We start from the raw sequence: 55,199 nt of genomic DNA, 5'->3' as shown, positions 1-55,199 counted from the left end.
TAGCCCTCGTTGACGCCGGTCTCCATACCGCTGCGCAGCCAGGCGTCGCGGCCTTCGAAGCTGTCGACAAGGGACTGGGCGTGCAGCCGGGTGCGGCCGTCGCCGAGATCCTCGAACCACAGGGTCTCGAGGGCGACGCTGTCCGGCTCGCCCTCGAAGGTGAAGGTCTGCACGAGCCGGTCGGGACGGACCTCGTGGAAGCAGCCGCGGAACCGGAACTCGTGACCGTCGTGGCGGGCGACGTAGCGCCAGCTGCCGCCACTGGTCGCGTCCCAGTGCTCGATCGTCGTGTCCAGACCGTCCGGCCCGACCCAGCGGACGAACAGGGCGGGGTCGGTGTGGGCGCGGAAGAGCTGCTCGGGAGTGGCGGCGAAGTCCCGCGTCATCCGGATCACCGGCACGTTCGGGTCGGCCTCGATCCGGGTCGTCTCGGCCGTGGCGGTGCTGCTGCTGTGGGTGCTCATCAGGCTGTTCCCTCCAGTGGTTGTTCGTCGCCCGTGGTGCCTTCGTTCGCGGTGCGTTCGTTCATCGCGGCCAGCAGCGCGTCGAGGCGGCGGTAGCGCTCCTCGGCGCGGCGGCGGTAGCGCTCGATCCACCCTGTCATCAGGTCGAACACCTCGGCCTCAAGGTGCACGGGGCTGCGGTGCGCCGGCCCGGCCCTGCTGACCAGACCCGCCTGTTCGAGGACCTTCAGGTGCTTCGACACGGCCTGGACGCTCATGTCGTAGGGCGCGGCGAGCTCGCCGACGGTGGCGTCACCCTCGGTCAGCCGGGCGACCAGATCCCGCCGCGTCGGGTCCGTGAGTGCCGCGAAGAGCCGCGACAGCTGATCCACACCCACCTCCCTCAACCATTCGGTTGACGAAAAGGTTAGGCGAAAGCCGCCAGGACGTCAACCATATGGTTGAGGATGGCGGCTCGGAGTGCTGGCGGCTCGGAGTGCTGGCGGCTCGGAGTGCTGGCGGATCGGAGCGCTGACGGTGCGAAGGCGGGTGCGGCGCGCGTGCCCGTCCGCGCTGGTGGTCGCCTTACCCCGCCGGGCCGAACACGGCGGCGAGGGCGTTCAGAGCGCCGGGCACGGGCCGGTAGTAGGCCCAGACGCCGCGCTTCTCGCGGCTGATCAGGCCGGCGTCGACAAGGACCTTCAGGTGATGGCTGACGGTCGGCTGGGTCAGGCCGAGGGGTTCGGTGAGCTCGCAGACGCAGGCCTCGCCACCCTCGCGGGCATAGATCATCGAGAGCAGGCGCAGTCGGGCGGGAACGGCGATGGCCTTCAGGACGGCGGCGAGCGCCTCGGCGTCGGCGGCGGACAGCGGGGCGCGCGCCAGCGGTGTGCAGCACGCCGACATGGCTCCGGCCAGGCCGGGCGGGGCATCCCGGTCCGGCTCGCCGGCGATGGGGGGGAGCTCTGCGGGCGGGGAGGTCGTGGCCATGGTTCCAGCATGCCCGAGGTATTGACGGCCGTCTATGTCATCGGTCATCCTCGCTCTCGTCAGACATAGACCTTCGTCGATGTGAGGTGGTCGTGATGGCCAGAGTCCAACTGGCGTTGAACGTCTCGGATGTGGACGCGGCGGTGGAGTTCTACCGGAAGCTGTTCGGCGTCGAACCGGCGAAGCGCCGGCCGGGCTACGCGAACTTCGCGATCGACACCCCGCCGCTGAAGCTGGTGCTCATCGAGAACCCGCAGGAGCGCGGCGCCGGCGTCGCCGGGGCGCTCAACCACCTGGGCGTCGAGGTCGAGACGACCGAGGAGGTCACCGCCGCGGCCACGCGGCTGGTCGGCGCCGGCCTGGCCACGGCCGTGGAGGAGAACACGACCTGCTGCTACGCGGTGCAGGACAAGGTCTGGATCGACGACCCGGACGGTGCGCCGTGGGAGGTCTACACCGTCCTGGCCGACAGCGACTCCGCCCGGCCGGGGGCGACGCTGTCGGCGGCCGAGCGGCGCGACGGGCAGGCGGCGGCCTGCTGCACGCCGGCCGCCCCGGCCCCGGCCGCCGCGACGGTGGCGAGCGGGGCGGTCACCCTGCTCGCGGACGAGCCGGCCTCGGCCGGCCACTGCTGCTGACCCGCCCGTGACCGATGACCCGCCCCTGACCGATGACCCTGGCGGCCGGCCTCCGCTGGCGCGGCGGCTGGCCGCCGAGGCGGTCGGCAGCCTGCTGCTCGCGGCGCTGGTCATCGGCTCCGGGATCGCGGCCCAGCAGCTCAGCTCCGGTCAGCCCGGCCTGCAACTGGTCGAGAACGCCGCCGCGACCGCCGCCGGCCTCTACGCGATCATCCTGATGGTCGGGCCGGTGTCCGGAGCGCACCTCAACCCGGTCGTCACCGTGGTGGACGCGGCGTTCGGCGGGCTGTCGTGGCGGGACGCCGCCGCCTACCTGCCGGCCCAGGCCGCCGGCTGTGCCGGCGGCGCCGTCCTGGCGAACCTGATGTTCGATCGTCCGGCGGTGTCGATCTCCACGCACCACCGGGCGTCGGGGGCGCATCTGCTCGCCGAGGTCGTCGCGACCGCCGGCCTGACCCTGCTGATCTTCTCACTGGTCCGCTCGGGCCGCGGGGAACGCGCCCCGGCCGCGGTCGGGGCCTACATCGGCGCCGCCTACTGGTTCACCAGCTCGACCAGCTTCGCCAACCCGGCGATCAGTGTCGGCCGGATGTTCTCCGACACCTTCGCCGGCATCGCCCCTGCCTCGGTCCCCGCGTTCGTGGCCGCCCAGCTGGTGGGCGGCGCGGTCGGCTACGGCCTGGTCCGCCTGTTCTACCGGACTCCCGTCTCCCGTCCCTGAGAGGACCTGCCCATGTCCGACACGCCGTCGGTGCTGTTCGTCTGCGTGCACAACGCCGGTCGCTCCCAGATGGCGGCCGGCTTCCTCACCCACCTCGCTGCCGGCAGGGTCGTGGTCCGCTCCGCCGGGTCGATGCCGGCCGAGAAGGTCAACCCGGTCGCCGTGGCCGCGATGGCCGAGGTCGGCATTGACATCACCACCGCGGTCCCGAAGATCCTCACCGCCGACGCGGTCGAGACCTCGACCGTCGTGATCACGATGGGCTGCGGGGACGCCTGCCCGGTCTTCCCCGGGATCCGCTACCAGGACTGGAACCTCGACGACCCCGCCGGCCAGGGCATCGACGCCGTCCGCCCGATCCGCGACGCCATCCGCGCCCGCGTCGAGAAGCTCCTCGACGAGCTGCTCCCCACCGGCTGATGCTCCCCACCGGCTGAGAGGAAAGGCCGGAACGGCCGTCGAGCGGAGCGAGCCCACGCCCGGCCCGGACCCGGACCCGGTCCCCGTGTCACATCCGGGCGCGCGGCGGTGCTGTGTAGGTATGGACCTGATACGGCACGGGCAGGCGGCGGGCGTCCCCGCTCTGGCGGGCCCCGGGGCAGCTGCCGTCGGCGCCGGCAGCCGGGACGGGGCGGAGGGGAGGAGCGGGCGGATGGCGCTGTCCCGTCCAGCGCGCGGCGCGGCGGCGCACAGCGCGGCAGCGCACAGCGCGGCGGGCGGTGTGGCGCACATACGGCCCGACCTGGACGAGGTGTTCCGCCGTGACTACCGGGTGGTGGTCGGGGTCGCCGCCGGAGTCCTCGGTGACCGGCACCAGGCGGAGGACGTCGCCCAGGAGGTCTTCCTCTCCTTCAACCGGTCGACGGTGCCGGCCACGCAGACCCGCGGCTGGCTCTGCGTCGCCGCCGCCCACACCGCGCTGAACCACATCCGTTCGCACCGGCGCCGCGCCGGGCGGGAGGAGACGGCGGCCACGGTCGCGCACGCCGTCGGCGTGCCCGACGTCGCCGAGGCCGTGGTCCTGCGGGACGAACATCGCCAGGTGCGCGCCGCCCTCGCCCGCCTTCCGCGCACCCAGGCCGTGGCGCTCGTCCTGCGACACAGCGGCCTGAGCTACGCCGACGTCGCCGCCGCCCTCGACATGTCCCCGACCAGCATCGGTACCACTGTCCGCCGCGCCGAATCCGCCCTACGAAAGGAGCTGCACCGTCATGGGTCACACATCTGACGGCGTGCTGCGCCGGCTGCTCGACGAGCCGGCCGGGGTGGCCGACGCCGACCGCGAGCACACCGCGAGCTGCCCACGCTGCCTGGCCACACTCGTCACCATGCGCGAGGACGCCGCCGCCGTCCACACGGCACTGATCGCCGCCGGCACCATCGCCGCCCCCGTCGACGAGGACGCCGCCTGGCACCGCCTGGTGGCCGCGGCATCCGCGCCACCCGCGGCATCCGCCGCATCCGCGGCCGACATCGGCCGCCCGGCCGCCCGCTCCTCGCGCCGCCGGAGGGTGGGGCAGTTCGCCCGCCGGCCGATCGTCGCGGCCCTGGCCGCCTCCGTCGTCATCGCCGGGGCCGGCACCGCCGCGGCCAACGGTTGGCTGCAGATCTTCCAGACCGAGCGGGTCGCGGTGATCGGCCTGCGCGCCTCCGACCTGGTCGCGCTGCCCGACCTGAGCGCGTACGGCGAGCTCGAATGGAGCCACCAGCCCGCCCTGCGGGAGGTCGATGACGCGGCGGCCGCGGCCGAGCAGACCGGTCTCGAGGTGCCCGACGTCGAACATCTTCCCCGTGGCGTCGACGGTCGGTCGCTGATTCAGGTGAGTGACGAGGCCGAGGCCGTGTTCACCTTCTCGACGGAGCGCGCCGCGCAGGCGGCCGCCGCCGAGGGCCGCCCGCTGCCGCCCGTCCCGCCCGGTCTGGACGGGTCGCGGGTGCGGCTGACCGCCGGTCCGGGCGTTGCACAGATGTGGCCGTCCACGAGCGGCGCCCCCGCGCTGATCGTGGGCCACGCCGTCGCACCCAGGGCGTTCTCCTCCGGTGTCCCGTTCGGGACGGTCCGCGACTACGTCCTCTCCCTGCCCGGCCTGCCCGACGAGGTCGCGGCGCAGCTGCGCACCTACGCCGCGGACGGCACCACGCTGCCGCTGCCCGTGCCCAGCGACGAGTTCACCACGAAGCCGGTGGACGTCGACGGCGCCTCCGCGACCGCGCTGGCCAGCCGCGACGGCACCTTCGCCGCCGTCGTCTGGGTGGACGGCGGCGAGCTGTTCGCGGTGGCCGGCTCGCTGTCCACCGACGAGGTCCTCACGACAGCCCGGGAGCTCCAGTGACTTCCCCGACGCCTGCGGCCACGGCCGCCGCCACCACCACCGACGTCGACGAGGCGACGCTGCGTGCGACGGCACGCCTGGTCGAAGGCCTGCACCCGTCGCCCGCCGTCTGGAGCTCCGGACTGCGCAAGCGGTACGGCCGGCGCACCGCCGTCGAGGACGTCTCCCTGGAGGTCGGGCGAGGCCAGATCGTCGGCCTGCTCGGCCCCAACGGGGCCGGCAAGACCTCGGTGATCAAGATGCTGCTCGGCCTGGTCCGGCCCGACGCGGGGGAGGTGCTCCTGCTCGGCCGCCCGGCCAGCGACCCGGCCGCCCGCGCCCGCGTCGGCTACCTGCCCGAGCTCTTCCGTTACCAGCCCTGGCTGAGCGCGGCGGAGGTGCTGACCCTGCACATCCGGCTCTCGGGGGCCGACGTGACCGCGCGGGAGCGGCAGGCCTGCCTGGCCCTGGTCGGCCTCGCCGAGCGTGCCGGCGACCGGGTCGGCGGCTTCTCCAAGGGGATGCAGCAGCGCCTCGGGCTCGCCGTCGCCCTGATCGCCCGGCCCGAGCTCGTGATCCTCGACGAGCCGACGAGCGCGCTGGACCCGCTGGGCCGCGCCGACGTCCGCGACATCGTGCTGGACCTGCGCTCCCGCGGCGTCGCGGTGCTTCTCAACTCGCACCTCATCGGTGAGGTCGAACGGGTCTGCGACCGGGTCGTGATCCTCGACCGCGGCCGGGTGGCGGCGGCGGGCACGCTGCGTGAGCTCCTCGGCCAGCGCGAGCTCCGGCTGCGGCTGACGGACGTCTCCCCGGCCGCGCACCGCTGCCTGACCGCGGTCGGCGGCGTCGAGCGATCGGGCGACTGGTACACGGTGGTGCTGCCGCCGGACACCGCGGACACAGACAGCAACGCCTACGGCGACAGGAATGTGACCGGCGCCCGCACCGGTGCGGGCGCGGGCGTGAGCGATGGCAACGGCCCGGGCGGCGCGGCAGCGGACGTCGTCCCGGGTCTGGTGGCCGAGCTCGTCGGCCTGGGAACGCGCGTGCACGCCGTCGAACCCGCACGGATCAGCCTGGAGGAGCGGCTGCTCGGCATCCTGCGCACCGGCTCCGCCGACCGACCGGAGGACACGCGATGACAACCCGACTGTCCCCGCCCGGAGCGGGCGCCTCCCCGCCCGGAGCGGACGCATCGCCGTCCGCGGCAACGCCACCCGCGGTCGCCGCGTCGGGACAGCGGCCGCGGGCCCGGCTCGGAACGATCCGGACGGTGCTCACCATCGCGGCGCTCACCCTGCGGGAGGCCTCGCGGCGCCGGGTGATGCTCGCACTGGCCGTGCTCACCGTGCTGCTGCTGACGCTGAGCGGCTGGGGCTTCTCCCGGTTGGCGGCCGAGGCCGACTCCGGCGGGCTGACCACCGGCGAGCGGCTGCTGGCGTCCTCACAGATCCTGAACCTCGTCATGTTCGGGCTCAGCCTGATCGCCGCGCTGGGCACGGCCTTCCTCGCCGGCCCGACACTCGCCGGCGAGACCGAGTCGGGTATCGCGCTGGCCGTGCTCGCCCGGCCGATCCGGCGGTCGGCGTTCCTGCTGGGCAAGTGGCTCGGCCTGGTGGCGTTCGGCAGCGTCTACACCGTCCTCGCCGGGCTCGCGCAGTGCCTCGTCGTCAAGGTGACGGCCGACTACTGGCCGCCACAGCCGGTGTCGGCCCTCGCCCTGCTCGCCGCGCAGGTCGTCGTGCTGCTGACCCTCGCGCTGCTGCTGTCGACGGTCGTCTCCCCCATGGCCTCGGGTGTGGTCGCGGTCGGTCTCTTCGGCGCCACCTGGGTGGCCGGTGTCGTCGGCGGTATGGGGGTGGCGCTCCACAACGAGAGCATGGAGCGGGTCGGTGCCGTCTCGCGGATCGTGCTGCCCACCGACGGCCTGTGGCGCGGGGCGATGCACGGGTTCCAGGATCCGTCGGTGATCCTCCGGCTCAGCGGGGGAGACCTGGCGGCGTTCCCGTTCCTGAGCGTGTCGTCCCTGACCGGTGTCTATCTCGCCTGGTCAGTCGTCTGGGTGGCCATCATCTGGGCGCTGGCGGCGACCTCCTTCCAGCGCCGCAACCTGTGACTCCGCCCGGCTGACCCGGCTGACCCGGCTGACCCGGCTGACCCGGCGGAGCTGGCTGATCCGGCTGATCGGCCGGGTCAGCCCCGCACGGGTCCGGCGGCCCAGGCGATGCGGGACAGGCCCGAGACGGTGGTGATCCCGGTGTTCATGGTGGCGCTGTTCCGGGTGTAGACGGCCATCACGTAGTCGCGCCCGCCGCCGTGCACATGGGCCAGGCTGTCGATCACCCAGCCGCCGTCGTACGGCAGCCAGCCGTTCTTGATCTCCACCGCGACACCGGACGGCACGCCCGCCGTCAGGCCCCACCGCTGGGAGGAGACGACGCTGCGAAGCAGCTCTCTGGCGGTGGTCCGGGCGGCGGCGGACAGCGTCCGGTCGGGGTAGGCCACCGCGCGCAGGACGGCGAGCTGGTCGCGTGCCGTGGTCTTCGTCAGGCCCCACTTGCCGCCGGCGCCGGCGGTGGTCGAGGTCATGCCGAGGCGGCGGAAGAAGGCGTTCATGCCCGCCGTACCCCCGGCCTGCTTCCAGAGCGTGCTGGCCGCCGCGTTGTCACTGACCGAGATCATTTTTCTGGCGAGCGCCGTCTGGGCGGCGGTGAGCCGGCCGCTCGTCCCGGTCTTCGACAGCAGTGCCACCAGGATGTCCAGCTTGACGGTGCTGGCGGTCTCCCAGCCCGTCCGGGACGAGTTGCCGCTGACGACGGTCGCCCCGGAGCTGGCGTCGTACAGGGCGACACTGACCGCGCCGGGCCTCCCGGCCAGGTAGGTGCGGAACCGTGCCGCGAGCGCGCTCGCGGTCGTGCCGTTCGCCGCGAGTGACGTGCGTGCGGACGCGGCGCTCGCCGTGCCCGTAGCGGCTGTAGCGGCTGTGGCTGCCGCGGCGCCGGACGTCAGCAGCAGGGCGATCACACTGCCGAGAACGGCGAGCCGCCGCCGGGTGCCTGAAGTGACTGTGTGATGACGGGAGTTCCCGTTCGGGTGCCTTCTGCTGGCCATGCCAGATGTTTACGGACACAAAATCAGTCCAGACATGTACCTCGCGTTAATCAGTGTAAATTGCTTTACACGGAAAGTGCTGACACTGATGCCAAGGGTGTTCAGGAGAGCAGTTCGCGGATGTCGTCGGCGTCCAGTGCGGTGCCGGTGAAGTCGCCGCTGTCCATGACGCCGGAGAACAGGCCGGCCTTGCGGGCCTTCAGAGCCATGACCTTCTCCTCGATGGTGTCCCTGGCGACCAGCCGGTACACCATGACGTTGCGGGTCTGCCCGATCCGGTGCGTGCGGTCGACCGCCTGGGCCTCGGTGGCCGGGTTCCACCACGGGTCGAGCAGGAAGCAGTAGTCGGCCTCGGTCAGGTTCAGCCCGGAGCCGCCGGCCTTGAGGCTGATCAGGAAGACCGGGGCCTGCCCCTCCTTGAAGCGGCGCAGGACCGCGGCCCGGTCGCGGGTCGCGCCGTCCAGGTAGCAGTGTTCGATGCCGTCGGCGTCGAGCGCCTCCTGGACCCGGCCGAGGAAACGGGTGAACTGGCTGAAGACGAGCGCCCGGTGCCCGCCGTCGGCGACGTCCCGCAGCTGTTCGAGCAGGACGTCGATCTTGGCGCTGGGAAGGTCGTCGTGGGCGTCGTCGACGAGCCCGGCGTGCAGGCTGAGCTGCCGCAGCGCGGTGAGCGAACGCAGGATGGTGAACCGGTTGCGGTTCATGTCGCCGATCAGGCCCAGCACCTTCTGGCGTTCGCGCTGCAGGTGGGTCTGGTAGATCCGGCGGTGGCGGGGGTGCAGGTCGACGTCGAGGATCTGCTCCTGCTTCTCGGGGAGCTCTGGGGCGACCTGCTCCTTCGTCCGCCGGATCATCAGCGGCCGGATCCGGCGCCGCAGCTGTGCCAGGCGCTCCGCATCGCCCTGTTTCTCGATCGGGCGGGCGAAGTAGTCGTGGAACCGGGTCCGGTTCGGGAACAGGCCCGGCGCGGTGATCGACAACAGTGACCACAGCTCCATGACGTTGTTCTCCATCGGGGTCCCGGTGACCGCCAGCTTGAACGGCGCCGGCAACAGGCGCGCGCACTGGTAGGCCTTGGCCTGATGGTTCTTGACGGTCTGCGCCTCGTCGAGGATCAGACCGGCCCAGGCCCCGGCCGCATAGTCGTCGATGTCGAGCCGGAACAGCGTGTAGGACGTCACGACCACATCGGCGGCGGCGATGATCTCGGCGAGGGTCTCCCCGCGGCGGCGCAGCGTGTCGCTGACGACGGCGACCCGCAGCGAGGGCGCGAACCGGGCGGCTTCGGCGGCCCAGTTCGTCACCACGCTCGTCGGCGCGACGATGAGGAACGGCGGGAGCTCCGGGTCGGCCCGGCGGGCGTGGCAGATCAGCGCGAGGGACTGCACCGTCTTGCCCAGGCCCATGTCGTCGGCGAGGATGCCGCCGAGCCGGCAGTCCCACAGGAAGCTCAGCCAGCGGAAGCCGTCGGCCTGGTAGGGCCGCAGATCGGCGCGCAGTGTGCCCGGCGCCTCCTGCGCGCCGGCGGTGTGCAGCTCCAGCAGGCCGGTCACCTGCCGGCGCCACTGCGCCGCCTGGCGGACGACGACGCCGATGCTGACGAGCTCCTCCCACAGCCCGGCCTGGAAGCGGCTGATGCGCAGCGGCCCGCCGGGGGCGTCCTGCAGTGCCTTCGCCTCCTCGACCAGACGGCGCAGGCTCACCAGCTCCGGCCGGTCCAGGCTGAAGTAGGTGCCGTCGTCGAGCAGCAGGTGCGACTCCTGCCTGCTCAGGGCCGTCAGAATCGCCGTGAACGGCAGCTCGCGTCCGTCAAGGGTGACGGCGACGCCGAGGTCGAACCAGTCCGGGTCGCCCGGCACCGCGTCCGTGGAGACCTCGATCCGCAGCTCGTCGCCGACCTCGCGGTAGTCGACGGGACGCCCACCGACCTCGACGGTGACGCCGTCGTGGGCGTTCAGTGCCGGGAGCAGCTCGGTGGCGAACCGCATCGTCTCGACGCCGCTGAGCCGGACCGGCGAGGCCGGGTCGACCGCGGCGAGCAGCTGCCCGGCCGCGGCCGGCAGGTTCAGGCCGGCGAGGATGTCGGCCTCGGCGGCGGGGTCGCGGTACCGGGCGACCCCGCCGCCACCGCCGCCAGCACTGCTGCCGGCATCGTCGTGGTCGTCGTGCAGCGGTGCCCGCAGCCGCGTGCCGCCGACCGTGTAGTCCCACTCCCAGCCGATGTCGACGGTGTGTCCGGGCCCGAAGTCAGCGCGCGCGACCAGGACCGGCGGCGCGATCACCGGCGGCTCGAAGGAGCCGTCGCTGGAGACGACCCGGGCCAGCCGGCGCAGACCGGGGTAGAACTCGGCGACGAACCGTTCCCGCCCCGTCGCGGGGATCCGTAGGCTTTTGTTCTCCACCGCCATCCGGGACAGGGCCGCCGGCACGGGCGCGGTCAGCCGGGCCAGCCGGAGGTGCCAGTCCTCCGGGCGGTCCGACGCCGCGATCTCCGCCCGGTCGACCCCGACGACCCCGTGATCGCCGATGAACGCGAACGGCGCGACGGCCGCGCCCGAGTCGGCCATCGTCAGCAGCGGACCGACCGTGAGCGCGGCCGGCGGCGAGGAGCCGGTGACGTCCAGGCACAGCTCGGCGGAGCCGTACGGCTCGATGTCGCCGAGCCGCCTGCGCCCGTGCACCAGCCGCACCCCGGCCGCGGCGAGCTCGTCGAGCAGCGGCCACAGCCGGGGACTCGCGAACCCGCTGAAGTCGAGGTACTTCTCGTCGCCGTAGGAGTAGGCGCCGTAGCCGGTGTCCTCCTGGCCGGCCAGGTAGACGGCGTACATCTCGCGCAGGATCCGCACGTGCGCCTCGACGTAGGACTCCCGCTGGTAGTGGCTGTGGGGCGAGTTCAGCTTCGACCAGGAAAGCGCGTTGACCCAGGTCGTCTTCCCGGGTTTCACCAGCCGGGCGAGCACGCCCAGTGCCGGCCGGCCACGCCCCGACCTGCCTCCCGGCGTCTCGGCGGACAGGGTCAGCTCGACGGCGAGCGGCGTCGCCCCGTGGGTCTCGTCCTGCGCCGAGTGATCGCGCAACAGGTCCGACAGCGACGAGGCCCAGCCCCGTGACGCCCCGGTGGCGGCCCGCCGGGACGGGGAGGGCTTCGCGGCCTGCTCGACCGCCGCCAGCACGAGCGCCACGGCGTGCTTGCAGTCGACACCCACCGGGCAGCTGCACTGCGAGTCGTCGAAGCACCACGGCCCGCGAGCGGTGAGGATGGTGAAGTACACCGTGGTCACATAACGTTCTCCGTGGCTTCCCGCCACCCGGCCGTGGAGCGCGTTCCCCGCCGACCGCCAGGAGAGCTCGATCACGGAGCCCTGCTGCGCGTACTGCACGCCCCGCCGGTAGGTGACATCGCCCACGGTGGCACGCAGGTCACTCCGGTCGACGCTCTGCAGCTCGGTGGGCAGCATGGCCACGACGCTAACAGTGCCCCGTCCCGGGTCTTCGTCCTGATACGACGGAGACCACGAACATCGACAGGATGCGGCGCCGTCGGGGCGTCACCCCGGCGTCCCTCGCGACCCCGACGTCCCTCGCGAAGGTGCTGCATGGGCGTAGCCGCGGACGAACAGCCCGACCGCGGAACGCAGGGCCGTGTCGAGAGCCGGGTCGTCGAGCGCGGGTGGGTGGTAGACGGCGAACGTACCGAGTTCGGTCATCTCCCAGACGGTTCCGTTGACGAGCGCGATGAAGTGGCCGGCGGCGCGGGCCGGGTCGTCGATGCTCAGTGCTCCGCCGTGGGCGAGGCGAGCGAGTTGACCGACCAGCTCGGACCAGACCGGCGCGGCGACGCGTTGCCGCCAGAGCCGCATCAGCTGGGGATGTCGCGGGCCCTCGGTCTGGAGCAGCAGGCGCAGCGCGGCGGTGCGCGGGTGCAGGAAGGTCGCCACGACCTGGCGTGCCAGGTCGTTCAGGTAGACCTCGGGGTCCGGCAGGCGGCTGGGGAAGTGGGACGTCGCCTCACGCAGGGTGTCCAGCGTTGCGATGAGGTGTGTGTCGATGACGCTGAGAAACAGCGTCTCCTTGTCGCCGAAGTGGTTGTAGACGGTCTGGCGGGAGACCGGTGTCGCCGCGGCGACGTCTTCGAGCGTGGTGGCCGCGTAGCCCTGGCGGACGAACAGGTCCAGCGCCGCCGACATGATCGCCTCCCGCTTGGCGGGCCGGCCTCGCGTGGGTGTCCGTGGCGGCTCTGGAGCTCTCGCGGACACCCCTTCACCCTAGTCATGGACATGTCTGTCTAAACTTTTAGGCAGTCCCGTCCAAAAATCTGACGAGAGCCTGCTGAGGGTGGCGGCCCCGCGGGGCTGGCCGCCACCTGACGAAGGAGACGATGTGTCCGAATCCGAGCGTCCGCACACGGTTGTCATCGGCGCCGGTCCGGCCGGGCTGACCGCCGCCTACCAGCTCGCCGCCCGCGGAGCTCCGGTGACGGTCTTCGAGGCCGACGACGTCGTTGGCGGGATCAGCCGTACCGTCGTGCGGGACGGGTGGCGGTTCGACATAGGAGGGCACCGCTTCTTCACCAAGGTCTCGGCGGTCGAGAGGCTCTGGAACGAGATCCTGCCCGAAGAGGATTTTCTGCTCCGTCCACGCATGAGCCGGATCTACTACCAGGGCAGGCTGTACGATTATCCGCTGCGGGCGTTGAATGCTCTGCGAAACCTGGGGCCATGTGAGGCAGCTCTCGCGATCGGCTCGTATCTGTACGCCCGTGCGCGCCCGCCGAAGGACCCGGACGCAAACTACGAGTCGTGGCTGGTCGCCCGGTTCGGGTGGCGCCTGTACCGGACGTTCTTCAAGACCTACACGGAGAAGCTGTGGGGGATTCCGGTGAGTGAGATGCCCGCCGACTGGGCCGCTCAGCGGGTCAAGAACCTCTCCCTCTCCTCGGCGATCGTCAACGCGGTCCTGCCGAAGCGGAACGAGAAGAAGATCACCAGTCTTATCGAGGAGTTCCGCTACCCGAAGTACGGGCCCGGCATGATGTGGGAGGAGGCCGCCCGCAAGGCTGAGAAGATGGGCGCGGGCGTCGTCCTGAATTCGGCCGTGACGACGATCCATCGGGCGGACGGGCGGGCCGTCGCCGTCTCTGTCGCCTCCACCTCCACCTCTGCGGCCGGGGGGCCGGATCGGGTGCCGGCCGACGAGGTGATCTCCTCCATGCCGATGTCCGCGCTGCTTGCCCGCATGGATCCGCCCCCGCCGGCCGAGGTGCTGGAGGCCGCGAACGACCTGCGTTACCGCGACTACCTGACGGTTGCCCTGGTCGTGCCGCAGGAGTTCAGCTTTCCGGACAACTGGATCTACATCCACGACCCCGGTGTGCGGGTCGGCCGTATCCAGAACTACGGATCATGGTCACCGTACCTGGTGAAACAGGGGCGCACCTGCCTCGGCCTGGAGTTCTTCGTCTTCGAGGGCGACGAGATGTGGACGATGCCGGACCAGGACCTGGTCGCCCTGGGTGCCGCGGAACTGGAGACCCTCGGCCTGGTCCGACGGGGTGCGGTGGAGGCCGGCTATGTGGTGCGGGTGCCCAAGGCATATCCGACGTACGACCAGTTCTACCGCCGCAACGTCGACCTGATGCGACGCTGGCTGGAGGAGAACACGCCCAATGTCCACCCGGTGGGGCGTAACGGCATGCACCGCTACAACAATGCCGACCACTCGATGCTGACCGCGATGCTCACCGTCGAGAACATTCTGGACGGCTCGGGGCACGACGTGTGGACCGTCAATGTGGAACAGGAGTATCACGAGGAGAAGGGCGCTGCCGAAACGACGGGAGATTCCCGGGGCACCACGGGAACCGGCCGCGACGCGCCCGTCATCCCGCGGCGAGACGGGTAGGGCCTGGTTCGTCGGGTTCTCCGCCGAACGTCCGGGCTGGCAGACTCGGTGGAGATGACTCGTTCGGGGGCCCGGGCCGGGGGCGTGTGGGTGCGGCGGATCCGGGCGGATGACGCGGGCGTGCTGCGGGAGGTCCGGCTCGCGGCGCTGGCCGACGCCCCGGAGGCGTTCTGGCGCACCTACGACGACGAGGTGGCCCGGCCGGCGGCCGACTGGGAAGTACGAGCACGGCTCGGCGCGTCCGGGGACGCCGATGCGACGTTCCTGGCCGAGCGGGACGGCCTGGTGGTCGGTTCGGTGTCGGCGCACACCCCCTCCGCGGCGCGGGACCTTCGCGAGTTGGCGGCGATGTGGGTGGCGCCCGCGGCCCGTGGCTCGGGCGTCTCGGACGCGCTGGTGACGGCGTCGCTGGACTGGGCCCGCTCGGCCGGTGCGGCCGGGGTCCGGCTGTGGGTCGTGCCGACGAACGTCCCGGCCCGCCGGATGTACGGCCGGCACGGGTTTGTGACGGTCGGCGGTCCGGAGCCGGTGACGGACGATCCGGTGGTGAAGGTGTACGTGCCGATGCTGCTGACCCTGGACGAGACGGCCGCTGCCGCGGACGTGGGCTACGGGGAACGCGCCTTCTCCCCGTGGTCGCCGCCGACGTCGGGAAGCGATTGAGCCGATGGCGGCCGCGGCCGCCGCCTCGTTCTGTGAGTCCTGGGCTGATCCGGTGGGTCGCCGGCTTTTTTGCGGTGCCGTTGTGGCATCAGCAGCTACTTGTTGCGTTCCTGTCTGAGGAGGGCGTCGGCTGCGCTCTGGAGCAGCTGGTGGAATACCTCACTGGTCACTCCCGTGTCTTGTGACGTCCACCTTGGAAGGGTCGTTTCGACGAGATTCCAGGTGTCCCGGGGAAGCTGTTCGTCTCGATAGGAGTGGTCGTATTCCTCGCTTCCCGCATCGGCGGCGTCGTAGCTTTTCTGGTAGAGGTCGATCAGCTTCCGGAAAAGCTGATGTTTGATTTCGTGGCGGACAGGAGCCAGGTTCGTGGCGGTGGAGATCGCGGTCGAGCTGGTGAAGCTGCTGTAGACTTTGATGCCAAGATCATTTCGATAGGCGTAGGGATTCATGTCCGGATTCGTCCCGACGTCCCATCTCCGCTCACTCTGAAGGCGTTCGAGTTTGGTGATCTCGGTCAGGCAGCCGTCGTGTATTTTTCTTCCTGATAGGTAGGGGTCTGGGCAGGCGGGGCGCTCGGTGTAGATCCAGTCGATGACGTAGCCTTTGGGGAACTGGCCATCGGCACCAATTTTTTCTTTCAGGTCCTGGTAGATGATCTGACTTTCCGAATGGCTGATGTTTATTTTCACCTCCGTTTCTATGCGGCGACCAGAAACTACCTCGTACACGCCGATGCCGGTGCTTGCCCGAGTGATCGTGTACGGGTTTCCGGGGGCCTTTGTTCCTGTCAGGTCCGGGCGCGGAACGAGGTGGAAGGTTGCTATGTTGCGCTGGGGCGATATCGGATTCTGTTCGCGCTCGTTGCAGGCCTGCTGGGAAAATCCTGAACCATACTCGTCCTCGCTGAGGTCTATTTCGACGACCATGGCGTCCTCCGGGAGCGGGGAAGGGATTCAGGGCAGAGTGTCCACGGTAGACCCAATCACAGCAGACCCATGCAGGTGACCCGAATCGGCAGATGCGGGGCGATTGTCCGAGCGGCTGGCCGGCGTGGCCGGCGAAAACATCGGTCAGTTGGCGGTCGAGGGAGTGACGGTGCCTGCGTTCCATGGGCACCGCTGCCGCACCGAGACGGGGAGGCTTTCAGGGCCTCGGAGGATGACGTTCGGTTTGTAGTCCGGTTGGTCGGTGCGCAGGTCCAGGGTGATTTCACGCTCGATCAGCCGCCGGAGCAGGATCTCCATCTCCAGGAGGGCGAGCCCGGCGCCGAGGCAGAAGTGGACGCCCAGGCTGAACGCGAGGTGCCGGGGCGGCGGCGACTGCCGCCGGTGGAAGCGGGTGACGTCGAGGCGGTCCGGGTCGGGGTAGGCGGCCGGGTCGCGGTTCGCCGCGGCGAGCAGGACCGCCACCCCGGTGTCGGCCGGCAGGATCCGGTCGGCGAGCTCGAGGTCGGTGAGGGCGTCGCGGGGGATCAGCTGGATCGGCGCGTCGAAGCGGAGGAGCTCCTGGACGGCGCTGGGAATGAGGTCCGGATCGGCGTGCAGCGCGGCGAGCTGGTCGGGGCGGCGCAGCAGGGCGAGCAGGCCGTTCCCGATCAGGTTCACGCTCGTTTCGTGGCCGGCGTTCAGCAGCAGGTTCCCGGTGCCGAGGAGCTCGGTGTCGGTGAGTCCGTCGCCGTTCTCGTCAACGGCGGCCAGCGCGCTGATCAGGTCTGCCGCCGGGTGCTCGCGCCGGGCGCGGGCAAGGTCCCGGAAATACTCGTAGAAGGCGGCGGTGGACTCGTCCCGGCCGGTCTTCTCCTCCGGGCTGAGCAGGAATTCCGGGTCCAGCCCGCGGGCGATGGCGATGGACCACGTGTGGAAGACGGGATAGTCGGCGGCGGGAACACCGAGAAGTTCGCACACGATGGTCATGGGCAGCGGGTAGGCGAGCGCCGTGATCAGGTCGGTGTCACCTGCGTCGACCATGGCGTCCAACAGCTCGTCGACGAGCTGTTCGATGCGCGGGGCCAGCCCGGTGATCATACGGGGGGTGAAGGTCCGGCTGACCAGTGACCGTAGCCGCGTGTGCTCCGGCGGGTTCATGAAAAGGAAGGAGTCGCCGCCGCGGAAGGCGCCGTCCGGAGTCTGGTTGTGCCCCCAGGAAGGGTTCTGCAGCACGGCGGTGCATGCGGCGTGCCGGGTCACGACCCACACCCCGAGTGGGGTTTCGTGCAGCGGGCCGGCTTCGCGCAGCTGAGTGAACAGGGGATAGGGGTCGGCGCGATGCTGGGGGCTGAACAGGTCCAGCAGGATCCGGGTCACCGCCTCGGCGTCCAGCCCGGGGCTGTGCTGAGAGAGGGTCATCTGCGCCTCCTGGGAAATCCGATCGGGTCTCCGGTCAGCCGCGGACGGCGATGGGAAGAGCGGCCAGTCCGCGGACGACGATGTTCGGCTTGTACGGAGGGTCGTCCGTGCGGAGTTCGAGCGTCCGCACCCGCCGCAGCAGCTGCTCGAGCAGAAGCTCCATCTCCAGCAGTGCGAGGGGGGCACCGAGGCAGTAGTGGATGCCGAGGCTGAAGGCGAGCTGGTGCGGCGGGGTCGGCGTGCGCTGGTGGAACCGGGTGACGTCCAGCCGGTCGGGGTCTGAGAACGCCGCCGGGTCGCGGTTCGCCGCGTTGATGAGGACGACGACCCCCTCGCCGTCGGCGAAGGTGTGATCGCCGACCGTGAGCGGCCCCTTCGCCGACCGGGTCGTGAGCTGGACGGGCGGGTCGTAGCGCAGGAGCTCCTCGACGGCGGCCGGGATGAGCTCGGGCCGGTCGCGCAGCACCTGGATCTGGTCGGGGCTGCGCAGCAGGGCGAGGATCCCGCTGCCGACCAGGTTCACGGTGGTCTCGTGGCCGGCCACCAGCGTGGTCACGCAGGACGTCAGCAGCTCCACCCCGGTCAGCACGTCGCCCTGGTCCTCGACCGTGGCGAGCGCGCTGAGCAGGTCGTCCTGTGGCCGGCGCCGGCGCTCGTCGATCAGGGCGCGGAAGTACGCCTGGAAGTCCCGGGACGCCGTGCTGCGCTCGGCGCGGGCCTGCTCGGGTAGGAGGACCTCCGGGTCGAAGCCGCGGGCCAGCCACTGCGACCACTGCTGCACCATGGCATGGTCACTGGCCGGGACCCCGACGAGCTCGCAGACGATGGTGAGCGGCAGCGGGTAGGCGATCGTCTCGATCAGGTCGAACTCGCCGGCGTCCAGCGCGTTGTCGATCAGCTGGTCGACCAGCTGCCCGATGCGGGGGCGCAGGCCCGCGACCAGCCGCGGCGTGAAGGCCTTCGCGACGAGGCGACGCAGCCGGGTGTGATCGGGCGGGTCCATCCACAGGAACGAGGTGGGCAGCTCCTCGGCCGCCTCGTCGGCCGCGATCTCACCGTGCAGCTGGGCGGCCTCGTCCGCATGGCTCCAGGACGAGTTCTGCAGGACGGTGACGCAGTCGCTGTGCCGGGTGAGCAGATAGAGGCCGAGCGGGGTGCGGTGAAGGGGCCCGGCCTCGCGCAGGCGCCGACAGAGGGAATAGGGATCGGGCCGGCTCTCCTGGCCGAAGAGCGCAAGCACGCTCTCCGTCATGTCGATTGTTTCCGGTGCGCCGGGCAACGGTGCTGACGTCGTCACTGGCAACCTCCTACGCTCGGTGTCGATGATGCGTCGACGGATTTCGTCACGAGAAAAGCGCGGCCCGGATATGAAATCGGTCCGGCTGCGGATCGAACTTCTGTCATTGATGTGCATGTCATTAACGGGAGGGTGAACGGGCGGGAAATCTGATGACAACCTTTGGTTTCGGGTGTTCCGATGTGTAGCGATAGGCGATACCCATAAAGTGATTGACGTTCGGCAGTGCTTCTTGACGCTTTTATTGTGCTGCGGGCAGCATTCCGCCCGGAATACTCGCGGAGCCGCGCCCGGATGGCCGGCGTCGCCAACCGCCGCGTGGCCGCGGCGGCCGGGCCGGCCGCGACAGCCGTGGGAGGACGATGTGGCAGACACCAGTAGTCCGGGAGAACGGGCGGCTCCGCCGCCCAGCGCCGCATCGGCGGGCATCGCGCCGGCCGCCGGCGTGCCGAAGGACGAACAGCGGCCGCACCCGGCGGTGGCCCCGGGCCGCAGCGGGCACGCGGTGGTGATCGGCGCCAGCCTCGCCGGCGTTCTCGCCGCCCGCGTCCTCGCCGACAGCTACGAGCGGGTGACGGTCCTGGACCGCGACGACCTGCCCGGCGCCGAGCAGCGGCGGGGCGCTCCGCAGGGCCGCCACCTGCACGGGCTCATGGAACGCGGGCGCCGCATCATCGAGGATCTCTTCCCCGGGCTGACCGCGGAACTCGCCGACCTGGGCGCCCCGACCACCGAGGTCCTGATCAGATCGCGGTGGTATCTCAGCGGCCTGCGGGTGCATCCGACCCCCACCGGCCTGACCACGGTCCTGGCCAGCCGGCCGCTGCTGGAGAGCACGCTGCGGGCTCGCGCGGCGGCCCTGCCCGGCGTCGCGTTCCGCTCCCGCGTCACCGCGCTGGGGCTGGTGGCGGCGCCGGGCGACCCGCGGCGCGTGGCCGGTGTGCGGGTCCAGAGCGCGGGCGCCGGCGTCGAGGTGATCGAGGCCGACCTGGTTGTGGACGCGACCGGGCGGGGGTCCCGGGCGCCCGACTGGCTCGCGGACCTCGGCTGTCCGCGGCCGGCCGAGGAGCGCATCGACATCGACCTCGGCTACGCGTCGCGCACCTACCGGCGGCACCCGGAGCACCTGGACGGCGACCTGGGCGTGGTCGTCTCCACCATGCCCGGCTGGCGGGGCGGCGGGGCCATCGTGCTGGAGGGGGACCGCTGGCACGTCACCCTCGGCGGCATGCTCGGCGACCATCCGCCGCTCGACGACGCCGGCTTCCGGATGTTCGCCTCGACCCTGCCCGTCCCGGACGTCCACCAGATCGTCTCCGTGGCGGAGCCGCTCGACGACCCCGTTCCGCACCGTTTCCGGGGCTCGCTGCGCCGGCACTACGAGGCACTGGTCGATGCCCCCGGGAACTTTCTCGTCGTCGGCGACGCGGCCTGCAGCCTCAACCCGGTCTATGCCCAGGGAATGACCGTGGCGGCCCAGCAGAGCGACGTGCTCGGCCGCTGTCTGCGCGCGGGCCGCGACGACCTGGCGCGGCGTTTCCACCAGGAGGCCGCGCCCCTGATCGACCTCGCCTGGCGGATGTCGACCAACGCGGACCTGAACTATCCGGGTGTGGTGGGTCCTCGCACCGCGCGGGTCAGGCTGACGAACGCCTACCTGCGGCGCGCCCACATCGCCGCGCATGTCGATCCGGTGGTGGCCCGGGCATTCATGCGGCTCGCGAACCTGGTCGAACCACCGGCCAGCATTCTCCGCCCGGCGATGATGGCGCGCGTCCTGCGCCACGGCTTCGCGACCAGCGCACCGGTACCGCGCCCCCGTCCCGCCGGTGAGACTGCCCGGGTGCCGGTCACCGGCGTGTGAGCGTGGGCGGGAGGCCGGCGACCGCACGACGGTCGGTCGGTCCGACGCCGATTCGAATTACCAATGGGCGGATCGAAAACTACGTTTGCGCCCGTGAATCTCTGACGGCACCATTGCTCCCGGCGGCCTGACCGGCCTGGCCGGCGGCCTGAACAGCACGTTCTGGTGCTGCACCCCCTGCGTTTCCCTGGCATTCTCCGCCGCGGTCACGCGGGGTACGAGAATCCGTCCGGTGAGACACCAGACGGATGTGGGGGGTCGGTGGGCAGTGTCCGGCCGGCTGAAGACGTCACAGTGCTCCAACGTGGGAGAGGTCACAGAATGACAGGCCGGACAGGACGCGTACGCGGGCGGCGGCTTCTGCTGCCCGCCCTGGTCGCCGCCCTTTCTATGTTCGGCGCCGCGGCCTGCGGCGACGACACCACCAGCTCCGCGGGCGCAGCTCCCGGCGGCGAGGCCACCACGGCCGGACTGGCACCCCTGGGGAGCGACGCCAAGGTCACCATCACGTTCCTCTCCTACAACTTCGGGACGCCCGGCCTGGGTGGCACCGGCACCCAGGCCCTCATCGACGCCTTCGAGAAGGCGCACCCGAACATCACCGTCGAGCCGCAGGGCGTGGCCACCAAGGACGTGCTCACCCGGCTGCGCACCGACACCGCCGCCGGCAGCCCGCCGGACGTCGCGCAGATCGGCTGGAGCAAGATGGCCGAGGCGGTCGACGTGCTGCCGATCGTTCCGGTCGAGCAGATCCCGCCGAAAGCCGAGTGGGACGAGCACGTCGCCGGTATCTCGAGCCAGATCCTCACGGCGACCGAGTTCGACGGCACGGTGACGGCGATGCCGTACACCATGTCGATCCCGATCGTGTACTACAACGCGGACCTCTTCCGCGCCGCCGGCCTGGACCCGAACAACCCGCCGTCCACCATCGCGGATGTCAAGGCAGCCGCGCTCAGGATCAAGGCCACCGGGTCCGAGGGTGTCTACTACGGCGTCGTCGACTCCGGGAAGTCCGACTTCATGACCCAGTCGGTCGTGAACAGCAACGGCGGGAGCCTCGTCGACGCGGGCGGTGAGATCACCCTCGACGACAGGCCGGCCGTCGACGCGCTCGCGGCGCTGCGGGATCTGACGAAGTCCGGCGCGATGCCGGCCGTGAACACCGAGACCGCGCTGGCGGCGTTCACCAGCGGCAGGCTCGGCATGCTCGTCACCAGCAGCTCCGTGCTGGCGAGCGCGATGAAGGCGGCCGAGGGCAAGTTCGAGCTGGGAACGTCCAGCTTCCCCACCTTCGGCTCGAAGCCGGCCAAGCCCACCTACTCGGGCGCGGGTCTCGCGGTGCTGGCCAAGGACGACGAGCACAAGCGCGCCGCCTGGGAGTTCGTCAAGTTCGCCACCAGCGAGGCCGGCTTCGAGATCATCACGACGGGGATCGGCTACCTGCCGCTGAGGGAGAGCGTCGCCACCAGCCTGGCGGACGAGCCCATCGTCAGGCTCCTCCAGCCGTCGCTCGAGCAGCTCGCCACGGTGACGCCCTACACCTCGTTCCCCGGATCGAAGGCGAACCAGGCCGTCGTGACCCTGCAGGACGAGGCGGTGGAACCGATCGTGCTGCGTGACGCGGACCCGGCGTCCACCCTCTCCTCGGTCGCCGACAAGATCAGGAAGCTCGGCGCCTGAGCATGACCACCCTCGAGGCCGGCGCCTCGACGTTCGAAGCGCGGGGGCACGCGACGAAGCGTGCTCCCGCCGCCGTCGTCCGCGCCCGACTGACGCCCTGGGCCTACCAGGCCCCGCTCCTGATCGCGCTGGTCGTCTGGGTGTACGGGCCGCTGGTGTTCACCGCCGTCCTCAGCGTCCTGGACTGGGACCTGACGTCCCCGGACAAGACGTTCGTCGGTGTGGACAACTACCGCCAGCTGGTCGAGGAGCCCGAGTTCCCGCGCGCTCTGGCCAGGACGGGCCTGTACGTGCTCGCCCTGCTGCCCTTCGCCACGGTCCTCCCGATGGCCCTGGCGATCATGCTGTGGAAACGCCCGGGGAAGGCCAGCGACCGGTACCGCTCGCTGCTGTTCATGCCCGTCGTCCTCGCGCCGGTGGCGACGGCGGTCACCTGGCGGTTCATCCTCGACCCCCTCGGCGGGGTCGTGAACAGCACCTTCGGCGCCGTCGGCCTGCCCGAGCAGGACTGGCTCGGGAACCCCGACACCGCGATCTGGGCGATCTCGCTGATCACCGCGAGCCGGTTCGTCGCGCTGAACATCCTGCTGTACGGGGCGGCGCTCGCGGCGCTGGACCGCCGTGCGTTCGACGCCGCCCGCGTCGACGGCGCCACCGAATGGGAGATCACCCGCCACCTGGTGGTCCCGCAGCTCGTCGGCACCACCGCCCTGCTCGCGTTCCTCTGCGCCGTCTTCGCCGGGCAGTGGACCTTCACGAACATCGCGGTGCTCACCCAGGGCGGCCCGGCGAACAGCACCGACAACGTCTACTACCGCCTCTACGCCTACGCCTTCACCTTCTTCGAGGCCGGGACGGGCGCGGCGGCCGCGGTGCTGATCGTGGTGGTCCTCACCGCGCTGTTCGGACTGTCGACCCTGGTGAGGAGGCGCCGTGTCACGTCGTGACGGCCGCAGTGTCCCCGACAGCAGTGTCCCGGATGGCCGTGGTCCAGGCGGCGGTGGCGGCGCCGCGGCGGTGACCCGGCACACCGTGCTGGCCCTGGCCGCGTTCGCCATGCTGTTCCCGCTGCTCTGGGCGCTGTCCGGCTCGTTCAAGCCCGGTACCGACGTCTACAGCTCCAGCCCCTTCCCGCTTCCCGGGACGCTGGAGAACTACCGGTACGCGCTGCGCGAGTTCCCCATCGGACGTCTGCTGCTCAACACCTTCGTCACCGCGATCGGGGTGACGGCTCTCCACCTCGTGGCCGGTGTGCTCGCGGCCTGGTCGTTCGTACGCTTCGCGCACCGCGGCCAGGGGGTGCTGCTCGCCGCGGTCACGGTCGCCCTCGTCGTCCCGCCGCAGACCCTGATCATCCCGCACTTCCTGATGATCACCGAGGTCGGGCTGCGGGACACCTTCGTCGGCCTCGTCGTCCCCCAGCTCTCCCACTGCGCGCTGGCGGTCCTGCTGCTGCGCGAACACACCCGCTCGATCCCGCCGACGCTGATCGCGGCCGCGTCGCTCGACGGCGCCAGCCCGTTCGAGACGCTCCGCCACATCGTCCTGCCGCTGCTGCGCCCGGCCCTCGGCGCCGTCGGGATCGTCGTGTTCATCACGACCTGGAACGAGTACCTGTGGCCGTCGCTGGCCGCGCCGAGCCCGGAGCACACCACCATCCAGATGGGACTTCAGTTGTTCGAGACCTCGGAGGGCCCTGAGCACGGCCCCATGCTCGCCGCGGCGATGCTGGCCACGGTGCCCGTCATCGTGGCGTACCTGCTGGCGTCCCGGCGCATCGCCGACGCCTTCCTCCAGGCCGGGCTGCGGTGACGTGGTGACCTCCACCGTGGCCGCCGTTGATCCCGTCGAGGCTTCCGCGATCGGTTCCGCCGACGGACCAGAGGCACAGGGTGGCACCGTGCCCGGCGTCCTGCTGGAAGGAGTCACCAAGAAGTACGGCAGGCAGACCGTGCTGGACGTCCCGCGGCTGGAGGTGCCGCGCGGATCCTTCACCGTCCTCGTCGGTCCGTCGGGCTGCGGCAAGTCGACCGGCCTGCGGGTGATCGCCGGTCTGGAGACGCCGGACACCGGCCGGGTGACCATCGGCGCTGACGACGCCACCCACACCCCGCCCGGCCAGCGTGGCGTCTCGATGGTCTTCCAGGACTTCGCGCTCTACCCGCATCTGACCGTCGAGCAGAACATCTCGTTCAGCCTGCGGCTCGAGGCCAGGCACAACCGGCGCACGGGCCCGAGCCGGGCGGAGATCGGCCGCCGGGTCACCGAGGCCTGCGTCATGCTCGGTCTGGAGAAGCTGCGCGGCCGGCGCCCCGGGCAGCTCTCCGGCGGCGAACGCCAGCGGGTCGGGCTGGCCCGCGCGATCGTCCGCCGGCCACAGGTGCTGCTGCTGGACGAGCCGCTCTCCGCCCTGGACGCCCAGCTGCGCCAGCACGCCCGCGCCGAACTGATCCGGCTGCACCGGGAGCTGGGCAACACCGTCGTGCTGGTGACGCACGACCAGCTCGAGGCGCTGTCGATGGGCACGAACCTCGTGGTGATGAACGGGGGGAAGGTCGTCCAGTCCGGCACACCCGGCGAGGTCTACCGCCACCCGGCGGACGTCTTCGTCGCCGGTTTCGTCGGCAGCCCGGCGATGAACCTGCACGAGGTGGCGGCGGCGTCCCACCCGGCCGGCCTCGAACTGACAGCCGGGACGTCGCCTGACGGCCGCCTCCGCGGGTTGCTCCCCGGCGGTGGCGCGCTCTCTGGCGACGGCACGCTGGCCGGCGGCGGGGTGCCGGACCGCGTCCGCCTCGGCTGGCGGCCGGGTGACGGCGTCCTCGAGATGCCCGCGCCCGGCGAGCCGTCGTCCTCCGGCGAGCTGGCGTCCACGGGAACGCCGGTGCCTGGGGGAGCGCCGGTGTCCGGGGGAGCGGCTGCCTCCGGGGGAGCGGCAGGCGGCCCGGGGCTGGTCGTGACGGGCGCGGTGGACGTCGTGGAGTTCACCGGTGACTCCGCCGTCGTGCACTGCACCGGAGACTTCGGCCGGTGGGCGGTGACCGTGCGCGCGGGGGACCGGCAGCCAGCCCTCGGCGACCGGGTACGGGCCCGTGTCGCACTCGCCGACCTGCACCTGTTCGACGTCGGCACCGGCCGGCGCCTCCCCACCCCCGCCGCATGACGGCACCCGGTCCCTGACCGCCGCCGACCCCGGCCGGGCGGAGATCCGGCCGGGGTCGGCGGCGGCTCGGCGCGGCTTGTCGTCCGGCGTTATGCCGAGGGTTCACCAGGGTTTTGCGCTCCAGGGGAACGCGTTCTCCGAGAGTTATTCTCCGGCGTCGATGATTTCCTGATCATTTGCTTCTAGTCTGCCTTCTGAAAGCTTTTCTCTGGGATTCTCCTGAAGGTTTCTCCGGACCTTGTGCCGAAAATCCGTCCGGCCACGGTGGAACCGGTCAGGAGCGTGTCGTGACCCCTCGCACCGTCAGGGCGGCCGCGGTCGCCGTGGTCGCCGCACTCGTCGGTGTCCTGTTCGCCGTGGTCCCGGCGAACGCGACGCCCCCGAACATCCCGTCGGCGAGCACCGCGCTGAGCCGGCTCAACTCGCTGACCGTCGCGGCCGAGTCGCACGCGTCCACCTACGACCGTGACCTGTTCCCGCACTGGATCACCGTCTCCGGGGCGTGCAACACCCGGGAGCAGGTGCTGAAGCGCGACGGCTCCGGCGTCGTCGTGAACAGCAGCTGCGCGGCGACGTCCGGCTCCTGGTACAGCCCGTACGACGGCGCCACCTGGACGGCGGCGTCGGACGTCGACATCGACCACATGGTGCCGCTCGCGGAGGCGTGGGCCTCCGGCGCCTGGGCCTGGACCACCTCGAAGCGCCAGACCTACGCCAACGACCTCGGCGGGCCCGAGCTGTGGGCTGTCACCGACAACGTCAACCAGTCCAAGGGCGACAAGGACCCGGCCGAGTGGCAGCCGTCGCTCTCCTCGTTCCGGTGCACCTACGCCCGCGCCTGGGTCCAGGTGAAGTACTACTACGCCCTGACCGTGGACAGTGCCGAGAAGTCCGCCCTCACGAGCATGCTCGGCACCTGCTGACCGGCTCCGCGCTGACCGGCCCTGCCGCGGTGGGTCCCGCGGTTGCGGGCTCCGCCGCGGCGGGCTCCGGCTGAGGCGGCTCGGTTCTGAGATGCCCGGAACCTCGCGGCTTGTTGTCACGCGGGGCTCCGGGCATTTTGCCGGCCATGTCCGGAACATGAATGGCTCGTGCCGGCGGACTCGTATCCGTCCGCCGGGTATCCGGTAGCGGGTGCGGCGTCACCTCGGTAAGTTCGCGGGGGTATGGCCGTGTTCGCGGGGCCCCGCGTTCCGGATCCAGCCTTTCGAGAAGGAGGCGATCCCAATGATCACCTCGTCGCGTCCCGTGCGTGTCGTTCAGTGGTGCACCGGCCATATCGGCCAGATCTCCATCCGTCATTTCGCGGCCAATCCCACCTTCGATCTGGCCGGCGTCTACACGACCTCCGCGGCCAAGGACGGTGTGGACGCGGGCCTGCTCGCCGGCATCGACCCGCTCGGTGTCACGGCCACGACGGACAAGGACAAGCTCCTCGCCCTCGACGCCGACTGCGTGCACTACGCGCCGTTACAGCCGGATATCGACGACCTCGAGGCGCTCCTGCGTTCCGGGAAGAACGTCGTCACGCCCCTCGGCTTCACGTTCCCGCGGCCGGACGACGAGCAGACGGTCCGCCTCCAGGCGGCCTGCCAGGCGGGCGGGACCAGTTTTCACTCGGGTGGCATCCACCCGGGCTTCGCCGGCGACATCCTCGCGCTCGTCGGCTCCCGGCTGCAGAGCCGCCTCGACCAGGTGGTCGTGACCGAGGTTGTCGACTTCAGCGATGCGCCGGCGAGCGACATGCTCACCGCCTTCGGGTTCGGTCGCGACCCGGAGGAGGCCCACCGGACGCACCGGCTCGCCCTCGACGTCTACAGCCAGTCGATCGGCCTGCTGGCAACGGGTCTCGGCCTCACGGTCGACCGGTACGAGTGCGGCCTCACCGTTGCCGTCAGCGACAGGGAACTCACCGTCGCCTCGGGTGTGATCCCGGCCGGCAAGGTGGCGGGCATGTGCCGCCGCTGGGAGGCGATCGTCGACGGGCGCCCCGCCATCGTCTTCCAGTCGAAGTGGAAGATGGCGGACGACCTCACCCCGGAGATCATCGATGGCGCGAGCCGGTACATCGTCGAGTTCCTCGGCGAGCCGGTTACCACGCTCACCGTCGAGGCGAAGCCGTCCGGCGGCTCGGTCGACGCAGGCCGGACCTGGACGGCCATGTCGGTCGTCAACATGATCCATGACGTCGTCGCCGCCCCACCAGGTATCCAGACGCACCTCGACCTCCCCCCGGGAAAGCCGCGCGGCCTCTTCCACTGAGGCCGGCGCCTGAGATCAGCCTCCTTTTCCGCCGCGACACCCTCCGGGGTGTGGGGACGTCACAGCAGGGTCGGGAGAACCTCTTCGAAGAAGGGGATGTCGCCGTCGAAGGTGGGTGTCAGCGTGCGGAACTCCGCCGCCGTCACCCAGCGGGCGGCGCTGGCCTCGCCGGGGTCGAGGCGGAGGTCGCCGGTCTCGGCCGGGGCCGTCCACCAGTGCAGGCGGAAGCTGCCGTCGTCGGTGTCGCACTCCCAGACCTTGGCGCCGGCGACGACGGTCAGCCCGACCTCCTCCCCCACCTCGCGGACGAGTGCCTCGGCCTGCGTCTCGCCGGGCTCGATCCGCCCGCTGGGCGGTGCCCAGAACCCGGACCGGGCGGCCAGCGGGCCGCGTTCGATGACGAGCACCCGCCCGGCGCGGAGCAGCACCGCGACGACCGCCTGCCGCTGCGACACGGGCGGATCTTCCGTGTCGCCGGCCGGCTGCGGCGTCACCGGCTGCCGTGTCACCGGCGGGCTTCCAGCGTCGGCGCGAGACCGGTGGGGACGGGCAGGTCACAGTCCGGCTCCGCGGCACCGGCGGTGAGCTGGACGGGGACGACACCGGCCCAGTAGCCCGAGTCCAGGTCGGGCGGGTCGTCGGTCGGCGGGCCGGTGCGGGACTTCAGCGCGACATCTGTCGACGGGTCGCCCAGGCCCAGCGCCAGGACGGCCGTCGCCGCCAGCTCCTTTGGTGTCGGGGGGCGGCACTGCTCCGACCGCCCGACCCCGACCCGGTCCACGAGGGCGGCGAGAACGCGCGCCTTCTCGTCCTCGTCCACGACCGCCCGCGCGTCACCGTGGACGATGACGGAGCGGTAGTTCAGCGAATGGTGGAAGGCCGACCGGGCGAGGACGAGGCCGTCGAGCAGGGAGACCGTCACACACACCGGAAGTGCCGCGGACCGCCCCGCCGCGAGGAGCCTTGCTCCGGTCGATCCGTGCACATACAGCGTTTCCCCGACCCGGACGTGCAGTGTGGGGATCACATGCGGCCGGCCGTCGACCACGAAACCCACGTGGCAGGTCAGCGCCTCGTCAAGGACGACGTGGGCGGCGTCGCGGTCGTAGGTGACGCGCGCGACGGCGCGTGAGGGGTGCAGCACGACGCTTATTCTGGCCCGCCGCGCAGCTCCAGGGTGCAGCATTTCGGCCCGCCGCCGGCCTTCTGCAGCTCGGACATGTCGAGGCCGATCGGCTCGAAACCACGCTCGCGCAGCTCGGCGATCACCCCGACAGCGGCCCGCGGCAGGACGACGTGCCGTCCGTCCGAGACGGCGTTCAGGCCGAACGCCACGGCGTCGGCATCCGACGCGGTGACGGCGTCCGGGTAGAGCTCCGCGAGCAGCCGCCGGCTCTCGTCGGTGAAGGCCTGCGGGTTGTACATGATGGTCTGCTCGTCGAGAACGGCGAGAGCTGTGTCGAGGTGGTAGTAACGCGGGTCGGTGAGTGTCAGGGTGACGACCGGGCGCCCGAAGAACTCGTGGAGCTCCGCATGCGCCTCGATGGCGGTCCGGAAGCCGGAACCGGCCAGGATGCGTTCCCCGACGGTCAGGCAGTCACCCTCGCCCTCATTCATCCACTGTGCCTGCCGGACCTCGGCGAATTCCCCGCCCCGCTTTTCGAACCATTCGAGGAACGCCGCGGATTCGGGGCGTCGTTGCGGGTGCCGGAAACGCGCGACCAGCACCCGCCCGTCCACGACGGTCGCGCCATTGGCGGAGAAGACCATGTCCGGCAGCCCGGGGCGTGCTTCCAGGACGTCCACCCGGTGCCCGAGCTCGAGGTAGAGATCGCGCAGGCGCCCCCACTGCTCGACTGCGATCTTGGCATACGTCGGTACCTCGGGATGCATCCAGGGATTGATCGAGTATTCGACGTCGAAATACTTCGGTTCGACCATGAGGTAGTGACGCCGGGTGGCGGTCCGCTGCACGGTTTCCTCCTGGCTTGCCTCGGGTGTGCTGGCCCCATTCTTACCGGCCGGCCGGCCACGCGAAGTGCCTCGCCGGCCCGGACGACTGTGAGTCGGACTACGCCTGTCGACCCCGGCGGCGAGGGGGGACGGGGCCGGCCAGGGTGTTGCCCTCCGTGTCCGTCATGACGGTGTCGACGCAGGTGAACGTGAGGGCGTAGCGCGTTGTGGGAGGCAGGCCGAAGCCCAGGTGGACAACCCCGTTGGTCGCACCGAACATCTGGTTCAGGCCGCAGTTGCCGGGCTGCTGGCGTAGCACCGGGTTGAGCCCGATACCGAACTCCCACAGCACCCGGTAGTACTCGTCCGCCTCGTAGAGATCGTTCAGGGCGGCCACCGCACCCTTGCCCTCCGGTGCGGTCGCCCGGACATCGGTCACCACGCCGTCGGTGAAGGTCAGGATCACCGGGCTCTGGCGCAGCGCGTCCAGATCCTTGTAGAGGGCGGCCTGCTCGTCGACGCAGTCCGGGTCGTCGCCGCGGTGCACGATCGGGGCGCCGAGCAGGGTGACGGTCCCGTTCAGGTCGAGCCGCCGGGAGGTGCCGAAGTGGTACGGGGTGGTGGGCGCCGCACTGGCCTCCCCGGCCGGCGCGATCTGCTGCCCACCGGGCGCCACCGTCCCGGCCTGCTGGTTCCACGCGTAGCCGGCCGAGATCCCGAACGTGGCGGACGTCGACTCCTGCGAGGCGGTGAGCCACACGTACGGCGTCGCGCCGAGCGCGCCGAACAGGCGGTCCGCCCGGGCCTCGAGGGCCACCGGGTCGGTGCTCTCGACGGTGGTGAGGAAGTAGTCGACCTGGGCGTCGGTCACCGGGGTCGACCCGCAGGGCATGACGACCAGCCGCCGGCCGGGGCCGAGCACCGCCGGTTCGGGGGAGACGACGAAACGGTCCGGGCAGACGACGAAGATGTCGGCGCTCTCCGGGCAGCGCCCCGTGCTCAGCGCGGCGCCGAGCGGTTCGCCGGCCTCGATCGTCGCCATGGCGGTATGCCGGTAGCTGGTGCTCGGGGCGAGCACGAAATCGTCGACGCGGTCGGTCTGGGTGATGAGAAGAAACGTCTCGCTGGGTTTCCCGAACTCGCGGTGCCGGTCGGGATGGACGACGAACTGTGCCACAGAGTCACCCCGGACGGGAGTTCCGGCGCGACAGCGCCGGAGAAACGTGTGTGAAATGTCGGTGCTGTGTCGACCGGTGCGGTGCGGTGTGATGCAGTGCAATGCGTTTCGGTGGTGCAGCTCCTTGTGTCGGCGCGGGCCGACAGGGCCGTAAGTGGCAGGGCCGTAACCGGCCCGCCCTGGACCAGCGGCATCAACCGGGAGGGGTGCCCGGGGAGCTTCTGACGCAGGGCGCCAAGCAGGACCTCGGCATGGTCGTTCGTGACGATGGTGTCAGGCGCGATGGCGTGGAGACCGCCCCGGGTGAACGGGGCCAGGCTGATCTCCCAGCGCAGGCAGCTGAGCGCCGCACCGAACACCTCGTTCATGGCGTGGCTTCCGGGAAGCAAATCGAGGGGCGTGTGCACCGCATGGCCGATCTCCCAGACGAGGCGTTGACATCCTCTCCACCTTGAAGGGTGGAGATTCCAGCCTGCTACGCCGCTGTGGGCGTGAGCTTCTGGCGGGTTCCCGTTTCGCGGCGCGGTGCCGGCACGGGTGCCGGTCTTACCTGCGCTCCCCGGGCGTTTACGGTCTCCGCCTGCCCGGCGGCGACCTTGCGTCCCTCGGCTCTGATGTTCCGGGCCGCGTTGACGTCCCGGTCGTGGACGGTACCGCAGGCCGGGCAGGTCCACCCCCGGACGTCCAGCGGCTTCGGCCCGTCCTTCACCCCGCAGGCCGAGCACACCTGCGAAGACGGGAAGAACCTGTCGACGCGGGCGAACGTCCTGCCGTACCGGGCGGCCTTGTACTCCAGCATGCCGACGAACTGGGACCAGCCCGCGTCGTGCACCGACCGGGCCATCCGGGTCCGACCGAGACCGGTGACGCACAGATCCTCGACGTAGACCGCTTGGTTGTCGCGGATGATCGCCGTGGAGAGTTTGTGCTGCCAGTCCCGCCGGGCGTCGGCCACCCGGGCGTGTGCGCGGGCCACCTTGACGACGGCTTTCCGTCGGTTGCTGCTGCTCTTCTTCTTGCGGCACAAGTCTTTCTGTAACCGGCGCAGCGTGCGGTGCGCGCAGCGCGGGAACGTCGGCGACGTGACCTTCGTGCCGTCCGAGAGGACCGCGAAGTGCGTCAGACCCAGATCGATACCCACCTCGGACTCGACCGGCGGCCACGCCTCGTCCGCCGTCCGCACGACGAACGAGGCGAAGTACCGGCCCGCCGCGTCCCGGATCACGGTCACCGACGAAGGCGCGGCGGGCAGGTCCCGCGACCAGCGCACCGCCACGTCCCCGATCTTCGGGAGGCGCAGCTTCCGCCCTGCTGTGACCGTGAAGCGGGCGTTCTTCGTGAACCGGACCGCCTGCCGGTTGTCCTTCCGCGACCGGAACCGGGGCGGGGAGACCTTCCGGCCCTTCCGCTTCCCGGACACCGAGGAGAAGAAGTTCCGGTAGGCGGTGTTCAGGTCGGCCAGCGCCTGCTGGAGCACCACGGCGGACACCTCGCCGAGCCACGCCCGCTCCGGGGTCCGCTTCGCCTCGGTGATGACCCGGCGGGACAGTTCCCCGTCCGAGATGGAGGGCAGCCCGGCCGCACGGGCGTCCTGCCGCAGCCTCAGCGCGTCGTTGAACACGACCCGGGCACAGCCGAACACCCGGGACAACGCCGCGATCTGACCCGACGACGGGTCGAGACGGTAGTTGTACCGAAGCTGCACACGACCATTCTACACTTGGTCTATGGCTCCAGATCTCGACGTTCGCACTGGCAGGCACTGTGTTTTCGTCCTGCACGCCCACTTGGTTTTCGTGACGAAGTACCGGCACCGTGTGTTCACCGACCGGCACCTGACCCGACTGGAGGAGATCATGCGGGCGGTGTGCGCCGACTTCGAGGTCGAACTGGTCGAGTTCAACGGCGAGGGCGACCACGTCCACCTCCTCGTCCACTTCCCACCCAAGGCCGCCCTGTCGAGCTCGTCAACAGCCTCAAAGGCGTGTCGTCCCGCCGGATGCGCCAGGAATTCCCCGACCTCGCCCGGCACTACTGGCGGGCCAACCGGCTCTGGTCCGGGTCCTACTTCGCAGGCTCTGTCGGCGGAGCGCCGCTGTCGGTCCTCCACCAGTACATCGACCAGCAGAAACGCCCGGTCCAGAGCACGCTCAGGCCGCAAGGCGGCCTTCCCACGCGGCCCTTCACCCCCGTCCTGAAGGCCGGAGCACTGGCCCGCATTTCGGTAGCGCGATTCTACCCGGTGCGGCGTCGTCGACCTGTCCACCACCTGCCAGACGGCGGGGGCGGCGGCGTGTAGTTCGGTGATCCGGCATCGTTCACGACAGCCCGCACCGGATGATCCCGGCGTGACCGCAGTTCTCCGTGAATACTTTTCTGCTCAACCGGGGGAATGGTGGCATCCCGGAATGCGGAATCAGTAAGCCGCTGATGACTGTCTCACCGTCGGGTGGCGGCCCGGGTGTTCGCCGAACTCGACGGTCTCGATCGGCAGAGCACACCGGTCGCTACCTGTCGGCAAGATCTGCCGGTCGCCCCGGTTGCCCCGCGGGCCGCTGGCTGCACACCAGCCCGCAGTCCCGTAGTCGCAGGCGGGCCGAGGCGGGCCGAGGCGGGCACAGGGGTAGAGGCAGGGGCGGCGCGGCCAGAACCCGCGAACCCCGGATGTCCGTACTTGCGGATATTTTGGTGTTTCAACACCTCATATGCGGAGATTCGTTAAGGTGCGGGAAGTGGACGGGAGGAGCCTCCGGGCACTCCGTCGCTCCCGCGCCTGACCCTCCGCGGGCGACGGAGCCGCAGCTGGTGAGCTTGCGCCTCTCCGTTCTCGCCTCCGCTCGCAGACAGAAGGAAAGACGGTCAGATGTCGCCGCACCCCACCCGCAGGGTCCTCATCCACAGGCACCTCACCCGTGGGGTCTTCTCCCGCCGGTGCACCGCCCTGCTCGCCGTGCCCACGCTCCTCATCGCAGCGTTCGTCGCGTTCCTGCCCGGTGCGGCCGCCGAGGCCGCCGGGGCCTCCGGGGCAGGCCAGCGCGCCGCCACGTCCGCCCACCACCCGAAGCCCCCGAGGCCGACCCCGCCGCCGCGGCCTGCCGCCTTCGTCGTCAAGGGTGCTGTCGCGCACCCCGTCCGGCTCACCGTCGCCGACCTGGTGAAGTACCCGCAGCACACCCAGCAGGTGTCGTTCGCGAGCGGCAGCGGAACGCAGACGCACACCTACACCGGCCCCCGGCTCGTCGACGTCATCCAGGCGGCCGGCCCGAAGTTCCGGCCCGAGGTCAAGAACGACCTGCTCCGCTACGCGGTGCTGATCCGCGCCAGTGACGGGTACGAGTCCGTGCTGTCCTGGCCCGAGATCACCGAGGGCTTCGGCGGGGTCCAGGCCCTGATCGCCGCCACCGAGGACGGCGTCTCCCTCGCCGCGGACGGCCCCCGGCTGACCGTGCCGTCCGACACCAAGGGCGGCCGGTACGTCTCCTCGATCTCCTCGATCACCCTGGTACGCGTCGGTTCGTAGGGCGCCCGGGTCAGGCCCGGGTCCCCGCGTCACGACCAGGGCCCGGGCTCTGCTCGGCCCCTCGGCCCCTCGGGAGCCCGCCTGTCGCCACCGGCCCGATCGGGTGTCCGGCCGACGGCTGCCGGCTCGGGCGTAATCCGCCCGCAACAGGACCTGGCTACTGTCCAGCCTTGACGTCCTCCCTCGCCTGAATGCGGGGGATTCCAACTCCTACACACTCACCCGAGGGAGTGTGGTTCGTTGAGGTTCGCGGTTCACGGGAAGCCCTGTCGGGCCGCCTCCCGCGCGTTCACCGCACGCCCTGCGGCGATGTTCCGTGCAGCGTTCACGTCGGCGTTGCTCTCATGTCCGCAGGCGACACACCGGAACACCGCTTGACTCCCGCGATTCCCGGGCGCCGTATGCCCGCAGGCCGAGCAAGGCCGACTGGTACAGGCGGCCGGTATCTTCTCCGCCCGCCCGGGTACCTTCTGTTCCAGGCGCTGAACGAACAAACCCCAGCCGCCAGCGAGGATGCCCCGGTTCAGGCTGGCTTTCTGTCGGACGTTCCGCCCCGGGTTCTCGGCCGTGCCCCGGGCGGAACGGGTCCTTCTTCCGATAGGTCGGCCGCCGGTGCGGACCGCCGAAGAAGTTTCGCATCGCCTGGTCGAAGTCCCGCAGGGCCTGCTGCTGAACAGTCTGCTATCCGGCTCGCAGCCAGTGGACCTCCGCCCGCGCCTCGGTCAACTGCCGGCAGTGCTCCAGATGGTTCGGCGCCTTGCCCGGTGGGGCGTCCGCCATTCCTGCTGCTCCACCGCCAGATTCCGCGCAAAACGCGCATGCCTGCAGTGCTCAACCGGCCCGCCGACCTGTCCGGCGGACGGATAGAGCCGAAAGCGGGGCACGCCAACATTCTACCGAAAGGACCGAACATGCATTCCAGTGTGGAGCACCGTTTCCTCTCCGGCCGGAAGACCGGGGTATCCACGGCGAGTTCCCGATGACCTTGAGCATCCGCAATCGGCTCACCGGTACCGTCGCCGAGATCACCGGCGGCGCTGTGATGGGCACCGTTCGCATAGATCTGCCGAACGGCGAGACGCTCACCTCCGCCGTCACCATGGACGCCATCAAGGACGTCGGTGTCGCGATCGGCAGCGAGGTCGAGGTGCTGATCAAGGCGACGGACGTCTCCCTGGCCATCGGTGCGACCTCCGGGCTGACGATCCGCAACCGGCTCAGCGGCACCGTGGTCGCCCTCGACACCGGCGGCGCGATGGCGCTGGCCCGGGTCGCCCTCGGGCCCGGCACCGAGCTGACCGCCGCGATCACCCGCGCCGCTGCCGACGACCTCGGCCTCGAGCCGGGAACGGCGGTCACGGCACTGATCAAGTCGACGGAGGTCGCCTTCTCCGCACTGTGACGCAAGGCCGCCAGCCGCCGCCGCCAGCCGCCAGCCGGCTGTCGGCGGCCGGCGGCCGGCGGCCGGCCCCGCCGCCCTACATCTTGCGGAAGTCCCAGCTGCTGATCTTCTCGGGGACCACCCGCAGCCAGGCGTGCCGGCCGTCGTAGTGCATCTCGTCGCGGCCGGTGTACTTCCGGGCGTACAGCAGCTCGGTGTTGGCGAGGTCGGGGTCGGGGGTGCTGGTGCGCGGGGCCTCTCCCACGCTCTCCGCCCGGCCGCGGATCTCCACCCCGCGCAGCTCACCGAAGCCGTGCCCGGTGTCGATGACCACGGCGACCCGCGGATCACGCTCGAGGTCCGTCCAGCGCTGGCTTCTCACGACCGAGTTGAGCCACAGCGCCTGCCCGTCCCACACGAACCACAGCGGTGTCAGATGAGGACCGCTCGGGCTCGTCGTCGCCACCCGGCAGGTGCGCTCCTCGGCGAGGAAGGCATCCACCTCGTCCTGGGCCATGGCGATCTTGCGGCCCCGACGCTGCTCTCTCATCGTTGTCCCTTCGTCAGCCCGGTGTCTTTCGACCCTATGGCGGGCTCCAGGCCAGATGCGCCGCCTTGCCAGCCAGCGGCCAGCGGCCAGCGGCCAGCGGCCAGCCGCCGGCAGCCGGCCAGCGGTGGCGAACCGACCAGGCTAGGGCCGAGCTCGGACGGTCTGGGGCAGAACGAGAAAACACTTGCATAGCCTTGCAGATGAGGTGGTGTGGACCGTACCGTTCTCGTCGCCGTGGTGTTCGGGAAGACCGGTGTGATGCCGGAGCGGCCCTCGCCACTGTGATCGGGATGTCGACAGCCACTCCCCGCCTGCCGGGGAAGCCACTGGGCAGCGGGCCACACGGACCGCACGCCCGGGAAGGCGGCCGCCGGCGCACCACCCGTCAGCCAGGAGACCGGCCACGGCACCCGCGATCCGTCCACGAGGTGTTGGAAGGCGGCCGATTCCGGCATGCGCGCACGTCTGGTGGCCCTGAGCGCCACCCTCCTACTCACCCCCGCCCTGCTCGCCGCCTGCGGTGACGACGGGACATCCTCGTCACCGCAGGCCGGCGCGGATGCCGACGCCCGGGGGTGCGTGACCGACTTCGACCCGGCGGCCGACTACTTCCCGGACCGCTCGACGCTGGAACACGCGAAGAACTTCACCGTCCGCTACGAGAAGGCCTACCAGGTCCTCACCGTGAAGGAGCCGTACCCGGACGGGAAACCCGAGTCGTACGTGCTCTACCGATGCGGGACGCCCGAGCCAGAACTGACCGGTGAGCTCGCCGGCGCACCACGGATCGAGATCCCGGTCCGCGGCCTCTACTCCGGCTCGACCACGCATCTGCCGCTGCTCGTGGACCTGGGGCGCGAGAACGTCCTCACCGGAGTGGCGAGTGCCGCGACCGTCGTCGACAAGGACATCCGGGCCCGCGCCGACGCCGACGAGATCGTCGAGTACGCCCCCGGCGGCCAGATCGACACCGAGCGGGTCGTCACCGCGGCACCGGACATCGTGATGACCGGCGGCACCGAATCCGCCGAGTACGGAACGCTGCGGGACGCGGGCATTCCCGTCGTCGCCAACGCCGAATGGCTGGAGGCCGACCCGCTCGGCCGCGCCGAATGGGTGAAGTTCATGGCCGCCCTCACCGGCGACGAGGCCGAAGCGGCGAAGGTCTTCGACCGGATCGAGGCCGACTACACCGCCATCGCCGACCGGGTGCCCGGCGGCGACCCGGTCTCCACGCTGATCGGTACCATGTACCAGGGCACCTGGTACATGCCGTCCGGTGGCAGCTACGTCGGCAAGCTCCTCGCCGACGCCGGCGCCACCTACCCGTGGGCCGGCGAGACCGACACCGGCAGCCTCGAACTCGACTTCGAGACGGTGTTCACCGAATCCGGCAGCGCCCCCGTCTGGCTCGCCGACGGCGAATGGGAGAACCTCGCCGACGTCACCACCGAGGACGAGCGGTACGGCCAGCTCGCGGCCGTCCACGGCGGGCAGGTGTGGAGCAACACGCTGGTCATCGGGCCGGGCGGCGGCAACGACTACTGGGAACGCGGCGTCACCCGGCCCGACCTCGTGCTCGGCGACCTGGCCGCGATCCTGCACCCCGACGCCTTCCCCGACCACACCTTCGCCTTCTACCGCCGCATCACGTGACGACGTCACCGACCTCCACGTCCCCCACGGCGGTGCCCGCCGGAGCTGCCGCGGGGGAGCCCCTCGCGGTTGAGCGCCGCGGCCGCCGCCGGGTGGGCGGGCGCCGGGCGCTGGTGCTCGGCGGGCTCGTGGCGGCGGTCGCGGCGACGTTCCTGCTCGCGCTCGCCGTCGGCTCGGTCGCCGTCCCACTCGACGAGACCCTGCGGGTCCTCGCCGGGCGGGCGCCGCACGACCCGCGGTGGACGGTCGTCGTCGGCCAGATCCGGCTGCCCCGCGCGCTCACCGCCGCGCTTGCCGGCGCGGCCCTCGGCGTCGCCGGGCTGCAGATGCAGACCCTGTTCCGCAATCCGCTCGCCGACCCCTACTCGCTGGGTGTCAGCTCCGGCGCCAGCCTCGGTGTCGCGCTCGTCGTCGCCGGGATCGGCGGTTCCGGCGGGACCTTCACCGCCAAGGTCGCCGGCAGTGACCGGTTCGGCGTCGTCATCGCCGGGGCCGCGGGCGCGGCCATCGTCCTGGCCGCCGTGCTCCTGCTCGCGAACTGGGTCCGCTCCGTCGTCACCCTGCTCGTCATCGGCGTCATTCTGGGCAGCGCCGTCAGCTCCGTCGTCAGCCTCCTCCTCACCTGGACTGCCCCGGAACGCGCCATCCAGTACTGGACGTGGTCCCTCGGGAGCTTCGCCGGGACGTCCAGCAGTGACCTGACGGTCTTCGCGCCCGCGGTCGGCCTCGGACTGCTCGTCGCGCTCGCCTCGGTGAAGCCGCTCAACGCCCTGCTGCTCGGCGAGAACTACGCCCGCACGCTGGGGCTGCGGCTGCGCCGGGTCCGCGCGGTGACGCTGCTCGGCGCGTCCGTGCTCGCCGGGGCGGTCACCGCCTTCTGCGGGCCGGTGGCCTTCCTCGGCATCGCGGTGCCGCACGTCGCCCGCCGCCTGCTCGACACCGCCGACCACCGGGTGCTCGTCCCCGGCACGCTGCTCACCGGCGCGCTGCTCGCGCTGGCCTGCTCGATCGCCGCCCAGCTGCCCGGCACCGGCCTCGTCCTGCCGATCAACGTCATCACCGCGCTGGTCGGCGCACCGATCGTGATCGCCGTCCTGCTGCGCGCCCGCGTCGACGTCGCCGGAGCCGCCTGATGGCACCGGGCCTCGTCCTGGCGGACCTCGCCGTCGGTTACCGGCGGCGCGCCCTCCGCCCGCCCAGCCTCCGCGGGCGGTCCGGGCGGTCCGGGCGGTCGGGGCGGTCGGGGCGGTCGGGGCGGGAGGTGCTGGCCGGGCTGTCCGCCGCCGCGCCGCGTGGGCAGCTCACCGTCCTGCTCGGCCCGAACGGGATCGGCAAGTCCACCCTGCTCCGTACCCTGGCCGGGCTCCAGCCGCCGCTCGCCGGCCGGATGCGGCTCGACGGGGCCGATCTCGCCCGGCTCGGCGGCGCCGAACGGGCCCGGCTCGTCGGCGTCGTGCTCACCGACCGGGTCCAGATCGGGCTGCTCACCGCCGCCGAGCTCGTCGGCCTGGGCCGTCACCCGCACACCGGCCCCACCGGACGACTCACCGACGCCGATCACGCGGTCGTGCGCTGGGCGCTCGACGCCGTCCACGCCCGCCATCTCGCCGCCCGCCCCGTCGGCGAACTCTCCGACGGCGAACGGCAACGGGTGATGATGGCCCGCGCGCTCGCCCAGGAACCATCCATGATCCTGTTGGACGAGCCGACCGCCTTCCTGGACGCCCCGTCCCGTGTCACTGTCACCGCCCTGCTGCGCAGGCTGGCCCGGGAACGGAACCTCACCGTGATCGTCTCCACCCACGACCTCGAACTCTCCCTGCGTGTCGCCGACCAGGTCTGGCTCGTCGACCGGACGGGGGCCCTCCACACCGGGCACCCTGACGAGGTGGTCGGCTCCGGCGCGGTCAACACCTCCTTCGACGGCGACGACCTCCGCTTCGACCCGGCGACCAGAACCTTCGAGCTGCGCGGCCCGCTGTGACGAGCCAGCCAGCCCCACACACCGCGGGCCCCTCCACCGGAGGCGCCTCGACCGGGAGGTACCGATGAGCGGTTCCGCGGAACCGGCCGACAGCGCGCGGGTCCGCTCCGCGCTGGCAGCCCTCACCGCCATCAGCCCCTACTTCGAGGCGGACGTGCCGTCGGCGGCGCCGACGATCAGCACCGGCGGCACAGCTGATGCCGACGGGACCGCTGACGCGGACGAGACCGCGCCCGTGTCGGTCAGCGAGCTGTACCTGGGCGGTGCCGCGCTCACGGCGGCCATCGACGGCGTGAACGCCCGGCTCGGCGGGGTCGAGCGGCGGGTCGCCGCGTCCACCCTCGCCCTCGGCCACGCGGCGCGGCTCTGGTCCGTCGCGCTGGGAACGTGGGCGACCTCGGGCATCGTCCCGGATCTCGACCCGTCCGCACTGCGTGTCCAGCCCCGCCTCACCGCCCCGCTGCGGCTGATCGTCGACCGGCCCGCCGGCTGGTGGCCGACTGCGCCCAGCCCACCCGACCCAGCCGACGGCGCCGACGGCGCCAACGGGGCGGACGGGCCGGTGGCGGCGGCTGGGAGCCTGCTTCGCGAGGTCGTCGTCGAGCGGAACCTGCGGCCCTACTTCGCTGCGCTCCAGGCCCAGACCCGTCTCCCTCCCGGACTGCTGTGGGGCAACGCCGCGTCCGCGCTGGTCGGCGCCACCCGGATGCTGAGCGGATTTCTCGCGGCCCCGCCGGCGCCGAACAGCTCCAGCTCCAGCGCGGGCCGGGCCGAGAGCGGAGCCGTGGGCAGACTCACCGCGCTGCTGCTCGCGACGCCACCGCTGGCCGGCACGACCGTCCACGCGCTCACACCGGACGGGCAGGTCATGGCCGCCTCGGTCGTACGGCGCAGCTGCTGCCTGTTCTACCGGGTGCCCGGCGGCGGCACCTGCGGCGACTGCCCGCTGCCCGGACCACAGGAAAGGACACGGAGATGACCACCGACACCGGCTTCCGCACCGTCGACGAGCTCGGCAACGGCACCCTGCAGATCTGGGACCTGCCGATCGACACCGAGACCCTGCTCGGCATCATCACGGACGTCTTCACCGACCACTGGCGCCAGATCGGCTTCGGGGTCCTGGTCCAGGGAGCCGCCTGGGAGGTCGCGGCCCCCAACGCCCCCCGGAAGATCGCCATGTACGACGGCTACGTCACCGTCGACTTCGGCGCCTGGCACTTCCACCTGTGCATCGGTGAGCACACGGCGAGCGGGCCGGAGCTGGGACGCATCCGCCGCTGCGCCCGCGCCGAGCTGTACCGCAGGCTCGGCCCCGGGGGCGCGCCGACGTCCTGGGGCCTGCGGATGTTCAACGCGATCAACGAGCAGATGATGACCGTCCTGCTGCCCAACCCGTTCCTCAGCGACGCCCAGGAGCTGCTGCCCGCCCCCGACTTCAGCCGGCTCGCCGCCTGGGACCAGCTGCGCGCCCGCTACCTCGGCCTGCCCCCGGACCCGACGGACCGCACCGGCACCGGCTTCCGCCACGGCTGACCCCCAGCGGCCGACCTGGCCGCGGCCGGGCCGCCTTCGACTCTCAGCTCTCAGCGGTCCTGGCGGGAGTTGAGGCGGGCGGCCTGGCGTGTCAGATGGTCGCGTTCGGCGAGGTTGGGTGCCTTCCGGGCCGCCTCGGCGTACAGCCGTGCCGCCGTCGCCAGGTCGCCGTCGCGCTCGTGGAGGTACGCCGCCACCGCGGTGTGGCGGGGGAGGGCGGCGTCCAGCCCCGCAAGTGCCGCCAGACCGGCGCGCGGCCCGTCCGCCTCGCCGACGGCCACCGCGCGGTTGAGCCGGACGACCGGGCTGTCGGTCAGCCGGGCGAGCTCGTCGTACCACTCGACGATCTGCACCCAGTCCGTCTCCTCGACGGTGGGCGCGTCGGCGTGCAGTGCCGCGATGGCCGCCTGGGCCTGGAACTCGCCCAGCCGGTCGCGGGCGAGGGCGGCCTGCAGGATGTCGACGCCCTCGGTGATCAGTGTGGTGTCCCACCGGCCGCGGTCCTGCGCGGCGAGCGGCACCAGCGCCCCGTCAGGCGCGGTCCGGGCGGCGCGCCGGGCGTGGTGGAGCAGCATGAGGGCGAGCAGCCCCGCGGCCTCCGGGTGGTCGATCGCCGCCGCGAGCTGCCGGGTGAGCCGGATGGCCTCGGCGGCGAGGTCGACGTCGCCGGCGTAGCCCTCGTTGAACACCAGGTAGAGGACGCGCAGCACGGTGGCGACGTCCCCGGGCTGGTCGAACCGCACGTCGGAGACGGTCCGCTTCGCCCGGCTGATGCGCTGCGCCATGGTCGCCTCGGGCACCAGATAGGCCGCCGCGATCTGGCGGGTGGTCAGGCCGCCCACGGCCCGCAGCGTGAGTGCGACCGCGGACGCCGGCGTCAGCGACGGGTGCGCGCACAGGAAGTACAGCGCCAGCGTGTCGTCCACCGCGGGGGCGGGCCCTGGTGCCGGCTCCTCGTCGACGACGTCCTCCCGGCGGCGGCGGGCCGCGTCCGCCCGGGCCGCGTCGAGGAACCGACGCCACGCCACGGTGACCAGCCAGCCCAACGGATCCCGCGGCGGGTCGGCCGGCCAGGCGCGGACCGCCTCGACCAGCGCGTCCTGCACGGCGTCCTCGGCCGCCGCGAAGTCAGCCCCGCGGCGGACGAGGATCCCGAGCACCTGGGGGCTGAGGCCGCGCAGCAGAACCTCATCCACCTCGGAGGTCAGTGGCACTCGGAGATGGTGGGCGGCGCGGTCAGGAACGGGCGCAGCTCGAGCCACTCGTGGATCGGCTTCCCACCCGCCCCGGGGGCAGCCGACAGCTCCCCGGCCAGCTCGACGGCACGCTCGTAGCTGTCGACGTCGATCACCATCCAGCCGGCGATGAGATCCTTCGTCTCGGCGAACGGGCCGTCGGTGACCGGCGGGCGTCCCTCGCCGTCGTACCGGACGAACCTGCCCTCAGCCGCGAGCGCCTGACCGTCGACGAACTCGCCGGTCCCCTCGAGCCGGGCCGCGAAGTCGTTCATGTACTGGATGTGGGCCGAGATCTCCTCCGGCGTCCACTTGTCCATCGGCACGTCGTTCACCGCAGCCGGCGCGCCGCGGTAGTGCTTGAGCAGCAGGTACTTGGCCATGACGGTTCTCCTCCGTGCTGGTGCGGCCCATTGTGGCCGCGTCCACCCCAGGGACGGAGCCAGCCACGGCATCTCGACATCCCCGCCCGAACTTTTTCCGGCGATCGTGGACGGACCCAGGTGTACGTCGCGCGGCGTGCCACGTCCACGGTGTGGTGCGTGGGCACGTGGGCACGAGGGTGAGACGGAGCGAGGCCCGCCCGCCATGATCCGGCGACAGCCATGAACGCTCGCCAGCCACCTCAGCCACCTCAGCCACCTCAGCCACCTCAGGCACGTCCGGCACGTCCGGCATGATCGTCGACGTCGACGTCGACGTCGACGTCGACCGCCGCACCCCGGACCGCCTTCGTCGTCAGCGACCCGCCGACCAGTCACGTCGGCGTGCTGTTCAAAAGCTGCGAACTCCCAGCAATTCTTGACGGTGTGTGGCGCACCCGACGACCAGAAGAATCTGACCATGCCGCCCGGACCCGGGTAAAAGCCAGAACGGGATCTGTGTTTCCGGGAGTTTCAGAGGAACACGGCCAACCTCCATGGCCCGCCCAGCGGAGGCCCTGTCATGAAAGGCCCTGACCGCGGGTAGGAGACGCGGTATCTGTCGTAGACCGAAGGGCGGCCGTATGACGAACCGGGTGTACGTCTGGAACCAGACCCCTCCGACGCTGTCGCTGCAGTTCAGCCAGCTCGGCGCCCCCCTGGAGCAGGGAACGTACTGGGATGTCCTGTCGAAATCCGTCCCCTACGAGGACTCGGGTAATCCCACGGACGTGATGTGGGTCGACAACAGCGAGGGAATCAAGGACAACCTCGAATATTGGTGGGACATCGACGTCAACCTCCCCGACGGCACCTACCTCTTCACCGCCCAGCCCCGCGAGATCGGAGACGCGGTCGGCTCGGACAAGAGCATCAGCACCAAGCGGACCCAGCCCGACGAGTGGAACGACCCGTGGATCACTGCCGAGGAATCCTGGGGGCCGAACCACATCGTCTCCGTCGACGGTCAGAGCTACGAGATCCAGTACCTCTGGGACTCGATGGGCACCATCCAGGACTGGTGCTTCTCCTTCTGGGTGAGCCCGCCCTCGACGGATGAGGAGCGCCAGCGCCGGCGTGAGGAGATGCTGGCGAAGACCCGCGCCCTGCGTTCCCTGTCGTAAGGGCCGGACTCCACGCCCCACCCGGCCCCATCGACGCACTTCTCCGTGCCGTGCTGCGCCGTGAGACGCAGGCCCGGCCGGGCCAGGACGCGGACGTGCCTCCCGATCATGCTCGCTCACCCGTCGACCAGGGTGGGGGAGCACTGGGAGGCACGTCCCGACCAGGCACGCGGGGCCCGCATCCTTACCCTGGCAGGCAGCACCGGTGACGGTGCTCCCGGGCCCGGTTGCGGCCGCTGTTCCCTCCGCCCTGCGGGACGCCAGCCGATCCGTCCGCCGCTCGGGCCACACATCACCCGGACCGCTACTCTTGGGGGGTGGTCGCCACACTCACGGTGGCCCGCCGGGGCGGTAGCTCAGCCGGTCAGAGCAGCGGACTCATAATCCGTCGGTCGTGGGTTCGAGCCCCACCCGCCCCACCAAAACCTCTGGTAGAAGGCCACTTTCGAGCCTATCGGGCAAGCCGTGAAGATCGCAAACCCCACGGAAACCCCACGCTTTGCGAAGCTGTCGACGGTCGTCGTTGATCTTCGATGCCACTCGTCGTTGGCTGCTGCCGCATCTGTCCATCCGGCCCGCGTGAGGCAAATTGCGGGCATGCGGCGGGGATCGGCGGGCGCACTGGCCGGCGCTGCACCCGTCTCGCCGTGACCGAGGATGCCTGTTCGCCGATCATCACGTGACGATCGTGTTGCGTGTGTGCGCCCGGATGATGTTCATGGCGGCGCGCGGTGCGGTGCCGCTATCCGGTGCCGAGGTCGGTGTCGTCCGATGAGCGGTTCGCCGCGATCCACGCGCGGACGTCGTCCTCGTCCCAGAAGCGGCCGGCCGGGGTCTTCTGCGCAGGCTCCGGGAAGTCGACCTTCCGCGTGATCTGGTCGGCGCGGCGGCGTGAGAGGTGCCCGTCCGGCGACGACGGGCGTAGCAGCTCCTGCACTTCGGAGATCGTGATCAGCCGGCCCACCACTACGAACCTAGGGACTACCACCCTAGGACTACCGATGGTGGAAGAGCGCGTGTAGCGTGCCCAGTAGCCCGAAAAGAGGCGGGCCGCCCTCGGTGAGTCAGCACCAGGGGCGGCCCTCGGCACCGACCCTTCAGGAGGTCGACACCGTGTCCGACATGTTGTCAGCTCCCGCGCGCACCGCCAGCGCTGGGAGCGCCCCCGACACCACGCTCACGATCAACGAGGAGGGAACAGGCCCGTACCACTACGTCACGGTGACCGTCCCGGACGGCATCCACCCTGCGACGCTCGCGGCTGCACTGCGCACACTGCCCATCGTGTGCGTCTTGGCATCGATGATGGACGGCAAGCTGTCGTTCAAGGTCATCGGCCACGACGACGAGGACGAGGACGCCGACCTGAGCACGGTCGGAGCGGCCCTCGGCGCCTTCACCGGTGAGTAGGGCCGTGAGCGCGACGACAGGTGCCCGCGTCGTGATCCTCGCGAGCGACGACCCGAGACCGGTGCACCTGATGTTCGTGGAGTCCGACGGTCGGCCCTCACCGCTGCGCCATCGGCCGTCGGTCATGCTCGCCGTGCGGTACGTGGAGGCGATGACCGGGATCATCGACCCGAGCGTTGCCGCGCGGCGGACGTGGCTTGTCAGCCCGTGCGACTGCGGATCGGCACGGGGAGGCTCCTGACCATGCCGGGGTGGCCGTTGGTCGCCTGACGGCGCCGCCGGTCGGCTCCGTCACAGGAGAATCCGAACTCCATACCGAAAACGGAAGTGACCCCCGGCACCTGACCAGGTGCCGGGGGTCACTTCTATTTTAGGGATTTCTGCGGGCCGGTGTTCGGGCCGTGGGTCGAGTGGTCCGCCCGCCGAAACTGGTTATCGTCGATTCGTGGGCTGGAAGTTCCTGGCGGGCAAGGGATTCCCGGTGCTATTAGCTCCGCTGCTTCTCAAGCCAGTCGGCCACTTGCGCCGAATCGAAGCGGAGATACCGCCCGACTCGATAAGCTGGAGGACCATCGCCGGTACTTCGCCATTTGTAGATGGTGTTGACGGGTACGCCGAGGTAACGGGCCAGATCGCTAGCTGTCCAAAGTCGCGTACCGCGTTCTTCGGGGTTTCCGGTAGTCGACGCCGATCCGGAAATTTTCGTAGGCATTTCGCTCCTCTTGGCGAGAGTGATGTTCCGTTTGGTCCCGTGCGACCTCGTCGCATGCTGCTACGCTGAGTGACCTCTGACTCTCGCGGTCTAGCAACGGGTGGGAAGGGGGTGAGAGTGCCTATCTGGCCGGTTCCGCAGCTCTCCGCCGGAGCCCTGCTAGGCCACTAGAGCCCAACTCAGAGGCAGTTCGGGCTGCTAGAGGTGCTGCTAGACCTAGCAGGTGGGGGTGCTAGACCTAGCAGCGCAAGCGGTCAGCCACTGCCCCCGATTCTGCTACGATCCGTGATCGCCGAGACGATCTGCTGCCGCTCGATCCCGCGCCGGTTGGCGCCTTTCCCGCCGGTGGTCGTGCCCCAGACCTGCCCGGGGGAAATCCCGTAGGGCTTGAGCGCGACGGTAAGTTGCTCGGCGCCCCATCCGGTGTACGCGTCGGGGCGTAGTTCGGCGAGTCGGGCGACGATCGTCTCCGACCACACCTTGGTTTCGCTGGCCGGAATTACGGCCAACACGTCGTCCAGAATGGTCGACGTCCGGTCGGTCGGTACTGGCGCTGCTTCCCCTGCCGCGATTCCGGCGAGCGTGCCGGCCTGGATACGCGCGGCGCGTGCCCGGTCGGCTATCTTCTCGGCTGTCGGCGTGTCGATGTAGGAGGCGCGGACGATGAGCGGGTCATCCGTGGCGCCGACGAGGTAGCCGATTCCCTTGTCGGTGGGCCGGAGCGTGGTTGCCCGGATGCCGTTCTTGTACATCGACGTCCCGAGGATCATGTCGTTTTCGACCTGGCCCATGACCCGCAGGCAGAACCGCACCGACACGCTGGACGACACCCCGGTCGGGAGGCTGTTGGCGTCGGGGCGTTGGGTGGCCAGGACGAGGACGACCCCGAGGGCCCGTCCGAGCTTGATGACGTCGGTGGCCAGCGTGCCGGCTTCCTCCCCGTAGACGGGGTGGGTGAACAGGTTCTGGCACTCGTCGAAGAACGCGACGAGCAGGTGCAGGCCGAGGGAGCGGCGGTTGGCCAGTGCGCGGGTGACCTTGCCGTCCGGGCACAGGTCCTTCGGGAGGTTCTTCAACACTCCCGCCCGCCGGACGACCTCGGCCCGCAGGTCCCGCAACGCGACCAGGGCCGCTTCGATGCTGGGATCGTCGATGCCGGTGACGTACCGGTGAGCGAACTTCTCGGCGGCGTCCAGGTCGCCGGTGCCCTTGAGGTTGAACACCCACGTCTCGCACGTGGGGTCCAGCCCACAGGCGAGCAACAGCACCCGCACCGCCGAGGTCTTGCCCGCGCCCGGTAGCGACCCGACGAGGACGTTGTTCTCCGGCAGGAGCACCGTGACCGGCCGGCCGCGAGCATCGGACCCGAACGGCAGGGGCGCGAACACGTCGGCGGTGCCACGCCGTGCCAACGGCCACTCGGCGGCGTTGGCCTTGGACATGTCCTCGTCGCCCACCCACAGGATGAGCCGTCCGGCATGGGTGTCGTGGACGGCTTCGGGCCACACGCACCCGATCGGACGCCGCAGGCCGGACGCGAGACGTTCCCGGCGGTCGAGGATGTCGGACACGGTCACGCCGTAAGGGAGGTCGACGTCCGCGCGCCATCCGGGCCCATCGCGGGTGATCGGTGCCGGGAAGGTAATCCCGCCGCCTTCCCGTCGCGCCTTGTTGATCTCGGCAATACCGAGGGACTCCAGTGCACGCACCACTATGTCGGCGGTCAGCCGACCAACCTTCGTCGGTGTCACGGCCGGCCCGACGAGCGGCCGGTCCGCCGGCGCGCCGATGAAGCCCAGGACGCCGACCAGTACCGCGAGGATGGCCAGATGGACGGCCGGGGGAGTCGCTGTCCACGCGATCGTGAACGCCGCGATGGACGGCAGTCCCGCGGCGAAGGCCATGATGGTGCGGACGCGGACGCGAGCATCCCGCAGCTTCGCCAGCCTGAGGTACTCGCCCGTCTCCTCCCGACGGATCGCCGTCGCGCGGGCCGGTCGAGTTTCGGCGTCGGTCAGCCATCCGGCGGTACCGGTCGTCACGCGGCCGAGGCCACGGGGAGCACGCCAGAGCAGCACCGCGGCGTAGAACGGTAGCCGGACGGCATGGAACAGGGCCGTGTGGAAGCAGTAGCCAGCGAACCACCGGGCCGCCGATCGCAGTGCCGCCCACGATCGCAACCAGGTCGGCAGGACCGGCCGCCGCGCGCCGGACCGGGCAAGCGCCCATGGACTCGGCGGCGGTTCGGGCGGGTTGACCGGGACGCCGGTCACGACCACGTCCTCGGTGTCGGACCGGCCGTCGTGCGGCATGGCCTTCACGAGGTCGTACACGATCTGCGCTGGTGTGGCGGGTAGCCGGTCGCCGGACCCGTACGGGACGAGGCTGCCCGCCTCGGGGCTGACGTCGGGCACCCACCCGCCGGTGCGGTGCGGCGCACCGGCCGGATCGGACGGTGCCGGGGGCGGATTCTCGGACATACTTGTAGTTCCTCCGTGAGAGCGGGGAGCCCGGGGCGCGGCGTCTGTCTTGGCGGTCAGGACCGCGCCCCGGGGCGGATTCAGCGATTAGGTGTGGCGTTTTCCTTACGCCGCTGCATTTCCTCCAGACGGCGCCGGTCGGTGGCCTCGCGGTTTTCCTCCGCGAGTCGAATAAGCAGGATCGCGAACAGGCTTGCATTCGAGGGGACGAGCGCCGAGACGATCGTCGCGAGGACGAAAGACGGCATGCGGTTCCCCTAAACCCCGATGGTCGAGACGATCCCGACGACCTCGCCGATGATGTCGCCGATCGTCGGGGCGAGTCTGGACGAGGCCAGGTAGAAGCCGAGCACGATGCACAGCAGCGCCGACGAGATGGAGAGTCGGTAGGAGCGGACGAGAACCACGACCGCGAAGAGCAGAAGAACGACGATGGAGATGCTCGCCATGGTGAACGTCGAATCCTTTCCCTGGAAAATCGAACGTGACTTTGTGGCGTCACACGCTGTCGGGACCGAAGTTGCAGTCGTTGCTGATGTCACCGCCGAGACCCTCGTCGGGCTCGTCGGGAATGGGCTCGATCCCCGCAGCCACCGCCCACGCGTTGTACAGGTCGTGCCACGCCTTCCGCGTCCTCGCGTGGTGCCTCTCCAGTTCGGCGAAGACGAGGTTCAACGCCTTCCGGAGGGACTCGTCGGCGTGGTCCATCCACAGCACATGCAGGACAGATGACGCGGTGTAGCCGTCCCCGTGATCGGCGTACGCTCGGGTGGCGCGATTCTCCAGATCGGCCAACACCAGGCTCCCGAAAACCGCGGCGTCGCCGGTCCCGGTGGTGCCCGCGTTACGTGAGTTGGACATTTCTATAGCTCCTTATGCCGTGGGTGAAGAAACGGATTACTGGAGTTCGGTGCCGGACTGGCAGTAGCCATGATGAAGTGGCGGGTGATCCTCTCGGCCTGACTGGCGTTCTCGGCCAGGTCCTCCAAAAGAGTTCGCCCCTGCCGCAGAGAATCGGATTCTTCTCGCTACTCCCGTAGTCGGTGGACGCTCCACATGACCGCGACGACAAGGGTTCCGACGACCATGAAAGGAAGAATCGCAGGAATGACCTTGATGAAGAGCCACTGAAGGCCGGTCAGGAAGAGGAACAGAGCCCCGGTCCCCAGCGTCCAGCGGAGGATGGTCCCGAAGGGCGATCGATAGTAGTAGCGACGCATTATTACCTCCAGTGGATAGGTGTTCTGTCGGCGGCCATCGCTCGGCGGGTTCGCCTATCAGGCTCGCTTTCCGGTGGCTGCCGTTCGACATTTCCCATCATGGGGCAGTCGCCTGTTGGGATTCGCAGGCCAGAACGCCGAGTTCCGGATGGGTATCAGTTGGGAGAGAGCGAAGAACTGCGCACGGAACGTCGGCAATGCGCGGCGAAAGTGTGGGAGGACTGTTGGGAAAGTGCTAGCTGACTGCTATCTGTGCAGCTCAGCGCAGGTGCAGCCCGTAGTGATCGGACGGCCTTGGAACGCCCCTGGATGCCTCAAGCGTCGGCTGTAGGACGCAAACGCAGGCAAACATGGCGATCAAGCTGCAAACCTGGCATGCTCTTGGGTCGTCCCGGACGGAACACGTCCCCCGGCAAGGTCCGGGACACCCGCCACAGAGAGGAGGCGAACCGACGGGGGACGCCGTGGGGTCACACTGGCCCCTGTCGAACCGCGATGATCACACCGACCGTTGACTTCGAGGCTCTCCGCTCCGAGCTGCGCGCAACCCTGCGCCACGGCGCACGGGCCCGGTCGCTGCTCGACCGTATGGCGCTCGTCGACCTGCTCAACCCAGCAAAGCCGAGTGAGGAGGCACCGCCCGACGCCCAACGGGCACTCGAAGCCGCGCGGTTGGTGGCTGACACCGTCGACGCGCTCGACCCGCCGATAGACCGGATCATGTCGATCATGCTGTGCCTGGCACCGGGCACCGCGGGCATGACCCTCTCGGCGCGTCGTAGGCGCGCGGCAGACCTGGTCGACATCCAGCCGGTCACGTTCCGGACCGAGGAACGCTACGAACAGGCGTTCATCACCGAACTCGCGCTTGCGCTCTACGGGCGCCTGATCGGCTGCACCTGACACACGACGAGGGCCGCTTCCCAGGAAGATCGGGGAAGCGGCCTCGTTCATATCCAAGCGGTCAGCCGGCAGAAGGCGGCATAGACCGAATGCTCTCACGCAGTAGCATTTGCTCGAACTCTTCGACGTCGTCAACGTCGGGCCGGTAGGTGGCCATGCGGTGCTGAGCTTGCGTGAACCAAGAGGTCAGAGAATCAACGTCTCCAGGGTTGATGCGGCCCTTTATCACCCCGTGGGCAGCTATGACATCGAACTCCTGCCGGAGCAACTCCGGCTTGGGGCGTTGGGGGTTCACCCAGTCATCAACAGGCACCGGACGAACGCGCGCCGGCGCGTCGTTCCATGCCAGGTTCAGCGTGAGGTCGACAGTGAAGCCGCCGGGTAGGTCGGCAGGCCACAGGGACCGGACCGCGGCTCGTTGCCCTGACCACGGGGTCGCGCCGACCTTGGGCAGCATCTCGGGGAAGATGCGGCCCGCCAGCGGAGCCAGGAAGCCGTAAAGCCACATCTGCGGATAGAGCGGACGCCAGTAGAGGTCGGCTATCGTCGCGTCGACGATTCCCGTCATGATCGGCCGAAGCAGCGTCGCGGCGATCGGCTCAGAGCCAAAATATCGAAAGTCGCCATCCACAGTCGCCACGACTGTGCCGGTGGCTTCCGAGAGTGCGGCTTTGACCGCGTTGCCCTTGCCCTTCTCGGCTTCGATCACCCGCGCGCCAGCCGCACGGGCGAGCGTCGCGGTCTCGTCGGTGCAGGCGCTTGCCGCGACGATGACTTCGCCATCCGTGCCGAGTATCTCGATCGCTCGGCGAGCCTCGCTGACGACCTCGGTGATGGTCTCGGCTTCGTTGTGGGCGGGAATGCAGATGCTGACCGGCCCGGTCCGGTCGGCCAGGGAGCGGTGCCCGACGAGCGTGAGGCCGAGGGCAGGGTCGATGAAGGGCTCGTCAGCCAAGGAACGCCCCCTGCCACAGTGGGTTGCGGTCCCGATGCGGTCCGATGATGGATTCCTCGTGTGGGTCGAGCGGGATCAGCCGCGGGTCGGACCACGCGGCCTGGACGTCGGCCGGTGGTGTCTGTTCGGTCCAGAGTCCATCTTCGACCGCCGGGGCGGTGCGCGTGCCCGCCCGACCGAGGATGAGCAGCCGGACCGTGTACTCGCAGCCCTCGGGAAGCGATCCACCGGCGCTCCCCTCGGCGCCGCTGGCGGCAAGGTGCCGGCGGACCCGACCGATCCAAGCCGCGTGGTCGGCTTGGGCGGCGGCGTACCTGTCCGGCGCGCCGCCGAGGTCGCTCGGCGGGTCATAGAGCAGGACGCGCCGGAAGCAGAAGCCGGTCTGCTCCTTGAGCGCCCGGCGGAACAGGACGAGGTCGAGGTCGTCCCGGACCCGCTGGTGGTCGGGATCGGTGAGCCACGGCGTCGCGACCTGCACCGTCCACACGGTCGCGGCACTCTCGACCGTGGGCAAGTTCCGCCGCCACAGGTCCGGCGCGGGAGTAGGCCCGGTGCTCACCGGAGGATCGCTTCGACGATGCCCAACAGTTCCTGTCGCCGTGCCGGTCGGTCGCCGAGGCGATCGGCGGTGCGGGGCGACCATGTGAGCATGACCGGCTCCGCAGGTCCGTCAGTGGTCAGCGAGAAGCGGGCAAGCTGCAAGGCACCGGCGACGAGCGGCTCAGGCAGGCGATCGACGAACTCGCGGGCGTCGTCCGGCCGGTGCATCTGGAGACAGCACAGGGCCGCGAGCGTCGTCGCGGCCGGCCGGGCGTCCGGCCCGTGTAGGTCGAGAGTGCCCGGATGCCCGGCGGTGCCGACCGCGGTGTCGACGGTGCGCCATAACGAGCGCCGAGTAGGGAACTGAGACAGCGCGGTCGAGAGCCAGTCCAACGCGCTGTCCGGGTCGGGAAGGCAGTCGTACGTCGCGAACATCGTGATCTGTGAGCGCAGATACCGCCGGTCGGTCGAGAAGGTCGGGTCCTGCTCGAAGCCGGCCGGTGGAGTGAAGCGGGTGTTCCGCAGACCGGCGATGACGGTCGCGCACAGCTCCAGCGCGACGGTGTGCAGCCCTCCACATGCCGCGACGACCTCGGCGGCGCGCCCGTCCTCGGTGCGGTGCGGCCGGGAACCGTCGGCACCGATCCGTCGCTCGATCTCGGTGAAGATGCAGTCGTCGTTCCAATAGTTGCCGTAGAACTTCTCACCGGTGATCACCTCGGCGAGTACGTACAGACCACTGCCGACCCAGGACCCGCCGAACTCGCACATGGACCACAGCCACACCAGCACCGCGGCCGGATCGCTCAACCCGTACGGCCAGGGGTCCTCTGCCTGCCGGTAGAAGCCGGGCGGGTCCGGATCGACGAACTGAACGATCCGTAGCCGGCCCTTGGCGACCGACGAGATCACCTGTCGGGCGCTGACGTCATCCGGCCGTTCCTGAAGCCGCTCGTGCGCGGCTTGCTGAAGCCAGCCGATTACACGGCAGACTTGGCCCAGGGTGACCGCCGCTTCGAGATCGCTGACGTGATCTTCCGACGCCGCTCCGGTGCCGGTCAGCTCGGTGAGTCGGTAGCTGGAGTGCAACGCCCCGTCGATGAGATGGGGCAGTGCGACGCGTGCCGCATCGCCGGTCAGGTCGTGGTAAAGCACCGCGCGCCCGACCCGCTCGATCAGGTACGTGAGCAGCGCCAACCGCCACCGGGCGACCTCGGCGTGCTCGTCGTCCCGTGCCTGCCGTGCCACTTCCGTCATGCGCTGGCCGAGGGCCGCTACGTCTGCGCTGTCGATCGCTGTCTCGACCGCGCCCAAGTAGCCGGCAAGCGCGTGCGCCCGATCGACCCGAACAGGCCGGCCGGACCGCGCGGCGCGCCTGAGATCCTCGGACGCCAGCCGAGCAAGGAAGAGTTGCCGGCCCTCACCGGCGAGCACCCGCAGAAGCGCTTGTAGCGAGTCGATGCCCAACACGAGCTGCGCGACCACGAGCCCGAGACTGAGGTCGGCCAAGAGGCCACCGCGTCCGGTGATGTCGGCGGCTGCAGGCAGCAGTACGGAGAACGTTCCCGCCGTCAGCCAGAGGACCAAGCCGGTCTCTTCGACCAGGTCGAGAAACGACGGCCAGACCGTCTCCGGGTCGGCGCTGACTGCGAAGACGATGGTCTGCGCGGTCAGCAACGCGGTGAAGAGTCCCAAGCCGAGCTGCCAAAGGACACCGGCCTTGGCCGCTGACACCGACGCTCCGAGCGCCCATAACCCACCTGCTCCCACCACGGTGGTTACTACAACGAGCGCCCGAAGCACCAACTTGCGACCTGTCGACACAGTTCTCCCGCTGCCGGACCGGCTCCATCTCCACCGTCAAGTGTTCCATGTGTGGTCCCCACACGTGTGTCAAGCGTCAAGTTGACAGGGCTCTCGCGCCGCTGCCCGGACACCCATGGGAACGAATGGTTCCTTCATAATGGACCGCATGACGAACACAGATGAGCTGAGAGCTGAGCGTGAGGAAATACTTGGGAGGGTTCTAGGCCCTTCGTCGTGGGTCGACTTTGCTGATGTGCAGATTGAACTATTGAGGATGCTTCGAGAAGCGCAAGTTAGGCGTCGAGGCCTTCCGCGGAAGTCGACTGAATATGCTATGTGGAAGCTTCATGAAAGTAAGCTTCGCCTTATCGGGGACACGTTAGCATGGCAGGTCCTCGACCGGCACACGATAAGGAACCTAGCGAAGTCCGAGGCGCCTACGGTGGCGCTGACGGAGAATCAAGGCGATCTCGATTTTGTAATCTCGATTGCACGTCAGATCATAGACACCGGAACTTTTGCAATTATCTGCGATATAACCAGATCCCTAAAGGTGGGAGATATTGTCGTGCGTATGCCGGGTGGGGAGATCGAGGTGGTTGAATGTAAGAACTTCCGCTCGAAAAAGAGTTTGACCAGCGTGGGTGGTCGGGTAGGAAGACAGATTCGGCGAGGAAAATGGCTATCCGAATATCTCACCCGTGGAATCGCTGTCGGAACCAACGCAGAAGCGTTGCACCTGCCGAAAGGAATGGAGACGGAGCAGATGGCGGTGGGGGTTGATGTAGAGGAAGAGTATGACTGGTCACTGCTTACTGATGCTGTCGGGCAAGCATTCGCAACGGGCTTCGGTGCCGCAGCCAACAATCATTCGTTTGTTTTCGCAACTCGTCCCGGCGTTACTCCTCCGACTGATGTCGTGTTTCCCGAACCTCCAGATCCCGGCCAGTCAGCGTTACTGGTTTCCATCGGTCGAGACTTCTTTGAGATGCCTGCGATTCATCGTCCAATCACGCTATGGGAACTTCCGTTGGAACACGTCCTATCGATTTTTGAAGGAGACATCAGCCTCGCGCACGGAGTTTCTGTGCAAGAGTTCTGCGGCGCCTGCCCTGATGGCTCAGAGTGGGAGATCCACTCCATCGATCCTTCTGGATCAATGCATTGCAGGAGAAGCGGCGGAGAAGACATAGTCCTGACAAGTAACTTTGTAAATCGATCGCGCTACGAATTTCAGAC

Annotated in this window: 55 protein-coding genes, 1 tRNA gene, 2 pseudogenes and 1 riboswitch (1 of these 59 running past the window's edge); of the genes and pseudogenes, 30 read left to right on the top strand and 28 right to left on the bottom strand. The window is 70.1% G+C overall.

The genetic code is table 11. The features are described 5' to 3' along the window. The 3 genes from AB1460_RS16540 to AB1460_RS16530 form a co-directional block, all read right to left on the bottom strand. Positions 1 to 464, bottom strand: partial view of an SRPBCC family protein gene (locus AB1460_RS16540; protein WP_368962275.1) — the 5' portion only. The gene continues 40 nt to the left of window position 1, outside the view; only the first 464 of its 504 coding nucleotides appear in the window; the start codon lies at positions 462 to 464; its stop codon lies off the left edge, out of view. Then, entirely contained in the window at positions 464 to 835 is a 372-nt protein-coding gene (locus tag AB1460_RS16535) for an ArsR/SmtB family transcription factor (RefSeq protein ID WP_368962273.1), read from the bottom strand. The genes AB1460_RS16540 and AB1460_RS16535 overlap by 1 nt, the downstream gene beginning before the upstream one ends. A gap of 193 nt (positions 836 to 1,028) precedes the next feature. After that, entirely contained in the window at positions 1,029 to 1,433 is a 405-nt protein-coding gene (locus AB1460_RS16530) for an ArsR/SmtB family transcription factor (protein ID WP_368962299.1), read from the bottom strand. A gap of 95 nt (positions 1,434 to 1,528) precedes the next feature. Here AB1460_RS16530 and AB1460_RS16525 point away from each other — a divergent pair, with 95 nt between their 5' ends. The 7 genes from AB1460_RS16525 to AB1460_RS16495 all read left to right on the top strand — a co-directional run bounded on the left by AB1460_RS16525 (position 1,529) and on the right by AB1460_RS16495 (position 7,223). Next, entirely contained in the window at positions 1,529 to 2,071 is a 543-nt protein-coding gene (locus AB1460_RS16525) for an ArsI/CadI family heavy metal resistance metalloenzyme (RefSeq protein WP_368962271.1), read from the top strand. A 25-nt stretch (positions 2,072 to 2,096) separates the two neighbouring features. Then, complete coding sequence (locus AB1460_RS16520; RefSeq protein ID WP_368962298.1) at positions 2,097 to 2,792, top strand: aquaporin; 696 nt, start codon at positions 2,097 to 2,099, stop codon at positions 2,790 to 2,792. Between the two features lie 12 nt (positions 2,793 to 2,804). Continuing rightward, the gene (locus tag AB1460_RS16515; protein WP_368962269.1) at positions 2,805 to 3,212 is read left to right on the top strand and encodes an arsenate reductase ArsC; all 408 of its coding nucleotides are present in this window, start codon (positions 2,805 to 2,807) and stop codon (positions 3,210 to 3,212) included. 232 nt (positions 3,213 to 3,444) lie between these two features. Beyond that, the gene (locus AB1460_RS16510) at positions 3,445 to 4,020 is read left to right on the top strand and encodes a sigma-70 family RNA polymerase sigma factor (RefSeq protein WP_368962268.1); all 576 of its coding nucleotides are present in this window, start codon (positions 3,445 to 3,447) and stop codon (positions 4,018 to 4,020) included. Then, positions 4,004 to 5,125: a hypothetical protein gene (locus tag AB1460_RS16505; RefSeq protein ID WP_368962267.1), complete on the top strand. Its 1,122-nt coding sequence runs from the start codon at positions 4,004 to 4,006 to the stop codon at positions 5,123 to 5,125. The genes AB1460_RS16510 and AB1460_RS16505 overlap by 17 nt, the downstream gene beginning before the upstream one ends. Continuing rightward, positions 5,122 to 6,249, top strand: coding sequence for an ABC transporter ATP-binding protein (locus AB1460_RS16500; RefSeq protein WP_420497288.1), 1,128 nt, complete (start codon positions 5,122 to 5,124; stop codon positions 6,247 to 6,249). Before AB1460_RS16505 ends, AB1460_RS16500 begins: the two co-directional genes overlap by 4 nt. A gap of 131 nt (positions 6,250 to 6,380) precedes the next feature. Next, positions 6,381 to 7,223, top strand: a complete 843-nt coding sequence (locus AB1460_RS16495) for an ABC transporter permease subunit (RefSeq protein ID WP_368962295.1) — start codon at positions 6,381 to 6,383, stop codon at positions 7,221 to 7,223. Positions 7,224 to 7,300: 77 nt separating this feature from the next. On the opposite strand, the gene AB1460_RS16490 is transcribed toward AB1460_RS16495, so the two are convergent. The 3 genes from AB1460_RS16490 to AB1460_RS16480 all read right to left on the bottom strand — a co-directional run bounded on the left by AB1460_RS16490 (position 7,301) and on the right by AB1460_RS16480 (position 12,405). Further along, a complete protein-coding gene (locus AB1460_RS16490; protein WP_368962266.1) occupies positions 7,301 to 8,218 on the bottom strand; it encodes a serine hydrolase in 918 nt (305 codons plus the stop codon). Between the two features lie 101 nt (positions 8,219 to 8,319). After that, complete coding sequence (locus AB1460_RS16485) at positions 8,320 to 11,676, bottom strand: SNF2-related protein (RefSeq protein ID WP_368962293.1); 3,357 nt, start codon at positions 11,674 to 11,676, stop codon at positions 8,320 to 8,322. A 90-nt stretch (positions 11,677 to 11,766) separates the two neighbouring features. Then, positions 11,767 to 12,405 carry a TetR/AcrR family transcriptional regulator gene (locus tag AB1460_RS16480; RefSeq protein WP_368962264.1) on the bottom strand — a complete coding sequence of 213 codons (639 nt, stop codon included), beginning with the start codon at positions 12,403 to 12,405 and terminating at the stop codon, positions 11,767 to 11,769. Between the two features lie 193 nt (positions 12,406 to 12,598). On the opposite strand from AB1460_RS16480, the gene AB1460_RS16475 reads away from it, so the two are divergent. After that, the gene (locus tag AB1460_RS16475; RefSeq protein ID WP_368962262.1) at positions 12,599 to 14,119 is read left to right on the top strand and encodes an NAD(P)/FAD-dependent oxidoreductase; all 1,521 of its coding nucleotides are present in this window, start codon (positions 12,599 to 12,601) and stop codon (positions 14,117 to 14,119) included. 54 nt (positions 14,120 to 14,173) lie between these two features. Further along, on the top strand, positions 14,174 to 14,782 hold the full coding sequence (locus AB1460_RS16470) for a GNAT family N-acetyltransferase (RefSeq protein WP_368962261.1): 609 nt from the start codon (positions 14,174 to 14,176) through the stop codon (positions 14,780 to 14,782). Between the two features lie 95 nt (positions 14,783 to 14,877). Here AB1460_RS16470 and AB1460_RS16465 read toward each other — a convergent pair whose 3' ends face one another. The 3 genes from AB1460_RS16465 to AB1460_RS16455 all read right to left on the bottom strand — a co-directional run bounded on the left by AB1460_RS16465 (position 14,878) and on the right by AB1460_RS16455 (position 18,379). Then, entirely contained in the window at positions 14,878 to 15,708 is an 831-nt protein-coding gene (locus tag AB1460_RS16465; protein ID WP_368962260.1) for a hypothetical protein, read from the bottom strand. A 144-nt stretch (positions 15,709 to 15,852) separates the two neighbouring features. Continuing rightward, positions 15,853 to 17,127 (bottom strand): cytochrome P450, encoded by a 1,275-nt coding sequence (locus AB1460_RS16460; RefSeq protein ID WP_368962259.1) that lies wholly within the window; start codon positions 17,125 to 17,127, stop codon positions 15,853 to 15,855. A 34-nt stretch (positions 17,128 to 17,161) separates the two neighbouring features. After that, positions 17,162 to 18,379 (bottom strand): cytochrome P450, encoded by a 1,218-nt coding sequence (locus tag AB1460_RS16455; RefSeq protein ID WP_368962291.1) that lies wholly within the window; start codon positions 18,377 to 18,379, stop codon positions 17,162 to 17,164. A gap of 490 nt (positions 18,380 to 18,869) precedes the next feature. On the opposite strand from AB1460_RS16455, the gene AB1460_RS16450 reads away from it, so the two are divergent. The 7 genes from AB1460_RS16450 (at position 18,870) to AB1460_RS16420 (ending at position 27,396) form a co-directional block, all read left to right on the top strand. Further along, entirely contained in the window at positions 18,870 to 20,288 is a 1,419-nt protein-coding gene (locus AB1460_RS16450) for an FAD-dependent oxidoreductase (protein WP_420497289.1), read from the top strand. Between the two features lie 321 nt (positions 20,289 to 20,609). After that, entirely contained in the window at positions 20,610 to 21,971 is a 1,362-nt protein-coding gene (locus AB1460_RS16445; RefSeq protein ID WP_368962257.1) for an ABC transporter substrate-binding protein, read from the top strand. Between the two features lie 2 nt (positions 21,972 to 21,973). Beyond that, complete coding sequence (locus AB1460_RS16440; protein WP_368962256.1) at positions 21,974 to 22,918, top strand: carbohydrate ABC transporter permease; 945 nt, start codon at positions 21,974 to 21,976, stop codon at positions 22,916 to 22,918. Continuing rightward, positions 22,905 to 23,783, top strand: coding sequence for a carbohydrate ABC transporter permease (locus AB1460_RS16435; protein ID WP_368962254.1), 879 nt, complete (start codon positions 22,905 to 22,907; stop codon positions 23,781 to 23,783). The genes AB1460_RS16440 and AB1460_RS16435 overlap by 14 nt, the downstream gene beginning before the upstream one ends. A gap of 4 nt (positions 23,784 to 23,787) precedes the next feature. Beyond that, the gene (locus AB1460_RS16430) at positions 23,788 to 25,134 is read left to right on the top strand and encodes an ABC transporter ATP-binding protein (protein ID WP_368962253.1); all 1,347 of its coding nucleotides are present in this window, start codon (positions 23,788 to 23,790) and stop codon (positions 25,132 to 25,134) included. 287 nt (positions 25,135 to 25,421) lie between these two features. Next, entirely contained in the window at positions 25,422 to 26,057 is a 636-nt protein-coding gene (locus tag AB1460_RS16425; protein WP_368962251.1) for an HNH endonuclease family protein, read from the top strand. A 304-nt stretch (positions 26,058 to 26,361) separates the two neighbouring features. Then, entirely contained in the window at positions 26,362 to 27,396 is a 1,035-nt protein-coding gene (locus AB1460_RS16420) for a dihydrodipicolinate reductase (protein WP_368962249.1), read from the top strand. Positions 27,397 to 27,455: 59 nt separating this feature from the next. Here AB1460_RS16420 and AB1460_RS16415 read toward each other — a convergent pair whose 3' ends face one another. The 5 genes from AB1460_RS16415 to AB1460_RS16395 form a co-directional block, all read right to left on the bottom strand. Beyond that, positions 27,456 to 27,851: an NUDIX domain-containing protein gene (locus tag AB1460_RS16415; protein WP_368962247.1), complete on the bottom strand. Its 396-nt coding sequence runs from the start codon at positions 27,849 to 27,851 to the stop codon at positions 27,456 to 27,458. 50 nt (positions 27,852 to 27,901) lie between these two features. After that, entirely contained in the window at positions 27,902 to 28,540 is a 639-nt protein-coding gene (locus AB1460_RS16410) for a pyridoxamine 5'-phosphate oxidase family protein (RefSeq protein ID WP_368962246.1), read from the bottom strand. A 5-nt stretch (positions 28,541 to 28,545) separates the two neighbouring features. After that, positions 28,546 to 29,370 carry a dimethylargininase gene (gene ddaH, locus AB1460_RS16405; protein WP_420497287.1) on the bottom strand — a complete coding sequence of 275 codons (825 nt, stop codon included), beginning with the start codon at positions 29,368 to 29,370 and terminating at the stop codon, positions 28,546 to 28,548. Positions 29,371 to 29,467: 97 nt separating this feature from the next. Continuing rightward, a complete protein-coding gene (locus AB1460_RS16400) occupies positions 29,468 to 30,526 on the bottom strand; it encodes a hypothetical protein (RefSeq protein ID WP_368962245.1) in 1,059 nt (352 codons plus the stop codon). Between the two features lie 475 nt (positions 30,527 to 31,001). Beyond that, positions 31,002 to 32,231, bottom strand: coding sequence for an RNA-guided endonuclease InsQ/TnpB family protein (locus AB1460_RS16395; RefSeq protein WP_368962243.1), 1,230 nt, complete (start codon positions 32,229 to 32,231; stop codon positions 31,002 to 31,004). 22 nt (positions 32,232 to 32,253) lie between these two features. On the opposite strand from AB1460_RS16395, the pseudogene tnpA reads away from it, so the two are divergent. Both tnpA and AB1460_RS16385 read left to right on the top strand, forming a co-directional pair. Continuing rightward, positions 32,254 to 32,663, top strand: a pseudogene (gene tnpA / locus AB1460_RS16390) (IS200/IS605 family transposase); the annotation flags it as partial. A gap of 726 nt (positions 32,664 to 33,389) precedes the next feature. Next, positions 33,390 to 34,046 (top strand): molybdopterin-dependent oxidoreductase, encoded by a 657-nt coding sequence (locus AB1460_RS16385; protein WP_368962242.1) that lies wholly within the window; start codon positions 33,390 to 33,392, stop codon positions 34,044 to 34,046. Between the two features lie 210 nt (positions 34,047 to 34,256). On the opposite strand, the pseudogene AB1460_RS16380 reads toward AB1460_RS16385, so the two are convergent. Then, a pseudogene (locus AB1460_RS16380) lies at positions 34,257 to 34,930 on the bottom strand (zinc ribbon domain-containing protein). Between the two features lie 95 nt (positions 34,931 to 35,025). Between AB1460_RS16380 and AB1460_RS16375 the strand changes: the two are divergent. Continuing rightward, on the top strand, positions 35,026 to 35,448 hold the full coding sequence (locus tag AB1460_RS16375) for a TOBE domain-containing protein (RefSeq protein WP_368962241.1): 423 nt from the start codon (positions 35,026 to 35,028) through the stop codon (positions 35,446 to 35,448). A 76-nt stretch (positions 35,449 to 35,524) separates the two neighbouring features. Here AB1460_RS16375 and AB1460_RS16370 read toward each other — a convergent pair whose 3' ends face one another. Then, a complete protein-coding gene (locus AB1460_RS16370; RefSeq protein ID WP_368962240.1) occupies positions 35,525 to 35,977 on the bottom strand; it encodes a pyridoxamine 5'-phosphate oxidase family protein in 453 nt (150 codons plus the stop codon). 218 nt (positions 35,978 to 36,195) lie between these two features. Beyond that, positions 36,196 to 36,398, top strand: a riboswitch (cobalamin riboswitch). 32 nt (positions 36,399 to 36,430) lie between these two features. Between AB1460_RS16370 and AB1460_RS16365 the strand changes: the two genes are divergently transcribed. From AB1460_RS16365 to AB1460_RS16345, 5 genes are all read left to right on the top strand, one after another. After that, positions 36,431 to 37,633, top strand: coding sequence for an ABC transporter substrate-binding protein (locus tag AB1460_RS16365; RefSeq protein ID WP_368962238.1), 1,203 nt, complete (start codon positions 36,431 to 36,433; stop codon positions 37,631 to 37,633). Between the two features lie 110 nt (positions 37,634 to 37,743). Then, the gene (locus AB1460_RS16360) at positions 37,744 to 38,766 is read left to right on the top strand and encodes an iron chelate uptake ABC transporter family permease subunit (RefSeq protein WP_368962289.1); all 1,023 of its coding nucleotides are present in this window, start codon (positions 37,744 to 37,746) and stop codon (positions 38,764 to 38,766) included. After that, a complete protein-coding gene (locus AB1460_RS16355) occupies positions 38,766 to 39,617 on the top strand; it encodes an ABC transporter ATP-binding protein (protein WP_368962237.1) in 852 nt (283 codons plus the stop codon). Before AB1460_RS16360 ends, AB1460_RS16355 begins: the two co-directional genes overlap by 1 nt. A 64-nt stretch (positions 39,618 to 39,681) precedes the next feature. Further along, positions 39,682 to 40,596: a (2Fe-2S)-binding protein gene (locus tag AB1460_RS16350; protein WP_368962235.1), complete on the top strand. Its 915-nt coding sequence runs from the start codon at positions 39,682 to 39,684 to the stop codon at positions 40,594 to 40,596. Next, positions 40,593 to 41,153 (top strand): DUF7676 family protein, encoded by a 561-nt coding sequence (locus AB1460_RS16345; RefSeq protein WP_368962234.1) that lies wholly within the window; start codon positions 40,593 to 40,595, stop codon positions 41,151 to 41,153. Before AB1460_RS16350 ends, AB1460_RS16345 begins: the two co-directional genes overlap by 4 nt. Positions 41,154 to 41,203: 50 nt before the next feature. Here the strand turns inward: AB1460_RS16345 and AB1460_RS16340 are convergent, their stop codons facing one another. Next, positions 41,204 to 42,349 (bottom strand): RNA polymerase sigma factor, encoded by a 1,146-nt coding sequence (locus tag AB1460_RS16340; RefSeq protein WP_368962287.1) that lies wholly within the window; start codon positions 42,347 to 42,349, stop codon positions 41,204 to 41,206. Positions 42,350 to 42,357: 8 nt separating this feature from the next. Continuing rightward, positions 42,358 to 42,771 carry a YciI family protein gene (locus tag AB1460_RS16335; RefSeq protein WP_368962232.1) on the bottom strand — a complete coding sequence of 138 codons (414 nt, stop codon included), beginning with the start codon at positions 42,769 to 42,771 and terminating at the stop codon, positions 42,358 to 42,360. Between the two features lie 623 nt (positions 42,772 to 43,394). Here AB1460_RS16335 and AB1460_RS16330 point away from each other — a divergent pair. Beyond that, entirely contained in the window at positions 43,395 to 43,934 is a 540-nt protein-coding gene (locus AB1460_RS16330) for a hypothetical protein (protein WP_368962231.1), read from the top strand. A gap of 345 nt (positions 43,935 to 44,279) precedes the next feature. Then, positions 44,280 to 44,356: transfer RNA gene (locus tag AB1460_RS16325), tRNA-Ile, on the top strand. A gap of 320 nt (positions 44,357 to 44,676) precedes the next feature. Here the strand turns inward: AB1460_RS16325 and AB1460_RS16320 are convergent. Continuing rightward, positions 44,677 to 44,898 (bottom strand): helix-turn-helix transcriptional regulator, encoded by a 222-nt coding sequence (locus tag AB1460_RS16320; RefSeq protein WP_368962229.1) that lies wholly within the window; start codon positions 44,896 to 44,898, stop codon positions 44,677 to 44,679. Positions 44,899 to 45,056: 158 nt separating this feature from the next. Here AB1460_RS16320 and AB1460_RS16315 point away from each other — a divergent pair, with 158 nt between their 5' ends. Then, positions 45,057 to 45,344: a hypothetical protein gene (locus tag AB1460_RS16315; protein ID WP_368962285.1), complete on the top strand. Its 288-nt coding sequence runs from the start codon at positions 45,057 to 45,059 to the stop codon at positions 45,342 to 45,344. Positions 45,345 to 45,348: 4 nt separating this feature from the next. After that, the gene (locus AB1460_RS16310) at positions 45,349 to 45,585 is read left to right on the top strand and encodes a hypothetical protein (protein WP_368962228.1); all 237 of its coding nucleotides are present in this window, start codon (positions 45,349 to 45,351) and stop codon (positions 45,583 to 45,585) included. Between the two features lie 246 nt (positions 45,586 to 45,831). On the opposite strand, the gene AB1460_RS16305 is transcribed toward AB1460_RS16310, so the two are convergent. The 6 genes from AB1460_RS16305 to AB1460_RS16280 all read right to left on the bottom strand — a co-directional run bounded on the left by AB1460_RS16305 (position 45,832) and on the right by AB1460_RS16280 (position 49,756). Further along, positions 45,832 to 46,056, bottom strand: coding sequence for a helix-turn-helix domain-containing protein (locus tag AB1460_RS16305; RefSeq protein ID WP_368962227.1), 225 nt, complete (start codon positions 46,054 to 46,056; stop codon positions 45,832 to 45,834). Between the two features lie 254 nt (positions 46,057 to 46,310). After that, a complete protein-coding gene (locus AB1460_RS16300) occupies positions 46,311 to 48,536 on the bottom strand; it encodes a cell division protein FtsK (protein ID WP_368962226.1) in 2,226 nt (741 codons plus the stop codon). A gap of 80 nt (positions 48,537 to 48,616) precedes the next feature. Then, positions 48,617 to 48,784: a hypothetical protein gene (locus AB1460_RS16295; protein WP_368962225.1), complete on the bottom strand. Its 168-nt coding sequence runs from the start codon at positions 48,782 to 48,784 to the stop codon at positions 48,617 to 48,619. A gap of 9 nt (positions 48,785 to 48,793) precedes the next feature. Continuing rightward, positions 48,794 to 48,985, bottom strand: a complete 192-nt coding sequence (locus tag AB1460_RS16290; protein ID WP_368962224.1) for a hypothetical protein — start codon at positions 48,983 to 48,985, stop codon at positions 48,794 to 48,796. 49 nt (positions 48,986 to 49,034) lie between these two features. Next, entirely contained in the window at positions 49,035 to 49,397 is a 363-nt protein-coding gene (locus AB1460_RS16285; protein WP_368962222.1) for a hypothetical protein, read from the bottom strand. A gap of 167 nt (positions 49,398 to 49,564) precedes the next feature. Further along, the gene (locus AB1460_RS16280; RefSeq protein WP_368962220.1) at positions 49,565 to 49,756 is read right to left on the bottom strand and encodes a hypothetical protein; all 192 of its coding nucleotides are present in this window, start codon (positions 49,754 to 49,756) and stop codon (positions 49,565 to 49,567) included. Between the two features lie 495 nt (positions 49,757 to 50,251). Here AB1460_RS16280 and AB1460_RS16275 point away from each other — a divergent pair, with 495 nt between their 5' ends. After that, positions 50,252 to 50,659 carry a hypothetical protein gene (locus tag AB1460_RS16275; RefSeq protein WP_368962218.1) on the top strand — a complete coding sequence of 136 codons (408 nt, stop codon included), beginning with the start codon at positions 50,252 to 50,254 and terminating at the stop codon, positions 50,657 to 50,659. 61 nt (positions 50,660 to 50,720) lie between these two features. Here AB1460_RS16275 and AB1460_RS16270 read toward each other — a convergent pair whose 3' ends face one another. From AB1460_RS16270 to AB1460_RS16260, 3 genes are read right to left on the bottom strand one after another with little or no spacing between them, the layout of a single operon-like run. Beyond that, positions 50,721 to 51,614, bottom strand: coding sequence for a glycosyltransferase family 2 protein (locus tag AB1460_RS16270; RefSeq protein WP_368962217.1), 894 nt, complete (start codon positions 51,612 to 51,614; stop codon positions 50,721 to 50,723). Next, on the bottom strand, positions 51,607 to 52,173 hold the full coding sequence (locus tag AB1460_RS16265) for a hypothetical protein (RefSeq protein ID WP_368962216.1): 567 nt from the start codon (positions 52,171 to 52,173) through the stop codon (positions 51,607 to 51,609). The genes AB1460_RS16270 and AB1460_RS16265 overlap by 8 nt, the downstream gene beginning before the upstream one ends. After that, positions 52,170 to 53,888 carry a hypothetical protein gene (locus tag AB1460_RS16260; protein WP_368962215.1) on the bottom strand — a complete coding sequence of 573 codons (1,719 nt, stop codon included), beginning with the start codon at positions 53,886 to 53,888 and terminating at the stop codon, positions 52,170 to 52,172. The genes AB1460_RS16265 and AB1460_RS16260 overlap by 4 nt, the downstream gene beginning before the upstream one ends. Before the next feature lie 514 nt (positions 53,889 to 54,402). Between AB1460_RS16260 and AB1460_RS16255 the strand changes: the two genes are divergently transcribed. After that, on the top strand, positions 54,403 to 55,199 hold a 797-nt coding region (locus tag AB1460_RS16255; protein ID WP_368962214.1), incomplete at its 3' end, for a hypothetical protein.

It is taken from the genome of Parafrankia sp. FMc2 (assembly GCF_041008525.1).
GTDB lineage: Bacteria > Actinomycetota > Actinomycetes > Frankiales > Frankiaceae > Parafrankia.
Note: the sequence above shows the minus strand (reverse complement) of the source record. Positions and strands in the feature narration are given on the sequence as shown.

Bases quoted from the DNA above. Each gene is read 5' to 3' on its own strand.
- AB1460_RS16530 (WP_368962299.1), bottom strand. From the start codon at position 1,433: ATGGCCACGACCTCCCCGCCCGCAGAGCTCCCCCCCATCGCCGGCGAG.
- AB1460_RS16300 (WP_368962226.1), bottom strand. From the start codon at position 48,536: ATGTCCGAGAATCCGCCCCCGGCACCGTCCGATCCGGCCGGTGCGCCG.
- AB1460_RS16440 (WP_368962256.1), top strand. From the start codon at position 21,974: ATGACCACCCTCGAGGCCGGCGCCTCGACGTTCGAAGCGCGGGGGCAC.
- AB1460_RS16355 (WP_368962237.1), top strand. From the start codon at position 38,766: ATGGCACCGGGCCTCGTCCTGGCGGACCTCGCCGTCGGTTACCGGCGG.
- AB1460_RS16275 (WP_368962218.1), top strand. From the start codon at position 50,252: ATGATCACACCGACCGTTGACTTCGAGGCTCTCCGCTCCGAGCTGCGC.
- AB1460_RS16305 (WP_368962227.1), bottom strand. From the start codon at position 46,056: ATGCCTACGAAAATTTCCGGATCGGCGTCGACTACCGGAAACCCCGAA.
- AB1460_RS16285 (WP_368962222.1), bottom strand. From the start codon at position 49,397: ATGTCCAACTCACGTAACGCGGGCACCACCGGGACCGGCGACGCCGCG.
- AB1460_RS16490 (WP_368962266.1), bottom strand. From the start codon at position 8,218: ATGGCCAGCAGAAGGCACCCGAACGGGAACTCCCGTCATCACACAGTC.
- AB1460_RS16330 (WP_368962231.1), top strand. From the start codon at position 43,395: ATGACGAACCGGGTGTACGTCTGGAACCAGACCCCTCCGACGCTGTCG.
- AB1460_RS16335 (WP_368962232.1), bottom strand. From the start codon at position 42,771: ATGGCCAAGTACCTGCTGCTCAAGCACTACCGCGGCGCGCCGGCTGCG.
- AB1460_RS16505 (WP_368962267.1), top strand. From the start codon at position 4,004: ATGGGTCACACATCTGACGGCGTGCTGCGCCGGCTGCTCGACGAGCCG.
- AB1460_RS16455 (WP_368962291.1), bottom strand. From the start codon at position 18,379: ATGACGGAGAGCGTGCTTGCGCTCTTCGGCCAGGAGAGCCGGCCCGAT.
- AB1460_RS16370 (WP_368962240.1), bottom strand. From the start codon at position 35,977: ATGAGAGAGCAGCGTCGGGGCCGCAAGATCGCCATGGCCCAGGACGAG.
- AB1460_RS16480 (WP_368962264.1), bottom strand. From the start codon at position 12,405: ATGTCGGCGGCGCTGGACCTGTTCGTCCGCCAGGGCTACGCGGCCACC.
- AB1460_RS16315 (WP_368962285.1), top strand. From the start codon at position 45,057: ATGTTGTCAGCTCCCGCGCGCACCGCCAGCGCTGGGAGCGCCCCCGAC.
- AB1460_RS16295 (WP_368962225.1), bottom strand. From the start codon at position 48,784: ATGCCGTCTTTCGTCCTCGCGACGATCGTCTCGGCGCTCGTCCCCTCG.
- AB1460_RS16525 (WP_368962271.1), top strand. From the start codon at position 1,529: ATGGCCAGAGTCCAACTGGCGTTGAACGTCTCGGATGTGGACGCGGCG.
- AB1460_RS16510 (WP_368962268.1), top strand. From the start codon at position 3,445: ATGGCGCTGTCCCGTCCAGCGCGCGGCGCGGCGGCGCACAGCGCGGCA.
- AB1460_RS16365 (WP_368962238.1), top strand. From the start codon at position 36,431: ATGCGCGCACGTCTGGTGGCCCTGAGCGCCACCCTCCTACTCACCCCC.
- AB1460_RS16420 (WP_368962249.1), top strand. From the start codon at position 26,362: ATGATCACCTCGTCGCGTCCCGTGCGTGTCGTTCAGTGGTGCACCGGC.
- AB1460_RS16445 (WP_368962257.1), top strand. From the start codon at position 20,610: ATGACAGGCCGGACAGGACGCGTACGCGGGCGGCGGCTTCTGCTGCCC.
- AB1460_RS16465 (WP_368962260.1), bottom strand. From the start codon at position 15,708: ATGGTCGTCGAAATAGACCTCAGCGAGGACGAGTATGGTTCAGGATTT.
- AB1460_RS16470 (WP_368962261.1), top strand. From the start codon at position 14,174: ATGACTCGTTCGGGGGCCCGGGCCGGGGGCGTGTGGGTGCGGCGGATC.
- AB1460_RS16290 (WP_368962224.1), bottom strand. From the start codon at position 48,985: ATGGCGAGCATCTCCATCGTCGTTCTTCTGCTCTTCGCGGTCGTGGTT.
- AB1460_RS16485 (WP_368962293.1), bottom strand. From the start codon at position 11,676: ATGCTGCCCACCGAGCTGCAGAGCGTCGACCGGAGTGACCTGCGTGCC.
- AB1460_RS16350 (WP_368962235.1), top strand. From the start codon at position 39,682: ATGAGCGGTTCCGCGGAACCGGCCGACAGCGCGCGGGTCCGCTCCGCG.
- AB1460_RS16280 (WP_368962220.1), bottom strand. From the start codon at position 49,756: ATGCGTCGCTACTACTATCGATCGCCCTTCGGGACCATCCTCCGCTGG.
- AB1460_RS16460 (WP_368962259.1), bottom strand. From the start codon at position 17,127: ATGACCCTCTCTCAGCACAGCCCCGGGCTGGACGCCGAGGCGGTGACC.
- AB1460_RS16375 (WP_368962241.1), top strand. From the start codon at position 35,026: ATGACCTTGAGCATCCGCAATCGGCTCACCGGTACCGTCGCCGAGATC.
- AB1460_RS16385 (WP_368962242.1), top strand. From the start codon at position 33,390: ATGTCGCCGCACCCCACCCGCAGGGTCCTCATCCACAGGCACCTCACC.
- AB1460_RS16515 (WP_368962269.1), top strand. From the start codon at position 2,805: ATGTCCGACACGCCGTCGGTGCTGTTCGTCTGCGTGCACAACGCCGGT.
- AB1460_RS16345 (WP_368962234.1), top strand. From the start codon at position 40,593: ATGACCACCGACACCGGCTTCCGCACCGTCGACGAGCTCGGCAACGGC.